Origin of the sequence: Chryseobacterium gregarium DSM 19109, from assembly GCF_000430845.1 — a bacterium.
Classification (GTDB): Bacteria; Bacteroidota; Bacteroidia; order Flavobacteriales; family Weeksellaceae; genus Chryseobacterium; species Chryseobacterium gregarium.
Genome location: NZ_AUMU01000002.1, coordinates 403,116 through 444,683, shown reverse-complemented (window position 1 = coordinate 444,683; position 41,568 = coordinate 403,116). Strand labels below are relative to the sequence as shown.

At 42.6% G+C, this 41,568-nt stretch carries 31 protein-coding genes; 10 read left to right on the top strand and 21 right to left on the bottom strand.

Features of this window, described 5'->3' with window-relative positions; all coding sequences use genetic code 11:
* On the top strand, positions 1–309 hold a 309-nt coding region (locus H561_RS22030; protein ID WP_034761341.1), incomplete at its 5' end, for an integrase core domain-containing protein.
* Between the two features lie 95 nt (positions 310–404).
* On the opposite strand, the gene H561_RS0104950 is transcribed toward H561_RS22030, so the two are convergent.
* The 13 genes from H561_RS0104950 to H561_RS0104855 all read right to left on the bottom strand — a co-directional run bounded on the left by H561_RS0104950 (position 405) and on the right by H561_RS0104855 (position 21,138).
* Entirely contained in the window at positions 405–758 is a 354-nt protein-coding gene (locus H561_RS0104950) for a hypothetical protein (RefSeq protein WP_027386007.1), read from the bottom strand.
* Positions 755–1,759 (bottom strand): RHS repeat-associated core domain-containing protein, encoded by a 1,005-nt coding sequence (locus H561_RS24470; RefSeq protein WP_394330839.1) that lies wholly within the window; start codon positions 1,757–1,759, stop codon positions 755–757. The genes H561_RS0104950 and H561_RS24470 overlap by 4 nt, the downstream gene beginning before the upstream one ends.
* 246 nt (positions 1,760–2,005) lie before the next feature.
* Positions 2,006–2,311, bottom strand: coding sequence for a hypothetical protein (locus H561_RS0104940; protein WP_034761338.1), 306 nt, complete (start codon positions 2,309–2,311; stop codon positions 2,006–2,008).
* Between the two features lie 10 nt (positions 2,312–2,321).
* Positions 2,322–5,864 carry a DUF6443 domain-containing protein gene (locus H561_RS22025; RefSeq protein WP_051349304.1) on the bottom strand — a complete coding sequence of 1,181 codons (3,543 nt, stop codon included), beginning with the start codon at positions 5,862–5,864 and terminating at the stop codon, positions 2,322–2,324.
* A 5-nt stretch (positions 5,865–5,869) separates the two neighbouring features.
* Complete coding sequence (locus H561_RS0104930; RefSeq protein WP_027386004.1) at positions 5,870–9,262, bottom strand: hypothetical protein; 3,393 nt, start codon at positions 9,260–9,262, stop codon at positions 5,870–5,872.
* Positions 9,263–9,268: 6 nt separating this feature from the next.
* Positions 9,269–10,870 (bottom strand): T9SS type A sorting domain-containing protein, encoded by a 1,602-nt coding sequence (locus H561_RS0104925; RefSeq protein ID WP_027386003.1) that lies wholly within the window; start codon positions 10,868–10,870, stop codon positions 9,269–9,271.
* Positions 10,871–11,271: 401 nt separating this feature from the next.
* A complete protein-coding gene (gene pgl / locus H561_RS0104920; protein ID WP_027386002.1) occupies positions 11,272–11,982 on the bottom strand; it encodes a 6-phosphogluconolactonase in 711 nt (236 codons plus the stop codon).
* A gap of 27 nt (positions 11,983–12,009) precedes the next feature.
* The gene (gene zwf / locus H561_RS0104915; RefSeq protein WP_027386001.1) at positions 12,010–13,491 is read right to left on the bottom strand and encodes a glucose-6-phosphate dehydrogenase; all 1,482 of its coding nucleotides are present in this window, start codon (positions 13,489–13,491) and stop codon (positions 12,010–12,012) included.
* Between the two features lie 12 nt (positions 13,492–13,503).
* Positions 13,504–14,922 carry an NADP-dependent phosphogluconate dehydrogenase gene (gene gndA / locus H561_RS0104910; protein ID WP_027386000.1) on the bottom strand — a complete coding sequence of 473 codons (1,419 nt, stop codon included), beginning with the start codon at positions 14,920–14,922 and terminating at the stop codon, positions 13,504–13,506.
* 454 nt (positions 14,923–15,376) lie between these two features.
* Entirely contained in the window at positions 15,377–15,661 is a 285-nt protein-coding gene (locus tag H561_RS0104900; RefSeq protein ID WP_027385998.1) for a hypothetical protein, read from the bottom strand.
* Positions 15,662–16,355: 694 nt separating this feature from the next.
* The gene (locus H561_RS0104885; protein WP_027385996.1) at positions 16,356–16,547 is read right to left on the bottom strand and encodes a cold-shock protein; all 192 of its coding nucleotides are present in this window, start codon (positions 16,545–16,547) and stop codon (positions 16,356–16,358) included.
* A 3,752-nt stretch (positions 16,548–20,299) separates the two neighbouring features.
* On the bottom strand, positions 20,300–20,857 hold the full coding sequence (locus H561_RS22020) for a hypothetical protein (protein WP_051349303.1): 558 nt from the start codon (positions 20,855–20,857) through the stop codon (positions 20,300–20,302).
* A gap of 17 nt (positions 20,858–20,874) precedes the next feature.
* Positions 20,875–21,138 carry a hypothetical protein gene (locus tag H561_RS0104855; protein ID WP_155845740.1) on the bottom strand — a complete coding sequence of 88 codons (264 nt, stop codon included), beginning with the start codon at positions 21,136–21,138 and terminating at the stop codon, positions 20,875–20,877.
* A 378-nt stretch (positions 21,139–21,516) separates the two neighbouring features.
* On the opposite strand from H561_RS0104855, the gene H561_RS0104845 reads away from it, so the two are divergent.
* The 3 genes from H561_RS0104845 to H561_RS0104835 all read left to right on the top strand — a co-directional run bounded on the left by H561_RS0104845 (position 21,517) and on the right by H561_RS0104835 (position 24,031).
* A complete protein-coding gene (locus tag H561_RS0104845; RefSeq protein ID WP_027385992.1) occupies positions 21,517–21,765 on the top strand; it encodes a helix-turn-helix domain-containing protein in 249 nt (82 codons plus the stop codon).
* 326 nt (positions 21,766–22,091) lie between these two features.
* Positions 22,092–22,841 carry a helix-turn-helix domain-containing protein gene (locus tag H561_RS0104840; protein WP_027385991.1) on the top strand — a complete coding sequence of 250 codons (750 nt, stop codon included), beginning with the start codon at positions 22,092–22,094 and terminating at the stop codon, positions 22,839–22,841.
* A 2-nt stretch (positions 22,842–22,843) separates the two neighbouring features.
* Entirely contained in the window at positions 22,844–24,031 is a 1,188-nt protein-coding gene (locus H561_RS0104835) for an FAD-dependent oxidoreductase (protein ID WP_228372219.1), read from the top strand.
* A 106-nt stretch (positions 24,032–24,137) separates the two neighbouring features.
* Here the strand turns inward: H561_RS0104835 and H561_RS0104830 are convergent, their stop codons facing one another.
* Entirely contained in the window at positions 24,138–24,686 is a 549-nt protein-coding gene (locus H561_RS0104830) for a hypothetical protein (protein WP_051349302.1), read from the bottom strand.
* A gap of 1,629 nt (positions 24,687–26,315) precedes the next feature.
* Here H561_RS0104830 and H561_RS0104805 point away from each other — a divergent pair.
* Both H561_RS0104805 and H561_RS0104800 read left to right on the top strand, forming a co-directional pair.
* Complete coding sequence (locus tag H561_RS0104805; protein ID WP_027385986.1) at positions 26,316–27,440, top strand: M12 family metallopeptidase; 1,125 nt, start codon at positions 26,316–26,318, stop codon at positions 27,438–27,440.
* Positions 27,441–27,521: 81 nt separating this feature from the next.
* Positions 27,522–27,878, top strand: coding sequence for a DUF4377 domain-containing protein (locus H561_RS0104800; RefSeq protein WP_027385985.1), 357 nt, complete (start codon positions 27,522–27,524; stop codon positions 27,876–27,878).
* A gap of 320 nt (positions 27,879–28,198) precedes the next feature.
* Here the strand turns inward: H561_RS0104800 and H561_RS23215 are convergent, their stop codons facing one another.
* Positions 28,199–29,026 (bottom strand): tyrosine-protein phosphatase, encoded by an 828-nt coding sequence (locus H561_RS23215; RefSeq protein WP_051349301.1) that lies wholly within the window; start codon positions 29,024–29,026, stop codon positions 28,199–28,201.
* Between the two features lie 21 nt (positions 29,027–29,047).
* Positions 29,048–31,942 carry a TonB-dependent receptor gene (locus H561_RS0104790; protein ID WP_027385984.1) on the bottom strand — a complete coding sequence of 965 codons (2,895 nt, stop codon included), beginning with the start codon at positions 31,940–31,942 and terminating at the stop codon, positions 29,048–29,050.
* 256 nt (positions 31,943–32,198) lie between these two features.
* Between H561_RS0104790 and H561_RS0104785 the strand changes: the two genes are divergently transcribed.
* Entirely contained in the window at positions 32,199–33,338 is a 1,140-nt protein-coding gene (locus H561_RS0104785; protein WP_027385983.1) for a helix-turn-helix domain-containing protein, read from the top strand.
* 206 nt (positions 33,339–33,544) lie between these two features.
* Here the strand turns inward: H561_RS0104785 and H561_RS0104780 are convergent, their stop codons facing one another.
* Positions 33,545–34,111, bottom strand: a complete 567-nt coding sequence (locus H561_RS0104780) for a Crp/Fnr family transcriptional regulator (protein WP_027385982.1) — start codon at positions 34,109–34,111, stop codon at positions 33,545–33,547.
* Between the two features lie 215 nt (positions 34,112–34,326).
* Positions 34,327–37,497, bottom strand: a complete 3,171-nt coding sequence (locus H561_RS0104775) for a bifunctional cytochrome P450/NADPH--P450 reductase (RefSeq protein WP_027385981.1) — start codon at positions 37,495–37,497, stop codon at positions 34,327–34,329.
* A 378-nt stretch (positions 37,498–37,875) separates the two neighbouring features.
* Here H561_RS0104775 and H561_RS0104765 point away from each other — a divergent pair, with 378 nt between their 5' ends.
* Positions 37,876–38,259, top strand: a complete 384-nt coding sequence (locus H561_RS0104765) for a hypothetical protein (RefSeq protein ID WP_155845739.1) — start codon at positions 37,876–37,878, stop codon at positions 38,257–38,259.
* A gap of 176 nt (positions 38,260–38,435) precedes the next feature.
* On the opposite strand, the gene H561_RS0104760 is transcribed toward H561_RS0104765, so the two are convergent.
* Together H561_RS0104760 and H561_RS0104755 are read right to left on the bottom strand one after the other, a co-directional pair.
* A complete protein-coding gene (locus H561_RS0104760) occupies positions 38,436–38,798 on the bottom strand; it encodes a VOC family protein (RefSeq protein ID WP_027385979.1) in 363 nt (120 codons plus the stop codon).
* Between the two features lie 71 nt (positions 38,799–38,869).
* Positions 38,870–39,610: a helix-turn-helix transcriptional regulator gene (locus H561_RS0104755; RefSeq protein WP_081411627.1), complete on the bottom strand. Its 741-nt coding sequence runs from the start codon at positions 39,608–39,610 to the stop codon at positions 38,870–38,872.
* A 313-nt stretch (positions 39,611–39,923) separates the two neighbouring features.
* Between H561_RS0104755 and H561_RS23875 the strand changes: the two genes are divergently transcribed.
* Both H561_RS23875 and H561_RS0104745 read left to right on the top strand, forming a co-directional pair.
* Entirely contained in the window at positions 39,924–40,097 is a 174-nt protein-coding gene (locus H561_RS23875; protein WP_155845738.1) for a hypothetical protein, read from the top strand.
* Between the two features lie 169 nt (positions 40,098–40,266).
* Positions 40,267–40,581, top strand: coding sequence for a LytR/AlgR family response regulator transcription factor (locus H561_RS0104745; protein WP_081411626.1), 315 nt, complete (start codon positions 40,267–40,269; stop codon positions 40,579–40,581).
* 22 nt (positions 40,582–40,603) lie between these two features.
* Here H561_RS0104745 and arr read toward each other — a convergent pair whose 3' ends face one another.
* Positions 40,604–41,044, bottom strand: a complete 441-nt coding sequence (gene arr / locus H561_RS24465) for an NAD(+)--rifampin ADP-ribosyltransferase (protein WP_394330842.1) — start codon at positions 41,042–41,044, stop codon at positions 40,604–40,606.
* Positions 41,045–41,568 lie beyond the last annotated feature (524 nt).

The window sequence follows — 41,568 nt, the reverse complement described above, 5'->3', positions numbered from 1 at the left end:
ATTAAAATTGATAATGGACCTGAGTTTATCAGTAAAGCATTAGACAGATGGGCTTATGAAAAGAAAATAGAACTGGAGTTCTCAAGACCGGGAAAACCTACTGATAATGCATTTATTGAGAGTTTTAACGGATCATTACGCGATGAGTGTCTTAATGTAAATTGGTTTCTCTCCTTAGAAGATGCACAGCAGAAGTTGGATGTCTGGAGAGAAGATTACAACAGCTACAGACCTCATAGTTCGTTAGGAAATTTAACACCAAATGAATTCATCATTAACAGTCAGAAAAATCAAATTTCTCTAATTTAGACTGTTCCATATATCGGGGGGAGGTCAGTAGGATATGATGTAAATCTTAGTCCTTAAATAAAAAAAAGAGAACCAATAATTTGGCTCTCTTTTAATTAAAATTCTCTAAAATTATATTTATATTCTTTTCCGTTTTTCTTTTTTAAAATTAATATTTTTTGAAATGGTTTCTTATATATACTATCACCTGCTTCAGCAATTACTTCAAAAATATTATTGTTATTTAAAGAGCTTGTAAGTGGGTAAAAAACATATTCATCATCTTTGAAAATAATTTTCACTCCTTTGGCATAATAATCTGTAGCTATAAGCTTATCATTTAAATTACTACTATTAAATTTTATAAAATTATCTGTGCCTTTTTTTTGCAAATGATTTCCACTGTAAAAATAAGATACTATAACAATAGTAAAAAAAACGATGAATAAAATATATTTTCTTTTTATCATTTCTTAGCTTTTATTCCAAAATCTTTTATCATGTATGTATTTGAGAATCCAGCTGCTGCATTTACAGGTACTGGTCCAGCTGGCGCACCAACACCGATATTCATTTGACCACTTATTAATTGATTTCCATCACTTAATTTTGTTAGACCAAATGTAACTGCTCCTTTGCCTGCAAAAGCCCCTCCAACAGAAACCCAATCTGTCGGCTCATCTCCTTTAGCGGAATTAGTAACTAACATACTTCGTGTAATGTTTGAAGCATCACCAGTATAATTTACATTACCTATATTAATAGTTGCTCCTGTACTATAACCACCACCAACAGATGGAGTTGTCGTAATAGCAGGCAAAAAACTAGCTTCAGGACCATGAACAACCCAATTCGCCTCCCAACTAGTTCCACCATCTCCACCAGCAATTCCAGAAAATCCACCGCCAACATTTACAAAATCTCCAGTAAACCCTCTTACAAGATCACTATCCCAAGTAATTCCACCAGCATCACCAGAAGCATTTACTATGGCTTCCCAAGGATTTCGGGAAGTTATTGTTCTTCCAAGAGAGGTAGTCGTAGCATAACCATTGGTTATTGTTTCTCCGTTTCTAGTAATACTTCCGTCACTGTTTAAGATATTATTATTGCCACCTTCAACTATGGAAATAGAACCTCCATTTGCCTTTTGAGTAAGATTGGTTTGACCAGCTCTTTCTGCACTACCATCATGCCATGCTATATTACCTGTTTGATCATCTTCGTACCAATCTTCTAATCTCCCATCTGGATCAATAAAACGTAAAGGATTATTATAAGCATAACGATATGGGGACCAGGCTCTATTTACTTCCGCAAGCGGATCTACAACACCCCAACGCCCTATATCTGGCATATAGAATCTCGCACCATAATCATACATGCCGCTTTCCGTTTGCAGTTCCTTTCCGTTGTACTTGTATTGGTAAGATGGGTTTCCTGCCAAAGGATTGTAGCCTTCATGCTTCAATCCGAACGGATAGTAATTATTTTCATCAAGAATTTCTGTGCTGCTGACCGTTATTGAAATAACTTAAGCGTACATTTCTTACTATAACCTAAATTTTATTACAAAGCAAATTGGTCATGTTTTTTTTTCCATGCTTCAATCCATCTTATCTATAAATGCAATCAGTAGTATTGCCTTAATATATTTATCATGTATTGGAATAAGTCTCTGATTTTGTCGAGTATGATAAATCAGTTAAAAATATAATTAATATTCTTTTCGAATATAAACCCAAGAAACTAGATTATCCAACTTATTAATAGGTTCTTTTGTAAATATACATAGCTCTTCCACTTCTTGAAAATCAATATCTGCACATATTTCTGCTGTTACCTCGCTTATATTCTCATAATCTTCTTCATTGGGTTCTCTATCCAGATAATAAATAACTTTAAGTCTTTTTTTTCCTTCATATCCTACTGCAATTGCTCTGATTTCAGGATATATCATACCCCATAAAGCTCTTTGTATGGATATTAACACTTCTCTTCTAAGTTCTATTTCTTTATTCATAATTTAAATTTTAAGGATTTGAAGGCACTATATGCGCTCCTGTTTTAGAATTATGTATAATTCCGTTTGTTGTTGGTACATTAACACCATCCTTTATAACCGTACCAATGTTTTTTCCAAAATCAACCTGTGTTTTAACATTATTAATTACTCTTGAAGATTTAATATTTCCCGAATGGAAAGCATCTAATAATGCTTGTGCATCTTCAACTAAGATACTTCTACCTATTGTATAATTATTATGTCCAACTATATGTTTTCCTTGCTTTCCAAGATTAATTAATTTATTTATTCCAGAAGCATTACCATGACTTGCCTGAATAAGCATTGCCATGAGCTGAATATTCCCAACAGCGTCCTGAGCTTTTTCATCTTGATAACTCATGTAAGTATCAAAGGTAACCCAGCCAGCTGAAGCTACGATATTGCTTCCACCCATTATAAAAGTACCCATTGCAAAAGCAAGGTTTCTTTCAAATTTTTCTGTTGCAAGAGCTGCCTTACTTCCTCTAATACCTGCGGCCAATCTATCTTCAGACGCATGATATGCATCCAGATTGTTAATTCCCATAAAGGAAAGGGAAGTATTTATCGGTTTTAACGGGGCTTGTACAACAACTTCTTCAATTAATTTACCCCCTTTAGGTCCATATATCCTTTTTGGATCAGGATCTTCTCCGATCATTCCTGTAGGATCATTAAATCCAATGGGATTTCCATTTACATATGCATATGGAGTATATTCAAATTGTAATTCACTCAACGGATCCACCACACCCCATCTTCCGATGTCCGGCATATAGAACCTTGCACCGTAATCGTACATTCCGCTTTCCGTTTGGAGTTCCTTGCTGTTGTATTTGTACTGGTACGAAGGGTTTCCTACCAAAGGATTGTAGCCTTCATGCTTTAATCCGAACGGATAGTAATTGTTTTCCTCAAGAACTTCTGTGCTGCTGCCATTTTTGAAATAACTTAAACGTACATTTCCCAGATGGTCAACATAGTTGTAAATATACTTATTTTTCACAAAATCATAATACCCTTCTGCGGTAGCCATAAACTGTAAATCCATAGGTAAGATTCCGTCCGGACTGATCGATAAATTCTGGTCAGTGCTGTATTGGAAACCATCCAGGTAATCCGTATACGTTACTGCTCCTGCAAGGGTATTCCCTATAAAATAATTGTGTATTTTGGAAAGTTTTACCCCATCTGCCCGATAAGTATAATTGGTGTTGACGTAATACATCTTCCCTCTCCGGGAAACATACTTGTTAAATTTCAGATAATCGGGAAGATTTAAAAAGTTGTATTTGATCTGAAGGATCCCCTTATCTTCATGGGAGGTCATGTTCCCGTTATTGTCGTAGGGAATGGCAATGCCGGAGGTGTCGGGATATCCGTCATACACCGTTGAAGCATCGGTAACAGATTTCAGCCTGTTTCCCTGCTGCTCATATACATACGTAAGATTATCGATCAAAAATGCCGGTGCGCCCTGCTGGGATTCCGCCGATCTTTTCAGATGGGAGATATTCCCGTTCAGGTCATAATCCGTTTTCTCGAAATACTCCTTGGCTGAAGGATTGGTATCCTTCTGGTAGAATCCTGCCGATAGCCTGTTGAGCCTGTCGTACACATAACCGTATCTTCTCAGGTGGTCTCCCTGGACGGTATTGGTTCTCCAGTCTACTTCGGCAATATTCCCGTTGTATCTTGGGAGCACTTTTAAGCCGGCATCCAGAGCATCGGGTGTTTCCAGCCCTTCCACCTGGTTGTATTTGATCTCATAGCCGAAGAGCTTCCCGCTCAGGTTCTTCGGGTCATTGATTTTGGTCATCCAGCCCCGGATGTTATACGCATAATCAATGCTCTGAAGCGGATTTGAAGCTACCGTTCCCCCTACTTTCTTATTACTCAGCTGGGAAAGCTCATTGTAGGTGTTTTGCGCTAAGATTTCAGGGGTATTGCTGTCTATCTGATGGGTATGGGTAAGCAGCCTGTTCTGGGAATCATAGGTAAAGTTTTCCGTGATGACTCTGTCCGTATCGGCAGCAAGCCTTTTATGCCGGGTAATGCTCTGCTGGACTGCCCCTGCAAAATCAAGTTTGGATTCTGTCTGGGTACGGCCTCCCAGGTGGTTGATGGAATGGGTGAAAACCACCCTTCCCATCGTGTCGTAATAGGGGTAGTTCTTCGTCCACCTGGTATCCTCGATGTTCCTTACATAGGAAGCCGTGGGAAGGCTGTTGGTCGAGGCATCGTTCTCTGCGCCCGTTGCCTGGCCCAAAGTATATTGTCCCAGGACCGTTGCCGGAATGGCCGGGGCTTCCGACGGGTAAGTGTCATAATAGTTAATCCCAAGCAATACCGTTCCGGTGGAAGGATACGCCAGGTTCCTGTAATATACATTCATGCCACTGATCACTACAGGATTCGGGACACGGTCTTCGTTATTCAGGGTATCGGCAGGCAGGCTGTTTAAATATGCCTGTACCGCCGTGCGCGATTCGGTACTGGGATAGAACCCGGTAAGCACGGTCCGGTTGTAACCGTCGTACTTGGTGAACAGCCAGCCCCTGGTGTTAAAGGTGTTGACAGCGGTTCTTAAGATCCCGTCCTGGCTCAGTACCAGGCGGTCCTGTTTATCATAGACCATCCATTCCCAGTCCTTGCCCGGAAGCTTTTTCTCTACCAGGCGGCTCCTTCCGTCGTAGCGGTACTGGTAACACAGCTCATTGAGAACAACATCCGTTATCGTATTGTTCTGGGCAATCTGCTGCACGGCTTTGGGAGAAAGCACATAGGCCAGCTGGTTGTAGTCGTTGTAGACGTAATAGGTGTCTACATTTTGACCGCCGTCATTCCTTCTGACCAGAAGCGTCTGCCCCTGGCCGCTCTTAAACTCCGTGACCGGGTTCCCATCTTCATCCGTTACGGTATTCTTATACAATGTAGCAGCCGGATAATAGCCGGAATTCTCTGTAGAAACCGACAGTGCGGAAACACCGGTGGACACGTTATTAACGGTACTGGGAGTGGTAACCGCCCTGAACTTCTTTACCTCGTTCCCCAAATTGGCATCATAGGAAAGCTTCTGGGTCTTCCCGGCGCTCATCTTCCAGGGCTCCCCCGGGGCAGCCTGCTGCAGGACCCGGTCCAGGGGTGAGTTCTCCACCTCTTTCTCAGAATAGGCATTGCTTACCCCGTAATAGGTATTGGCACTGCTTTCATTCACGATCCCGGTATGGATCATCGAGTTCTGGGTAGGGGCAGGGACCGGAAGGATATCCTTGACCTTCCTCCCGAACCCGTCATAGGTCACCGGGGTGACCAGGTCTTTCCCGGCAGGGGTGGATTTGACGCTGACAATCTGTTTGGCCCTTCCCAGGCCGTCGAAATAGGTAATGGCTTCAGAGACTTTCGTACAGTCGTCATTAAGGCAGGTTTTCGACTGCACATAGTTCTCCGTATTGGTCTGGGCATAGGACATGGATGCCAGGGCGATGGCCAGCACCGGAAGTGTCTTGGTTAGTATCTCGGTTCTCATGGTTATTATGGCTTATAGTTGTATTTATATTCAGCAGCCTTCTTATCGGTGTAAGCTCCCGCACTGTTTTTGCTTCTCACTCCCGTTTCCTTAAGCCTGTTCGCCGCATCATAGGCAAACACCTGGCGGATCCCGGATGGCGGGGTGATCGAGGTTACCCCGATCAGCGGGTCGTAGGTATACGTGGTTACTTTCATACCCGCCAGCTGGCTGTTTTTCCTGAAGCTGTTCAGGGCATCCAGAAGCAAACCTTCTTTGGCAGGGTCCGCCGCATCATTATCGGAAGCCGTGACAATGGCAGTCGGGGAAACCAGGGAAGTCAGCTGGTCATAGGTGATCCCTTCCACCTTGGCAATCGGTTGGGTCTTGTTGTAGCCCCAGACTATCGTTACCGGAATGCCATCCTTGGTCGTGTACTGAAGAATATTACCTTTTTCGTCGTACTTATCGTAAGAAGCTTCCGTGGACATTACCCCCGTCAGCTGGTCCGATGATTTTACGGATAACGGAAGGAGCAGGCTGCCGGCCTGAGGTGTAGGAACCGAGGCAGGATAAAGGGTTTCGGTTTTCCCTAAGGTTTTGGTCACCCCTTCTTTGGTCTGGGTCGTAGTGGTTTCCAAAGGAATGCCAATCATGTTCCGGTCAATCATCAGTTGGTTGCCTTTCTCGTGGGCGTAGCCGTAGTTGGTTTCGGTTACTGTGCCATCCGGCAGTTCTACCTTTTCTTTCGTCATCTGGTGATGGCTGGGATGCAGGCTTTTATATTCAGTTTTAGTAATAAGTTCTTTTCCGTTCAAATAGTCCTTTGTTTCTTTAGAATAATCGGGATCATCAAAGTTTTTGAATTTATAGTAAAAGAATTCTGCTCCTAAATAGACTTGGTTTGGCCCCGTCATCATATAAGTATAATCTTTAAGTTTGATTACCCTGTCGAAATCCATTCCATACACTAAGTGTAGATTTTTACCTGCAGTCATGACATCTTGATAATCATACAATTCTATCTGTTTATCTGCGTAATTAACAGATCTTGATTTACCATTCATTGGATGCTCATAACAGGGAACTGAAGCAGATTGCAAACCATCACCAATGCCATTATTAAAGAAACAAGAACCTGAAAAGCTTCCCCACATATACCTGTTGTCAAAACCATGTGAAATAGCATTGCGGTCATTGTTAATAGGATTTATTCTGAATTCTTTTGCCTCTGTATAAGAAATTAAAGATCCGTTTCCTGTTTGCATAGGAAACCTGCTTTGCGAAGCCATAAACGTTCTACCTGGTATTGCTTGAAGAAAATCCAGCTCAAATAAAGATAATCCGGTTTCAATACCTTCAGCTTTATAGTCATATTCTTTTATAACTGGATTTAGGGTATTTTCATAATTTTCAATCCTTTTGATCCTTAATCCTCCAAATGGGACTTCGGTACCATATGGGGTAATTTTAGCCAATGTGGTATCGATTACCTTATTTTTAAAGCTGATTGTAGCTTCATGCTGGTTATAATCAAAAACCTGAGTGTAAGGCAGTGCTTTTCCTGAGTATAATTCAACTTTTAATTTCAACCCATTAGTTAATTTATTTTTTGGGATTTCTAATGTTCTTGATACATCATTTCTCAGTAAGGACTTTGGGATAATAATTTCATTATTATTATCGATAACGGAATAATAAATAGAACAGCTATTGCTTAAGGGAAGTGATTCAGCCGGGTAAATACATTGGTTTGTAGTTGTAAATATTTCAACAGGCTGCATTCCTTTAGTTGTTGCTTCATTTGCTGAAATTGTTAGGGGATATTGATATACCTTATTAAGCATCGGCGTAGTATTCTCATTAGTTGAAAAAAGATGATCTTGAACAATAAACGGAATAATATCATGGGTTTTTTGTTGCAGTGAAGTATTGTAATCATGAAAAATACCTCTGTTGCTTTCAAAATGAAATTTGGTTTTTCCTCCGGTAGGATAAATGATCTCTTCTAAAGAACCTGCTTTTGTAAAAGCAGGCTTCACATCTCTGTTATTTTCTTCTGTCATTACCACATCAATACTTGGTGTCAGGCCAGGATTATTGTCCTGTCCGTTATAATATCCCCACCAGTCTCTTGCAAAAGACAAACGGTTGGGTAAAGCCAAGGTATTGTAATTAAATTGATAGGATACCGGCTTTTGAGTTTCAGAATTGAATATGATTTTCTTTAGCATCAATCTTTTAGAAATATCATTATCATTCTCAAATCTGTTGCAGGTATATTTTGGTGAAGATGACATGCTGGTCATGTAATCATAATCAAATGACACCCTGTTTATTAGGCCTGCTTTATTTTTTATTTCAATAGTGTTTAGTTTTTTACCATAAGTAGTGTAATCCAAACGCCCGTCTTTATTAAACAGAACCTCTCCAAAATCTCCCCATATTCTGCTTATATATAAATTTCTACCCTTAATTTTGGAATAATTGGTGTAAACTACATTTCTTCCGTCATCAGGGAAAGCAGTTTCATCAACTGCAACTGTTTTTGTTTGGTTAACGAGGTCGCAATCTTCGTACAAAACAGGATCATATTCGAAATTCAAAGTACGGTTATTGGGACTTATTATTTTTGATAAAGCCCAAGTGCTTCTGTATGTCTGATCTTTTACCGGTGTTTCAGTGCCTATTGAGGTTCCGCCAATCGTATAGGTATGTTGTGAGATTATTGTATTACCCATACTATATATATACTGAAACCCTTGGGGGCTGGTGATTTCCCAATTCCCGGAAGAGGTAACATAGTTAATCTTATAATCGGAGTCGGGAAATTGTACAATATGCCCAATCGGATGCTGTGTATCTCTTTCCTGATTAACCATAAAGGAAATACTTTTCCCGTCAGGAAGTGTTATTCTATAATCATCGGACTCTAAATCCAGTTGTCCCTCTCTGAATCGAGTACCTATAGTACTGCATTGTGGACAAACTGAAGGAATGTCAGTTAGACGAACATTAGGCCCAATGGTACTTTCCAAATTATAAACATTATCAACGGTATATTGAGTTTCATAAAAGAACCCTTGAGGAAGATCATCAGGAACTTGTCTTACATTTCTTACAAGAGTGGGAACGGATAAATTCCATCCCAAACCAACCCATGAAGATCGTTCTCCAACAGTTATACCTGTACCATTGTAAGATAATCGTACATCAAAATTAATATCTCCTTCCTTAATGCTGTAAACAGGAACCGAAATGTCAGGACTTCCGGTATATAGTGATACAGGAGTTTCAAAAGATTTTAAAATAGCATTTATTTCAGGAGGTTGCGGGGTTATATTTTGGATATGATCCATTTTCTGCCCGTAAATATTTAAAAATGCATTTGCGATAAGTACAGTTGTTATCTTTTTCATGTGTGTTTATTTTTTAATCAGTTTCGAGCTCGCGGATTTATTCGTATCGGTTTTTACACTGACCAGATAAGCTCCCTGCACCAATGCCTGGGTATTGATCTTCGTTACTTTGTTCTTAGTCTTCAGGCTCTGCAGCTGCCTTCCGCCCATATCATACAGCGTAATATCCGCTTCTTTAAAGTTAAACCCAATCTCCACATAGGCATAATCACTCACCGGGTTCGGGTAGATCTTAATATCCTGCTTTTCTATTAACTGGTCGATTTGTTTATCGCCAAGTTTTACGATCTTCCAGTTCTCTTTCCCCAGTTCCTCTGCGCTCGTTCCCGCCAGGATGATTGAACCATCTCTGTTGAGTTTAATATCTGACAATCTCTCTTCTCTTTTGCTGGATTCTCCCTTCACATGCTTCCGCCACTGCTCATTCCCGTTCTGGTCAAGGTACAGCATCCAGAACGTCTCATCATTACTCTCTATCCTGCCTTCAGCCTGCGTATACCCGCCTATCAGAATTCCCGTGGTAACATCTTGGCTCTTGGTTCTTGTATCTTGATTCTTATCTCTTGTATCCTGTCTCTTTGCCACCACACTCATCCCCATCAGCACATCCCGGTTCTTAAAGCTGTACGACTTCTGCCAGATCTCTTCGCCTTTTTCATCCAGAGAAATTAACCATAAGTCAGTTCCTTCTTCAATCCCAACCGTTTTATTACCCGACCGTTCCGATCTGGATTCCCCGCCGATCAGATAGCCGGTTGATGTTAAAGCTAAAGTCCGCAGATGGTCATCGCCGCTGCCGCCGAAGTTTTTCTCCCATTCTACCTTGCCGTCTTTACTGAGCTTAATGATCCAGTAATCGCCCTCGCCGTAGTTTTCGGTTTTCTTTGATCCGCCGGCACTGCTTCTTGAATAGATGCCCAGTAAAGCCCCGCCGTCTTGGGTCGGGACCATCTTTTCCACTTCATCGAGGCCTTTTCCGCCTAAGATGAGCTGCGAGATTTCTTTCCCGTTTTTATCCAGCCTTACAATCAAAACATCTTTGGAGCCGTACCCTTTTCCCGTTGCCTGAGCGGAGCCGAAGGCAACATTCCCGGCTACAAAGAACCCGAAATCTGTCGTCTGGATCACGGCTCTTGCCTCTTCATCCGAAGCGCCGCCGATGGTTTTCTGCCATAATTCATCCCCGAACTCATTGATCCGGATCAGCCAGAGGTCCGAGCCGCCTTTGGAATCTTCCTTTTTATCCAGGCCTTTTCCCGAATAGCTGGTACCAACGGCGAGAAACCCGCCCTCCTGGGTATTGACGGTGGCGGATAAGAAATCATGGTTCTTTCCGGAGAAGTATTTTTCCCAGACCTCTTCTCCCTGCGGGTTTAATTTTATCAAATGAAAATCGTAACCATTGTTCTGCTGCCCGTTGCCGGCTGCCGTTTTTTGGACTGACTGAATGGAGCTTCCGGTAATTAAATATTGCTGGTCAATGGTGGTGGTCACCTGCGAAAGGAAGTCCTGGGTAGAGGATTTGAGGTCCTTCTGCCAGACTATATCCTGGGCATACGTCCCCAGGACGGCACACACGGTAAGTGCACTCATGTAGAGTTTTTTCATGCTTGGTATAATTTGAGTAATTGTTGTTATTAATTTTTAAATCGCTGCAAAAGTATTGTTTTTAATTCACTATAAGGAAATGTAAAACGTCAATTTAATGTGAATAATATCAGCTGTAAATTTTACATTATTCTTATTTATTTTTCTGAAGCAAAGGTATATGTGCAATGCGACAGAACTCGTCGTGTTTTAACAAAGATAACATTTCAAAATAAGAAAGCAATTATTTATTGTTTAAAATCGATTAATTATTGTTTTTAAGAAGAAGCTTTTCTTGAAGTTTCCCGAGTCCTTATCATAAAGATGGAAACTTTTTGGGGATTTAAATAAAAAAACAGCACCATTAGAATCCTAATGGTGCTGCCTGTTTTATCTTATTGTTGATTTTAATACATCTGGTTTCAGCTCATTGCCTTTTCATCGGTGAAAAACTCAAACCCTTGTTTTTTACTGATCAGCTGTAACGGATACATTTTGGGTTGGTACTCTCCGTTTAACACTTCATTCAAAGCCTGCTTTTTATTCTCACCGAATGCCACCACCAGGATATTTTCGGCCTTATTGATGATCGGGGCCGTTAAAGTGATCCTGAACATTTCCTGAGGTTTCAGGTAATAGGCATCCACCCATTTTTCAGTTTCATCCAGAATACTTTCACCCGGAAACAGAGAGGCGGTGTGGCCGTCATCGCCCATTCCTAAAAGAATGAAATCGAAGACCCCTTCATCGCCCAGGACATTTCTGATCTCCTGCTCATATTCCTTGGCATACGCTTCCGGCTCAATGTCGTCTTTGTACATCGGGAAAATCTGGTCTTTATTGACCGGAACTTTGTTTAAAAGCGCTTCAAAAGTCATTTTCGCATTGCTTTTTTCATCATTCAGAGGAACCCAACGTTCGTCAACCCAAAAGAAATACACTTTATTCCATTCGATTTGTTCCGCGTATTCCTGAGTGGCCAGTAAATTAAAAATCGCTTTGGGGGACGAGCCTCCGCTGAGTGCCACCGTAAAACGGTGGTGTCTCTCAATCGATTTTTTTGATAATTCAACAAAATGGCCGGCTGCTTTTTTATATAAGGTATCTAAATCGTCAAATACGGTAATATTCATGTTCTTTTTATTTAAATTTAAAACATCTTAAACCCAGCTGTGGCCTTGCCTCTCAACCAGGGCAAAACTTTCTTCAGGGCCCCAGCTTCCCGCTTCATAATCGGGAAATGATGAATCTTTTCTGCCTTCCCAGGTTTCCTGGATGGTTTTCACCACATCCCAGGCTTCCTCTACCTGATCGGAACGCATAAACAGGGTAAGGTCACCCATCAGTGCATCCAGCAACAAGGTTTCGTAAGCTTCAGGGGTATCTTCCTGACAGGCGAAATTATCGAAGATCATCTCCACGGGCTTTAAGACCAGGGAAAGCCCCGGCTGTTTTGCCATAAACTGCAGCCTGATGTCCATCAGAGGCTGGATATTGATAATCAGCCTGTTGGCAGATAACTGCTGTGAGCTCTCGGAGAATGTGGAATGCGGAAGCGGCTTAAACTGGATGGTGATGTAAGAATGCTTTTCTTTCATTTTCTTTCCGGTACGCACGTAGAATGGAACATCCTGCCACCTTTCGTTGTCGAGATAGAATTTTACGGCCACAAAAGTTTCCGTATTTGAGTCCGGAGCGATGCCGTCTTCCTGGCGGTAGCCTTTGGCTTTAACGCCGTTGACGGTCCCTTTTCCGTACTGGCCCCTTACGGCATAATGGTCCACTTTATCGGAAGAAATCCGGCGGATGGATTTCAGGACATCTACCTTACGGTCCCTGATTTCCCCTGATTCTATGGAAGCCGGCGGTTCCATGGCCACCATGCAGAGGATCTGCAGCAGGTGGTTCTGGATCATGTCACGGAGTGCCCCGGTCTGTTCGTAAAAACTTCCCCTCGTTTCCACCCCCACTTCTTCAGCTACCGTAATCTGCACGGATTCGATATGCTTACAGTCCCACAACGGTTCGAAAATTGAATTCCCAAACCTGAATGCCAGTATGTTCTGTACCGTTTCCTTCCCCAGATAATGGTCGATCCGGTAAATCTGCTCTTCTTCAAAAGTCTCGGCCAGCAGGCTGTTGAGCTCTATCGCCGACTGTTTATCGTGCCCGAAAGGTTTTTCGATGATGATCCTGTCCTTTTCGGAATCGGAAGCTAACGAAGTATTTTTGATATGGTTGGATATCGTAGAAACAAAATCGGGACCGATGGATAAGTAAAACAACCGGTTCCCTCTTTTTCCGTAGACCCCGTCAAATTTTTCTAATTTCTGGTATAAGTCCTGATAAGAACTTTCTTCATCCAGCTGATGCCGGAAATAGGTGATATGGGCCTGGAATCCCGCCCAATCTTCCGAACTTACTTTCTTCCTGGAGAACTGTTCGAGGTTTTTCCGGATGTAATTCTTAAAATATTCATCGCTGTTGTCTGCTCTTCCCAAGGCCAGAATATTGAAGCCTTTCGGCATTCTGCCGTCGATGTACAAATTGTAAAACGCCGGAAAAAGTTTTCTTTTGGCCAGATCCCCTGTTGCGCCAAAAATAATGACGGTCGTTGGCTGCAGGACTTTATTTTCACTCATTTTTTGCGGATATTAAATGGTTGCAGTTTGCCAAAGGGTATGGAAAACCCCTTCCCGGTCGGTTCTCTGATAGGTATGGGCTCCGAAATAATCACGCTGGGCCTGTATTAAATTGACCGGCAGGGATTCTGTAGTATAGGTATCAAAATAGCCTAAAGCAGTCTGGATCCCCAAGCTTGAAATTCCGTTTGAAACGGCAAATGCCGCAGTTTTTCTTAAGGAGGAAATTTTATCCTTAACGATTTCGGAAATATCCTGATTGAGTAAAATATTAGATAGATCCGGATTTTCTGAATAGGCGGCATAAAATTTCTTCAATAAGGCAGAACGGATGATACATCCCCCTCTCCATATCTTCACCACATCTTTTAATGGAGTTTCAAAACGGTATTCTTCAGAAGCCTTCACCAGTAAAGCGAGGCCCTGGGCATAGCTGATCAATGTCGCCAGATACAGCGCCTCCCCTACTTCTTTGATGAACAGCTCCGTATTTTCAGGGCTTGCAATTTCGTTTTTGGCGTATAACCGGGAAGCTTGGCTTCTCTCTTCTTTATAAGCGGATAAGATTCTTGAGGTCACCGCCGTATCAATGGTCGGGATCGAAACGCCGATTTCCATGGCCTGCTCGGAAGTCCATTTTCCGGTGCCTTTGGCGCCGGCTTTGTCTAAAATCCGGTCAACAAGATAACCGTCTTCCAGATCATCTTTTTGTCTGAAAATATCCCTGGTGATCTCGATCAGGTAAGAATTCATCTCACCGCTGTTCCATTGCCTGAACACTTCGTATAATTGCTCGTTATTCAGGTTGGCCCCTTTTCGCAGAAGGTCGTACGCTTCACTGATCAGCTGCATAATCGCATATTCAATTCCGTTGTGAACCATCTTCACATAGTTCCCGGCAGCCCCGTTGCCCATATAGGCCGTGCAGGCTTCCCCATTCACTTTTGCAGCAATGGCTTCCAGCATCGGCTGGATTAATTTAAAGGCTTCCAGATCGCCCCCGGGCATAATGCTCGGCCCTCTTCTGGCTCCCTCTGAACCTCCGGAAACCCCGATTCCCATAAAATGGAGATCTTTTTCCTTCAGATCAGCCACCCGCCTCTCGGTATCCTTGAAATAGGAATTCCCTGCATCAATCACGATATCACCGGGACTTAAAAGAGGGGTAAGGCTGTCCAGAACCGCATCCACAGGAACGCCGGCAGGCACCATCAGGATAATTTTCTTGGGGCTTTCCAGTGCAGCTACAAAATCCTGTACCGTCGCCGTACTGATGACTTTCGTTGCAGGGGTCATGCCTTCCTGTAATTCTCTTATTTTTACCGCGTCAAGGTCAAATCCTGCTATTGAAAAGCCGTTATCGGCAATGTTGTAAAGGAGGTTCCGCCCCATAACACCGAGGCCGATCATTCCGAAATTATATCCTTCCATTGTACTGATATTATATGAATTCTGTTATCAGCCCATAAATTTACGGAAATGCCGATGATGAAAAAAATAAAAGAATATAAGAAATCCGGAAATCCTTGTAAACCATTAAAGGGCAACTGAATACAGCCGTTATTTTTTAAGGGGTTTTCTGAAGGGATGTATGATAAGTGACACCGATGGGCTTTAAAAATTCTGATTGCTGCCGCGGAAAACAGAGATGATGATTCTGTGCCGCCTAGAGGTTTTGAGTAAACCCCTCTCTTAAGTAGTGTGCTGAACTCTGTGGCCGGATAATCCTTTGACAAAACAGCCGCAGCCTGAACAGAGTCTGGAAAAAAATCATACCGGGAAGCTGAATACGCCTGCCGTTCCCGATACATTTTTTCTTTTATTTGATTCATAAAAATTCAGGCTGATAAAAATTATATCATTCTGAATTCAGATGATGGCCGGTTCAGAATGATTTTAACTGCTCATCATAATATACAATCGCATCATCAATCACAGAGGTTATTCTCGGGAAATTTTTATACCGTTCCCCGAAAACTTCAAGTCCGGTAAATTCCGTAGAGATATTGCTGGAGAAGGTACTGGTCAGGTTAATCGTTCTCAGCACCTGGCTTACCTGAATCAGGGTGTTGATTTTATTGTCAATGGATAACTGCGGTGTCAGCTGCTTTCTCAGATCCTTGAGTTCATCCAGCTGCTCTTTGGTTACCTTTTTTTTCTTCTTTCCCATGAAGTAAAATTACATGTTTTCAGAGCCGGATTTTTTTATTTAATGTTAACAAATTGTTACGGGAAGGAATAATGGCCAGGTAACCCACCAAACCGTTTTGAAAAAACCGGTGAACGACCCGGATCATTGACCTGAATGGGGTGCAGTGCATTGATGACAGCCGGAAAATAGGTAACCAGCTGACATTCTGTTATTTTTACCATCTTCAGGACACTCATGAATACCCCACTTCCTTTTCATTCCGCACCGTTATCAGTGCAGGCGGGTTTCCGGGCCTGAAGAAAACGGAACGGGTCAGGAATGCTGTTTGGGGAATTGCCACGAAGTTGGTGTTACCGGGTTTGGTCTCCTTAAACATTTTGGGGTGGCCTTGGCTGTTCTGTCCGGGAAGGTTTCCCGGCTTTTCAATGCCGGTGAATAAAGAAAAACATCAACAATATAAAGGAAGGTTACGCCGTTTTGGAATTCGTAATAGTTTTAAGGAATTGATGAATTTATTTCAATCAAAATAAAACGGCATGCACCTAAAACCGGCATCGCCGCCATCATCGGTGAAAAATGGTTTTGGAAAATAATTTTACATAAACTCATGGCCGGGGCTAAGATTCCCTGGAAAAACCAATAAATAAATAAAAAAAAGAGCAGATAAGAAATTATCTGCTCTTGATATAACCTATAGGGTTGTTAACCTCAATTACGCTATTTTAACGTTAACGGCGTTAACCCCTTTGTTTCCATTTTGTAAATCGAATGTTACGACATCGTTTTCACGGATCTCATCCACTAAACCTGAAGAGTGTACGAAAACATCCTGTCCACCTGTTGATGGAGTAATAAAACCAAATCCTTTGGCATCGTTAAAGAATTTTACTGTTCCTTGTTGCATTGTATATGTATTAAAAAATTATTGTATTCTGTTTGTTAAAGGATTCCATATCCCGGTGTCCTGATTCGCATCAAAACGATAATAAATTTTTGAGAGAAAAATATGGATGTTTGGAATTTAAGAGTGAAAATCGAACGTCTTAAAGAAAGTGCATCTAAAAATTAATGACAAAATTGAGCGTCTGTGGGGCAATACATGAAAATGAGCTTCATATTTACCCAGGCAGCAGCCTTATTATTCTACAAATATAAGCATAATAATCGGATGATGCAAATTAATATCTTATTTCATCAAATATATCGAACGGCATCCCATTCATCCACTGCAAAGCTGATTGCTGCCATTCCGTTGAATCCTCCTCATTACGAATGCGAAAGGGCTGAAATCCGGAATCACCCTGCCTTGGGTATTTGACAACCTTTTTAATCTGACCGGCACCCCTTCATCCGGGCCTCTCACAAAAAATCCCCATCCTTCCGGATGGAGATCAGACTACATCAGTAGATAACATGTTACATCGGGGTTAGGGCGCCGGGGTATGCCCTGTGGAAAGCCGGCGCCTGTTAAGCGTTGTTGAAGTACACTCCGAACCGGATTTTCTTGCCGGCATCCTCATCCGGCAGCGTACTGTCCGCCATTAGGCCCGTCCTGCCTGCAAGCGCTTCTGAGATTCCGGACATGGCTGAAACTTTATGGCAACAGGCCGCATGGGTCTGTCTGCTGCCGGGAGGGTCCTGCCACGCCGGATAGATCCCCTTTCCGGGCTGTGGGGCTGCGGCGATGCTCTTCAGCGGCCGGGGAAATCCGGTGCCCCGTCTGGACTTCACCGGCCGGAGCAGCGGGCGGCACCTGGCCTGCTCCGGATGAAGTCCTGTCCAGGCCGTTTGGTGCCCGCTGCCGTTCCTGCTTTTCCTGAAAATCTGCCGGGGTCCTTTTTGTGATTGGTGCCATGGGGTTGCTTTTTTGGGTTAACGGAACAAAGGTATCACCGGTTTTTGAATTGGCCATGGCCTGAACAGGTTTTGGCAGCTTGTGTCCGGTTTTGGCAGGTTTTGGCAGGTTTTGGCAGCCTGTGACCGGTCATATCCGGCATTTCTTCGGGTCCGCTTCGGGTCTTCTTCGGGTCGGCTTCGGAAAACAGGGGTTTTTCCGAAGAACTGTCGAAGAGCACCCGAACAAGTGTCGAAGAACACCCGTAAAACCGGGCCTTTTCGACAATTTATTGATAAATCGTCAGTTTTTTGTGTATTTGTTTGAATATTTCGCAAATGGATGATGTCCTTTTTTTTGGATAAATCGGCAGAAATTTTTACTGCATGAATGTTTGATGTTTATAAAATTTGAAATTGCGGGCCGCTGGTGGTGAGATGTCCATAAAAACGGCACCATTTGCCTCATCTGCGAAAGATTAAAAACTTGTGTTCGCTTACTATGGTTCAATTTTGCTTTTTTTATTCGTTCTTTTGCTTCTGTCCAGTCTAATTTTTTATGAATCAGCGAACCCTTGCGGGTTTGCCTTGATGCAAAAGAACCAAAAAGATCAAGACTTAAAACTTTTACGCTATAAATTGAGCCTGCGCTGGAAAAGTTTAAAATTGACTCCCGTTGGTCGTCTAACCACTCCGTTAGGTTTGCGCGGATTGGATATTGGTTTTTTAATTCAGTATTTCAGCCGCGCTTCGGACAGAAAACTTTTTTTCTGTGGCCTATCCTTTTCAATTTGCTTAACGCTAAAAGTTTTTAGGCCGTTTTTTACTCGCGGTCGGTGTTGTTATTCTGTATGCATCATCATTTTATAAACGCATTTTTCATTGTTTTGCGTTTTCATTAAACTTTCTTTAGACCATGCGCTTTCCCGGGTCGCCAAACTTTTGGGAAAGTTTTTTATTTTTTCTTTTACCTTGATGTAAAAGAACCAAAAGATCAAGACTTAAAACTTTCTTAACGCTACAAATTGAGCCAACGCTGAAAAGTTTAAACTTGCGCGGATTGGCTATTGGGTTTTTTAATTCAATACTCTAGCCGCGCTTCAAACATAAAACTTTTCTTGGTGGCCCCCTACTTTCAATTTGCTTAACGCTAAAAGTTTTTAGGTCGTTTTTTACTCACAGTCGGTGTTGTTATACTATGTTCATTATTGTTTTGGGATTTCATTAAACTTTCTTTAAACCATGCGCTTTCCCTGTGATCGCCAAACTTTTGGTAAAGGGCTTTTTTATTTTTATGTTTATTCGTTCATTTGTCTTGATACAAAACGAACCAAAAAATCAAGACTTAAAACTTTTACGCTACAAATTGAGCCAAGGCTGAAAAGTTTAAACTTGCGTGGATTGGATATTGGTTTTTTAATTCAGTATTGTAGCCGCGCTTCGGACAGGAAACTTTTGGCTCATTATTGCTTATTTTTTATTGGTTTCGCCGAACCATAAATGGTTTCTTGGTTGCCCCCTACTTTCAAATTGCTTAACGCTAAAAGTTTAATAGTCTATTGGAGGCTAAACCATTCAATCGCGTCGATCGATAAACTACAGACGGCAGTTCGAGTAAAAATTATTTGAAAAATAATTTTGTATAGAGAACCGGTGATCGATTACGCTCCAGACTTCTAGGTCATTATTGGCTTGTAGTCGATGCTGTTATGCTGTGTTCATCATTATTTTGGGATTTTCATTAAACTTTCTTTAAACCATGCGCTTTCCCTGTGATCGCCAAACTTTTGGGAAAGTTTTTTATTTGTTCTTTTACCTTGATGCAAAAGAACCAAAAGATCAAGACTTAAAACTTTTACGCTACAAATTGAGCCAACGCTTGAAAAGTTTAAACTTGCGCGGATTGGCTATTGGGTTTTTAATTCAATACTGCAGCCGCGCTTCGGACATAAAACTTTTTTTCTGTGGCCTACCCTTTCAATTTGCTTAACGCTAAAAGTTTTTAGGTCATTTTTTACTCGCAGTCGGTGTTGTTATGCTGTGTTCATCATTATTTTGGGATTTTCATTAAACTTTCTTTAAACCATGCGCTTTCCCGGGTCGCCAAACTTTTGGTAAAGGGCTTTTTTATTTTTATGTTTATTCCTTCATTTTGGATTGATCCAAAACGAACCAGAAGATCAAGACTTAAAACTTTTACGCTACAAATTGAGCCAAGGCTGAAAAGTTTAAAATTGACTCCCGTTGGTCGTCTAACCACTGCGTTAGGTTTGCGCGGATGGAGTATTTGTCTTTCAGTTCAATCTTGTGGCCGCGCTTCGGACAGAAAACTTTTTTTCTGTGGCCTATCCTTTTCAATTTGCTTAACGCTAAAAGTTTAAGGTCGTGGTGTGGTTAACAGTTAGAATGGTCAGTTCCATAAAGAAATACTCTCATATTGTTTATAGGTTTTATTAAACTTTTTTAAACTATGCTCTTCCCGGGTCGCCAAACTTTAGGGACAAGGCTTTTTTTATTTTTATATTTATTGAGTTCTTTTGCCTTGATGCAAAAGAACCAAAAGATCAAGACTTAAAACTTTCTTAACGCTACAAATTGAGCCAACGCTGAAAAGTTTAAAACTTGCGCGGATTGGCTATTGGTTTTTTTAATTCAATACTCTAGCCGCGCTTCAAACATAAAACTTTTCTTGGTGGCCCACTCTTTCAATTTGCTTAACGCTAAAAGTTTAAGGTCATGGGTGTTTTCAGTGACGAAAGTCGTTAACCCAAATGCAGGTTTTTAATTCATTTTTGGCAGTTTTGTTATACTGAATACTATTCTTTAAGATGTGGCGGGTGCGGGGGCCTGAGCATGGTGCTTATGGGTTCTTCTTTCGAGGATGAGCTGGGCGGCATCGAGCATTTTGTTCAGGTGGATGAACGGGGTGACGGTATCGCCTTCGGGGGCATTGCAGAAGGTGCCGAGGGAGAAATACACCGCCTCCGCCAGGAAATGGTCAAAGTCCCTGATGCTGAATCTGCCGAACGCTTTCCGGAACACCAGGAACGGATCCCGGTATTCGTCCTCCGAAAGGGAACCCAGCACCGGAGGCGGCACCGGTGCTGCCGGAGGATGGAGTGCCCATTTCTTTGTTTTGGACTGCAGGCCGTAGCCGGCGCGGACAAACGACCGGAGCGACAGGTAAAAGTGGAAGACCACGGACGGGTTGTCTTTCATCAGGACTTCCCGGTTCCGGGCGTACGCCATCATGTCATAGAGCCTGTTTTTGGCGGCTGCCGGTTCATGGAACTGGAAAAAGGTGTCCATCAGGCTGAGGGCAGAATGTTTCCTGCGGTCTGTCCAGCCTCCGGATTCAAAATCTCTGTTTTTCTTTTTCATAGCAAGATGTTTTTGGGTTAAGGGCCTGCCGGCATTGCGGTTCCGGCCGGGCAGGCTGCAAGCGGGCGGCCGTCTTCAGACGGCTGCGCCTGCAGGGTTTTCATGGTTTGATGATGGTACGGCATGCTCCTCCCCCGCTCTTTCTGCGCAGCGTTGGCTTTTGCAGGAAGGGCTTTAGATTTAGCGGGCCGGTTAATTTCTAACGGCCAAAGTTTGTCGTTTTGATGATTGAGCCTGTTGAAGCCCCGCAATAGGTTGTACACCCTATCGTTCAATGTCATTCTGAATGCAGCGCAGCGAAATACATTACAGGATCTCCGGCGGCATCCATATTTCAAAAAGCAGGCTTAGAAGGGTTGCAGAATACCGGACGGCATGAAAATAAAACGGCATGGATTCTACAATATCTGAATCAGAGGTACTGGTATACCGTGCACACAGATAAGAGAACCCACGCCTAGGTCGTGAGCTTCCGCTTATCTTCTCGTGTGCTAAAAATTACCAGTTTTCTGATACGAGATTCTAAGCAATAGCTTCTATTGTTCGTTGAAGTATCGCAAAATTACTTTAATCAGTAATCTTTTCCAAATATAGATAAAAATCACAATGTAAACCAAATGGATTACAATTATTTTTTCTAAATATTTTAAAATTGCTTCATGAGCAAACTTACCAAATATGATATTGAGCTTAGAAATAAAATAACTCAAAGGTTAATAAATCTTAGAGAATCCACCGGATTAAGCCAAAGTGAGTTTGCTAAACTTCATGATATAGACCGACAACAGGTCAACAGATGGGAAAGTTTTGAAAGTGAGCGTGGTGTTACAATCTATACCATCAATAGGTTTTGTACACTTTTAAAAATTACATTGCAAGAATTTTTTAATGACTCTTTATTTAAATAATACTGACGAGAGTTGGGATTTTCCCTTATTTGATTAGAAAAGAGATAATTTACTTTTAATCATTATAGTTATATAAATACAATATAATATCAGCGATCTCAGCTTTTAAGAATTGCAGTGCCTATTATATATTCATTACAGTCTACGTCAAGTAATTCATCCTAAAAAGTGAAGTCGGAATAAGGACAGTATTAGCAAAAAGAAAATCTTAAAATATAATCTATTAATCCCAGACGTTTCATTTTGAAAGATCATCACCCGAAATATTTAGTTTAGACTGTCATAAATAAACCCTTAATTTTACCCACGCACACACTTTTTCAACCATGGGACACCCTTTAGATTTTAAACTCCTTCAGCCTGATGAATCGATACAGGATTTTGTCTGTTGTTTTTCGTCGCTGCGGAACTTCTCCAACCGGCACCAGGCCGTGGTGGTCCCCAACGGAAGGATTGATCTGATTTTTTCAAAAACCAAAGATAACAGAATACGGGTTGCATTGCTGGGGCTGGAAACCCAGCCTAAATACCCTGACCAGGAAGTCTCGGATTTCTGTTCGGTCAGTTTCAATCCGCTGGCCATCGAATACCTCTTCGGCTTTCCGGTGGCGGATCTCCTTAACAGCGGAAAACTGATGCCGGATGATTTCTGGGGGTTCACAATAGAAGACCTGGATCATTTTGAGGTATTTTGTGAGAAGATGACCGGGAAAATCAGTTCCCTTCTGCCTGAAGAAGTGGATGTGCGTAAACAGAGATTGTTTGAACTGGTTTTTGCTTCGGACGGCGAAATTCCCATTGCCGAGCTCTCCGAAAAGATTTCGTGGAGCCCGCGCCAGGTCAACCGGTATTTTACCCGGCAGTTCGGGCTCCCGCTGAAGGCTTACTGTAAAATCCTCCGCTTCCAGGCTTCGCTGGCCCACATCAAAGACGGCACCCTGTACCCCCAGCTTAATTTTACCGACCAGTCCCACTTCATCAAAGAGGTGAAGCGGCTCTCAGGGGTTTCGCCGAAAGAGCTGCACCAAAATAAGAATGACCGTTTTTTACAATTTTTAGTCTACGGCCCAAAATAACTTTGCCGCCTAAATCTAAAGATATGGGATTACAGAATAAAAAAGTGGCCATCATAGGCGGCGGCCCCGGCGGGCTGACCTTAGCCAGGCTTCTGCAGCTGAAAGGCGTTGACGTGACCGTTTATGAACGGGATGCCGACCGGAGTGCCCGGGTACAGGGAGCGCCGCTCGACCTGCACGAACATTCGGGGCTGGCCGCGATCCGGAAAGCGGGATTGCTGGAGGCGTTTAAAGACCATTATATGCCGGAAGCCGACAAAACAACGATTACCGATGAACAGGGCAACGTGGTCTTCAGCGACCATGACCCTGACGTCGTCAGAGAAGAAGATTTCGGGCACGAATATTTCCGCCCTGAAATAGACCGGGGCGCTTTACGGAAGATTTTACTGGACTCGATACCCCCTGAGAATATCATCTGGGACTGCCACTTCCTGTCCATGGAAAAACAGGGCGGCGGCTGGCTGATGCATTTTAAAAACGGATCGGAAGCGTATGCCGACCTGGTGATCGGGGCCGACGGCGCCAACTCGAAAATCAGGCCCTACATCACCGATATCAATTCGTTTTATTCCGGCATCACGATGCTTGAGGGCAATATTGATAACGCTGAACAGAAGGTTCCTGAAATCGCCGGGCTCCTCCGCGGCGGCAAGGTAATGGCTTTCGGAAATGAAAAGGATATCCTGATGGGACAGAAAGCGGACGGGGTCATCGGGTTCTATGCGAGCTTCAAAACCGAAGAAGGCTGGGTTTCAGAAAGCGGTTTAGACTTTTCCGACCGCTCACAGGTATTGGAATGGTTTAAGAAAGCATACGCGGAATGGAGCGACCTCTGGTACCCGCTGTTTGAAAACACGTCGGTCCCTTTTATCCCAAGGCCGATCCGCTGCATGCCCCTGGACCAGGACTGGGAGACACTCCCGAACGTTACCCTCATCGGTGATGCCGCCCATGTGATGCCGCCGTTTGCAGGGGAAGGCGTCAATATGGCGATGCTCGATGCCCTGGAGCTGAGCGAAAGCCTGACCGGCACCGGTTATGTTTCGGTACACGACGCCCTGGCATCCTATGAAACCGCCATGCGGAAAAGGGCTTCCGTGATCGCCAGTGAATCCCTGGAAAACGGCGAAAGGATGCATGATGCGAATGCGCTGTCGACGATGACGGCATTTTTCGGCGGACGGTAAAAAAGGAAAAGCAGGAAGACCGGTTTGTGCTGCCGGCGATAAAGCATGCGGCGGCAAAGACCGGTATGATCATTGTAATGAAATTTCTAAGTGTAACCCGACCAACCTACTCTACCCACACGGAAAAACGCCCTGTGGTTTTACCGTCTGCCATATTGTTTTTGCCGACCGTCAGCCAGACTTCGCCGGATGCCGGAACCTCATAAGTCATCTCACGCATGAAGGGGCCATCCATTTTCCCGTCCGGCAGCCGGATCTGGTTAAACCTGATGTTAAAATCCTGCTGTCCGGTAATGATCTTCGCCGTTATCCCAGAGGCATTGAAATGGGTGATTTTCAGGATCAGTTTATCCTGTTTTTCTGTAAATTCTTCATCGATGGCAATGGGAAGATGTCTGCCGTCTGCCATCCTTACGATCGTCCGGTCTTTTTCTTTACGCATGTCGTCGGCATGTGTAATGCCCTGCGTGGCCGGAGCCTTGCTGACCAAAGAATCTCGTTTTATTCCATGAACAGAATCAGATACTGGCTGTGCAGCAACTTCCCTGCCCGCTGTGACAGAATCTTTAGGGGAGGTGTCAGAAACCGGAGTCCCTTTTTTGCATGACAGGACCACAAACGGTAATATTAATAAGCCATATATTTTCATAACCATTGTAATTTGATTTTATACCACCGGCTGAATTCAAAGTTTCCAGGGACGGGATGAAATGATCGATCCATACCTCAATGTTAAAAGGTTGATCATGATGAATCTTTTAACATAAAATTGATGATCTAATGGTTTACCTCAATTGTATATTGTATTCCCTTCACCCTTTTCAACAAATATTTTTATTGAAATGAATTGACGTGATGGAATTACATCATAATTGCTGCAAACCTTTTCTTCTCGTGTTTTGAAACATGATGATTCTGCCTGATTGATATAGCGGTAAGCGAAAACCATTCCATAAAACTATAGGTATTCTTATGAATAAGCAGACCTGCTCTTTCTTCACCTGAATTTTAAAACGGGAAGTCCTGCACAAAACAACAGGTTAACGGTTTTCATGGGATGTATTGTTGGGAATTTTATTTTTGAAATAAGAAGAGGGCTTTTCAATACAGTACAGGTACCCTGTTCCGGCAAGGATGCAGGCAGAAAAACAAATAAGGAAGGCGAAGCTGCATGATGTTGAAATGCCAGTATGGGCCAGACACAGCTGGACGAGATGAATTACTCCCTTATGGGAATGGTATACGGAATAGGAAAGCAAGGCAATTTTTGAGGTAAAAAAACTTTTTGTTTTGCTTAAAAAAGATGATGATGAGACCGTTATTTTTTTTGATACATTTTCGATGCTCCTTTTTTAAAGGGGCATTTTTATTTGATTTTGGCACATTGCTGAATTGCATAACAATACCTCTCGGGGCAGTGAGAGGTATTGTAAATTTGAAAACGAAAGTATTTACTTGTGGTGTGGTGTGGTGTGGTGTGTGAAAAAATAATTTCAAAATTTATACCATCAAACCGTTTAAATCACTAAATATTGATTTTTGTGGTATTTTTTCTTGTAAAATTGAAACATCCACAATTAAATCGAATCTTAAAGGTGATTTTGTTTCTTTTCTATCTCAATCTTTCGGAATCTTCCGGCTGTTCAGAAGCCTGGACACGATTACGCTGGCTGTTCCGGGCTCATTGGCCGGCTGATCGCGGGTAACATGATGGTTTTGGACTGAACGAAAGTTCAGATTTTTTATTGAGAATGTTCAGAAATATTTCATCTGTCTTCTTGAAGGCAACGGCATTGATCCTATTCAATAATTCTCCAAAACATTTATGATACCGCCTGGAAATATAATCTATCCAGATGAAATTAAAATTTAATGAGGATTTGTAAAAGATATTATATTTTTTCATATCTTTAAACTACTCAGTGAATTATTAGCACCATCAGAAACTTTCTTAAAATTCTGATCCATCTGAATGTTACGGCGACCTTCGCCGATATTTTATTCCTTATCAGGATGTACTGCCTTAATTGTATTGTACCGTATTGAATTATTTTTATAGTATGACTGTTCTGTTGTATTGATGCAGCCACCATAGGCTGTTGAGACCTCTGCTGACATGTTACTCCCTTCATTTATAAACCGAATAGCAGCTTCCAAATAATGGTTGATAGGGTTCTCAGCACTAAATCAACAGATCATCACATAAAATACTTTATAAAAATGTAATCCAAAAACGCATTATGTCCGGCGTTAAACGGACCCATAACTAATACCTCTATTACACATGTTAAAAAAAAGCTACCGCCTTTTAATGGCAAGTATGGTAATGTTAATGCTTGTTACCGCCTGTAATCAAGACCATATCATTGCCGACCAAAATGATTCCAACCCCGCACGCAGCACTGAAGGCAAAATCGTTACGCTGAAATCAGGAGTTGAAGTTCTTCTGAAGGATGGAAAATATTATCTCTCTGATGATATTCTCCTGTCTGACCAACAACTTAAATCGCTGGATGAGTACGGTGATATAGCACCGCCAAACGCTGCGCCTCCGGGCCCTGAACTTAAAGTACACCCTGTTACCGGAATGCCCTTATCGGGAGATGCCGGAAAAGCAGTAGGGCAATATCCCACTTCATATAATATGTGGGCTATGGTAAGGTACGTATACGGCCCAAGCCTTTCATCAGTCCAGAGAGACATCATGAGACTGGCCATTGAGCATTGGGAAGCCAATTCAAATGTACGGTTCTACAATGCTACCGGAATGCCAACCGTTGATCCTACCTATGGCTTCGCCTATCCTTACATCGAATTTGTAAACGGCAACAATGTAAACAGCTCGCAAATCGGACGGAATGCCAACGGCGGCAGACAGGAACTGAAGATCCAGAGCGCACCATGGGTTTTCCCTGAGGTGGTCGGTGCCGGAATTCATGAGCTGGGACACGCTATCGGTATGGACCATGAGCATAACGCCAATGACAGAGATAATTTTATTAATTTAAACCTCAATAATGTCTTACCTGAAAAACGCTTCAACTTCAACAGACGGACTACGAATTATTATCAGATCGGCGCAGTTGATTTTCAGTCTGTGATGATTTATGATTCCCAGGCTTTCGCCAGCAGCCCTAACCTGATCGTAATGACGAGAAAATCCGACGGCAGTACATTTGCCGGAAATAGCGTAACATCAGGCACAGACAGGCAATGGGTGAATAATCTCTATATCCCCTACATAGCGAGATCTGATGTCTACCGGGAACTGGCAGATATCGTTTATAAACCGGACAATACCGTCATGACTGCGCAGGAAAGGCTTCAGCTCCAGTCCCAGCTCAACAGCGGAAATCCATATCCACCTGCCGGGGGAAGAATCCCTAACGATCACAGCCGATATCAGTAAAGCTTTCTAAAGAAGCAATCAAAAATATCTCAATTTCGTGATAATTTTTAACTTTGCACAGATCAATCAAATAGTATTTTTATGAAAAGTTTTATAACCGGAATCAGTATTTTATTTCTCTCGCTTTTATGGGTGGGATGCAGTAAGGATGACGACTCAAAAAGTGTGAGAGAGGCAGAATTTGATATCTCATCCGCTTATGTGGATTGTAATCTCACGTTTGACCCGAACACTTCTCAGAAATGTCTTACGGTTACAGAATCCGGCCAATCAAGCAGCTATACGATTGGAGATGGCTCTATAACAGGGTTTGATTATGAACCGGGTTATAAATACCGGGTACAATTAAGATTAACCAAACTTGCAAATCCTCCCGCTGACGGAAGTGATACAGAGTATGAACTGATACAGGTTATTTCAAAAGTAAAAGTGGATTAGTCATATTCTGTAAAGGATTATTTGCCCAAAGCCTATAATAAATACATATAGCCTTATCCAGCCATTTATTAGTAATGGCTGGATAGGGCATGTATAGATAGCTAAACACCTCTACTCCATATATCCTTTTGTAACTTTTTTCGGTTTATAGATAAAACAAACCATAGATAGCTTAAAGTGAAAGTTAGGTTCAAATTATTACTCAATCGGATTAAAAAATGATTCCGACTGGTTTTTAAATTCTTACAACAGCATCATTTAAAAAAAAACCACTTCAGGCTGAAGCGGTTTGTTAAAAATATATCTTGAAAAAAGGAATGCTATTGTGTATATTTTTGTTTTAAAAGCATTATTTCTTTTGGCCCTATTCCCATTTCTATCTGGAAAAAGTTTTCGATACTTCCGTATTTTCCGGTGATGGCTGCAAAAAAAGTCCTGATGAGTTCCGGTCTCAGTTCCATTTCGGCCTTAACCTGGTTTTCGCTCAAACCGGCCATCTTTGAAAGCCCGGAATACATCTGCTGCATGGCCGGGTTTTTCGCCAGGTAAAAATTAGAGGCTGTATAATCATTTTCAATGACCTCCTGCGGAACGCCTAATATCTTAAGAAATAAGGCAGAGGCCATTCCCGTCCTGTCCCGTCCGCCTGTACAATGGTACAGCAATGCCTCATCCGGCTTCAGAGTCAGCAGCTGTACAAATAATGCCCTGTACCGGTCCCCGAAATACGGCAGCCCTCCTTCTCCGTACATACCGGTCAGGAAGTTTTTCTCTTTTAGCAGCTTTGCCATATCCTGGACGTTCGGAAGGTTTTCGCTTCCGGCAGGACACAACAGGTAGCCTGTATTTTCAGGAAGCCTGTCCATTGCTTTTCTGGCTTCTTCGGTCCCTCTGAAATCGACCACTGTTTTTATCTTTTTATTTTTGAAAGTGACCAGGTCCTTATCCGATAATTTGTTGATCGCATCGCTTCTGTATACTTTTCCTAAGACGACTTCCTTTCCGTCTGCTGTTTTGTAACCGCCGGCATCCCGGAAATTATATGCGCCATCCATTTTTACAACACGTCGGAGGCTGTCACTGATCTGGGCATTGATTATGGTTGGTCCCAACGCAAACAATGCAACTGCTGATATTACTTTTTTCATCTATAAATAATCAAATTTTAATTAAAATATTTGCCAGCGGACCCCCATCTGCCCCCTGCTTCCGTACCATTCCTGAGACGTGATCCTTTTCTTGTTGTCTCCCATATACTGTCTTAAACTTTCGTTGCTTAAATTATTCAGCTCGATAAATAATTTAACCTTTTTGCTGATGTCATAGCTGGCAGAGAAGTCGATGGTGAAGTTTTTGTCTGACCAGATGTAATAATCCGGACCTAATGCCTGATTAAACGATTCGACGGATTTTCCTCTGAAATTACCCGCCAGACGGACCATCAGTTTGCTATTTTCATAATATAAAATGGCATTGAATAAGTTCTTGGCCTGATTTTGAAGTGATGATTTATCGATAATATCACCAGAAGTTCTCGGGACATCCACCTTGGAATCGATAAAGGTATAATTGAGCTCTACCCCGAAACCGTTACAGAATCCCGGCAAAAAGTCAAAACGCTTGTTGATTCCGGCTTCAAACCCATACAAGTCGGAATCCTGAAGGTTTTTGGACTGGGTGACCATATAATCGGTTCCGCCTACATTGAGCATCGACGTATCAGAAAATACAATGTCCGAAATCTTCTTATAAAACGCGCCTCCGGAAACAATCCCGATGTTGCTGAAGTAATATTCCCCCATCAGATCAAAATTCTGGCTGAACGTGGGTTTTAAATCCGGATTTCCGCGGGTGATCCGGTTCGGGCTGGCCGTGTTGTCGATGCTTGATCCGGGAGAAAGATCCCCGAAATTAGGCCGGATAAATGATTTTGTGTAGGCAAATCTTATGTTAGCCTGCGGCGTGACGTTATACCGCAGATGCAGCATGGGTAAAAATGCATTGTAATGGCTTTCCACGACAGACGGACTCAGAGAAGTGACTGCAGGGGTTCCTGATACGGTAGATTTTGTCCCATTCAGGGTTAATCTCGTCGATTCGTTTCTGAACCCTCCGATAATTTTAAGTTTTTCAGTAGCTTTAATCTCTGCCATTGCATAGGCCGCAAAAACAGATTCCTCTCCGGTATAAACACTGGTGGCATTGGATGCCGCATTAGAGAAATCCCTGAAATTGTTCTGCTGCAAAAATTCCGGCGAAAATAGCTGGAACAGCTGATCTTTTGCAGGGGGATTCATAACGTACGAATTGTAATTACCGTTCAGTCCGCCCAGAAAATCGGTTCCTTTCGGAGGATTTGTTGTGGATAGCTGGGAAAGGCTCAACAAATTAGCCGTGGTCGGGGCGTAAACGGCATTGTACCCATAGGTGCTTTCCCGTTCTTTATTCCGGTATTTGGCTCCGATTTTAAATGAAATATTTGAATTGATGTCATATTTCAAATTGAGTCTTGCAATTCGGTCTCTTTCATTATTGTCCAGTTTTGCAATGACCAGTTGGGAAAGCAACAATTTATCCGGGCTCATTACCTCATTGGGATCTTTTATATCAGAGCCGTAATCTTCGTATTCCCCACCTACTCCGTTCGGCGAGTCAAATCCCCAATACCTTTTGCCGTCACTGGAAAGATTATTGAACCCACCCGATATTTTTTGCCGGAAGGTCGCGATAGGAAGGCCCTTTACACTGTTTGTGGGCGGAGTATCCAGGAAATATTTTGCGGTATAATCGCTGACTGCCCAATCGAGATTGAGCCTGGAAGTAATGCTGTGCTCCCCGCCCAGTTCCATTCCGTATAATTCGGTCTGATAATGGGAATACCTGAAGTTGTACTGGTACCTGCTGTTTGTATAATCTACGTAAGATTCGTAAACAGGCCGTATATCATCAAACTTATTGAACATGCCGCGGAAATAGACTTTATGGTCAGCATTGAATTTATATTCCAAACCGCCGTTTAGGCCAATGGTTCTTCTTGTCCCCATATATCTTTTCATCATCACCGTGTTGATGGATTTTCTCTGGGCTGCATTTACCAGGCCTGTGTTATAGGTGGCATCAAACGAATCTGCGCCCCACTGCCTGTCCCAGATGGCACCCGACAGAAGCACCCCCAGCTTATTTTTGAAAAAACGGTCTCCATATACAATGGAGCCATTATAAGTGGCATTCTGCGAGAACGTATTGTACCCTCCGGCACCGCTTACACTCAGGGTTTTCCTGGCAGGAGCGGTCCTGGTAATAAAATTGATGCTCCCGCCAATGGCATCCGCATCCATATCCGGGGTAATGGCTTTGGCCACCTGCACATACTGAATTAATTCCGAAGGCACTACATCCAATACAAAAGACCTGTTTCCTAAAACATTTGCGCTGGGAAGCCTGTTCCCGTTTAACAAGGCAGAAGTCCAGGCAAAAGGCGTCCCTCTCACGGTTGCCTGATCGGCTTCTCCGTGATATCTTGCTACCGCAACCCCCTGCACTCGCTGGACCGCTTCGGCTGCGTTCCGGTCCGGCAGCTTTCCGATGGCATCAGCGGCAATTACGTCCATAATGGCGTTGTTGTTCTTTTTGATTTCGTAGGCTTTGGCCTGGGTCAAAGCATTTGACCTCTTTATCGTAACTTCCTGAATGTCGTTAACTTTTTCGTTCTTTACCTTAGTCTCCGGCTCAATGGCAATGTACCCAATGTCGTTGGTTCCTTCTTTTATGGTAATGGGGAAAATTTTAGTCTCGTACCCGATGTATTCTACTTTAAGGCGAACTTCTCCAAGTTTTGGGGAAAGTATATTGAAATCTCCGTCTATCGAGGAAGCTGATTTTACATCAGCATCTACAATGGAAATGTTTGCCCCGGGAAGTGAACCGTTTGTTTTCCCGACAACAGTTCCTCTGATAGTCTGGGCCTGGAGGGTTCCTAAAGAAGCCAGAAAGAAAAAAGCGGATATCTGCATGACCTTCTTTTTCTGTTTCGGGCAATGGGTGAAATTTGGACTGTTCATCATGACTTAAATTTATTTCAGGGCAAAAGTGTAAAGATTTCATCTTCTTTTCGTCCCACAGAAAAAACCAGCGGGCCCCGCGTGCCACTCGTTGGAAAAGCACGTTTATACCATTGATTAACAAAACATTACCTCTCTTTAACGGTTTGTTATTTATTCATGAACCCAATATTAATCCGCTATGGAATTTTTAATAAATAGATAATAATTCAAAAGCGATAAAGTGATGTAATTGTCATTGATTTGTACAAAATAAAGGATGCAGTATATTATTATCATAGGAGCATTTCAGGCACTTGTTGCACTTTGGCTTTTGCTGGCCAGGGACAGAAAAACATCCTCCAATTATCTGTTTATTTTCCTGCTTTCTGCCATTGCCGTGCACCTGATCATCAAGTTTATTATTTTCAATTATGTACCTGACCGGAGTATCAGGCAGCAAATGAATACGTTTATCTCCGTGTGTTATGGTCCGATCATCTATTTATACGCATTAGGAAAAACAAAAAAAGGCTTTCCGGTCACAGAAAAATGGTATGTTTTTCTCCCGTTTTTTGTTTTAATGGTTGCCTACTTTACCATTTCCGGTGTCTTTTTGATTCTGAACAGGGTTGATAAAAAATTGTTGGATTTATATAATAATCTTAGCCTGAGCTTAATATTCGTCATTAATCTTTACTATCCTGTAAAGAGCATTTTGATTGCCGGTAAAAACAAAGGGACATTGCTTCATCCTGTTGAGTACGGCATTATTATGAAGATTTCGTGCTGTATTCTTTTTATAGAATCCTTTATTCCCGTTTCCAAAATACTGGAGCTGGGTTTTCCGCAAAATACAGGCATGATCAATATCGTGATCAGGAGCTTCACTTATTTCACCTTACTGGTCATCTGTCTTTTAATCATCAGAAAAAGCTTTAGGGTGCAAAACGGAAATCCTGCAGCCGCTGTTTTACAAAATCAGACCGAAACAGAAATAACGGATTTAAATGAAGAAACACCTGCCCACACCATAGACTATGAATTAAAATTCAGAGAGCTGTGGCAAAAACTGGATGAACCGGTACGGATGCAAAAACTTTTCCGGGATTGCGAACTGACCTTGGATCAACTGGCTCTCAAGACCAGGATCAACAAGTATCAGATCAGTGAAATGCTCAACGGTTATCAAAAGAAATCATTCTACCAATATATCAATGAATACAGAATCGGTTATTTTAAAAGCAGCATTGAGGAAGCGATAGAAAAAAATGAGACGATCAACTTCCTGTCCCTTGCTTACGATGCGGGTTTTAAATCAAAGTCATCTTTTAACCGGTATTTTAAAGAAATTAGCGGAAAGACGCCTTCAGAATATTATAAAAACCTGATTAAAAACCGAAATAGAGAAGTGGCCTGAGATTTGGACCTCCCCTGTCAGTCGGTTTAAAGCGGACTTCCCCTTACCAATCAGCATTTGAAAGCTCTTGAATCTTTTTAATTTTACAGATTCATAACTGATCAACGGCCATACAGAATGTTTACTCCAAGGTATCCTACTGTATCTTCTCCAAAAAAAAGCAAAGCGTCAAAATATAAAAGACGTCATGCCTTCTCAATACTTACCTATTTTCCGCTTTCTGCCCGGATCACGCTCAGGGTCTGCTGGGTAATCCCAAGGTAGGAGGCAATATGGCCCAGGGGGACCCGCAGGAGGATGCCGGGATAGTTTTGAAGCAGAATCTTATACCTTTCCTGCGCCGTTTGAAATTTTATCGAATGAAGCTGGTCTGAAAGCTGCTTGATCGCTGATACGGCCAGGAAACGCGACAAGCGCTGAAGTTTGGGCTCGGTATCCACATATTGTTCGATCAGGGAAAAATCCACCGTCCTGATCACACTGTTTTCGACCAGTACAAGGTTATAAGGATAATACTGGTTCAGAAAAACATTTTCAATAGGGGTATAGATGGAGCACTCCTGAAGAAAATGATGGGTGATATCTTTACCGTCTTTCAGATAATATAACCGGATCAGGCCGCTTTCAAGATAGAAAAACTTCTTTGAGTTGCTTCCTTCCAAAAGCAGTTCATGGCCTTTCGGCAGATCTTCTGTTTCGAAAAGGTGATCGAGCAAGGTGATCAAATCACCCGGGAGCCCAACAGTTTCTTTAAGATAGTCAACCAGTTTCATCTGTTTTTATAATTTTTTATTTAACATTGGAAGGTCCTGATGATTGAAAGACAGGAACTCTGCATGTCTCATACCGTAGGTTCATCTCACCCTTTGCCAGAACAGGGACCTCTTCGCTAAGATAATAATTCTTAATAATTGAAACATCACATTAATTCTGTATAAGGGCAGACAAACAGGCTAAACAAATCAATGTGGGAACCGGGCATTCATGCTTACTCAAAAATATCAGTTACAAAACGGTTGTTTTGTTCAACATGCTCTTCCCAGTGTTTTAATGAAGTTTCAAAATCTGAATCGATGATCTCCTGATAAATTCTGATCAGGGTCTCCCGGACTGCCGGGGCCATGTACCTGCCATCGCCACAGAGATAAACAGTGGCCCCGTTCAGGAATAACCGCTTTACTTCTTCCCTGTGTTTCCAAACCGTGTGCTGTACATAGGTGATACCATCCTGGGGTGCTGCCGAAAAAGCGGGGAAAACCCGGACTGCATTTTCTTTTTCCCAGGTTCGCAGCTGATCTTGATACAGGAAGTCTGTATTTTCTGCACGGCATCCGAAAAAGAGCATCATTTCCCCGGCCGGCTGCCCGTTTGCTTTCTGGATGGCACGCTCCTGGATAAAACCTCTGAAAGGAGCGATCCCGCTGCCTGCGGCAATCATCATAACAGGACGGGAAATATCCTCAGGAAGATGAAAGGCTTCAGGCGACGGTTTTACCTGTACGGTAATTCCCGACCCGGCAGGCAGGTCGGCCAGATAACCGGATGCCGTCCCTTTAAACCTTCCTAAACCGGAAAAAGCCGGTGCGTCTGTTACTGCTACCGTTAAAGTGCAGTGCTTTCCGTTCCATAAAGGAGATGAAGAAATAGAATACCGGCGGGCTTTCATGGCGGGCAGCATTTCTAAAAACGTTTCAAACGGAAGTTCACAGGCGGGATTCAGCTGCAATAGGTCTGTAAGGCTCAGCCTTTTGTTTAAAACCTCACTGCGATACGACTCATCACCGGCATATCGGGCCAATCTTATTCTCTCCGGCGGGCACAGGGTATATTCAGTCAGCTTATCAATCTGTTTTTGGGTAGCTACCTGATTTAACTCAACGTACTGACTGATCAGGTCACCTGCTTTAACGGGATAGCCTTTAGGGAGTGGTGTATTTGCATTATCCGTATTGACAATAACCTGGCTATCAAAATCCAAATGGAACCTTTTTAATAAGGCAGCCACCTTATCGGGTGGATTTAACGGCAATACAGACAGGTAATCACCGGCAGTATAAGTCATGCCGTCCGGTAATGCTATTTCCAAATGCCTTTTTGAAGGGGTATCCGGCCCGGACCTTTCAACCAGTTCTTCATTAACAACCACAGTGCCGCGTTTCATGTCCGGTTCATTTAAAATGCTTGCCCTTAGATCATTTACTACCGCTACCGAGTAGCTGCCCGCCTCTTTTATTGTATTCACCTGTAAAGAAAAACGGATGGCAAGATCCCGCCAAAGCGAGTCATACCATCTTTCAAAGTCCCCAAACAGATCATGCTTTGCATCCGCTTCGCCACGGGGCCTTAGCCGCTTCGCCCCCAATTCATCTAATCGATGGTCTATATAGGCAGGCACTGCCTGATACGTCCTGTTCCAATCGGTATTCCCGCACCCGAATACAGCATACTGAACGCCCTGTAAACTGTCATCCTGTGCAGATTTCAGCCAACTGACAAATTTTCCGGCATTATCCGGAGGCAGCCCTTCATAAGATGCGGTTATCATAACCACTGCTCCGGCGGCCGGCAGGTTTCCTGCGAAGCTGTCCAAAGCGGCCATTTTCGTGTCATATCCCTGTGCGGTCCCGTCTTTTGTGATCCGGTAGGCAAAATCCTGGCACGTTCCGCTGTTGGACCCGAATAAAACCAGTAATGGAGTATGATGTGGCTGCGGGTTTACTATGGCTTCAGGTTCTGCGGCCGTTTGCCCGGAATCAGCACGAACGGCATCCGGGCTGACCGCTTTGACCCTACGTTTCACCGCCTTAACAAAGAAGCCATCCGGTTTAAGGGTGAGGGACTCTTTTATTTTTAACTGGTAGCCGGGATCGGTTTCATGTAAGTCAAAACGCTGAAGGATCATTGCCAGTACAAGGGTAGCCTCCTGCATTGCAAACGGACGGCCGATACAGGCACGCTGGCCGTTCCCAAACGGTTTATAACTTCCGGGCAGCATCTTATTGGTTTTTTCAGCATCAAACCTTTCAGGCTCAAAGGCTTCTACATTGCCATCCCAAGATTTGCTGCTCCGATGCAGAGAAGGCAAAAGGACCAGAACCGCTTCGTCCTTTTTAATCCCGTACTTGCCTCCGATCACGGTGTCTTCGTAAGGATAAAGGCCAAACAGAGGAGCGGTCGGCCACAGGCGAAGACTCTCCTTAAGTACCTGATCCACATAGGCCAGCTGGCTTAGATGCTCAAAACGGGGCGTATCATTTCCCAGGACCTCATCTACCTCTGCCTGCGCCTTTTTCAGCTTTTCCGGATTTTTCAACAACAAATAAACCGCAAATGATAACATGCCGCTGGTGGTTTCATGCCCTGCAATAAGGAAGGTCAGCATCTGGTAGACAATGTTCCGGTCATCAAGGCCTTCTCCCGATAAAGGGTCTTTGCCCCGCAGCATCAAAGACAGAAGGTCGTCAGGCCATTGCTCAGGAGGCAATTTCCTCCGGTTGGCGATAATATCGGCTGCCACGGTATTCATCAGGCTGATTTCCTGTTCATAATTTCTCTTCGTAATAAGCATCAGCCTGTTTATGATGGGCAGGCGCCTGATGTAATGGCTGGCTTCCTGCAATGCATGTATCATAGCGCCTACAAAAGGATGCATCTCTTCGTTGTAGAAACTGTTGAAACGGAAATCGAATGCGCAGAGTGCTATGGTATCAAGTGTAAGCCTGGTCATATTATCGGGTATATCCAATGATGCTTCCGGTCCTAACCTTTCCCATTTAAGCAGCAGTTGTTCCGCAATATCCAGCATTTGAGGGAACATGGTTTTAATCGCGCCCGGCCCGAATGCCGGAACAAGAATCCGGTGCGCTTTTCCCCAGTTGCTTTCTCCGGTATAAGCGGTGAACAGTCCATCGCCTCCCAGGTCTCTTATTTTCTCAAGGGGTTTATGCACTTTCTTGTCAAACCGTGATTCGTCGCAGACTTCGGCTACCAGGTCCTGATCCGAGATTACGACTGCCGTCTGGTCTCCAACCTGGAATTTAAAAATGCTGCCATAGGTATCAGCCAGCCGCATTAAGCTTTGTACAGGTGCATCCGCATCTAAAGCCAGAACATTCTTTATAATAGGGTATACTTTGGGTTGAGGTATCTGCTCCATCATTGTTTCCTTTTTTTCTTATATAAAGATCAGGACATAAAAGAAATTATTTTTTAAGATATCTTAAAAAATGATTCTGTTTCATTAATTTAGTCAGATCTGAAAATGGGAATCGGCGGATATTGTAATCTTCCTTTAAAAACCGGAGCATTTAAAAATATAGTTTTTAAATTTGGGCAGATGATGAAAACAGTACATTTTCAGAAGTTCAGATTATGATGCCATAATAAGCTCACCGGGTATACAGAACAAGCTGAGGGTTTAAAGAGCATAATGGCTGCAGGATAACAGCAATATCATGAAGAAAGTTTTAAAAAGACGATGATCAGCTTTATTTTGGAAGGCTTTTCGCTGATCTTAATTTATATACATGATAAACCCATGAAGAAAACCGTATTATCTTTATTTTTATTCATTGCCGGTATTTCGTGCTGTGCACAGACCTATCAGCCGGTTACCAGCAAAGACAAAACCTACCTGGCAACGGTCAAGGGACTCAGTTATACGTATAAAAACGGAGTGGTTACCTTAAAAAATAACGGCAGGTATAACCTGGGGACCGTCAGCATTATTGCGCATTCCAAAGTCGACCGTAACCTGTTCGGCATTGCTTTATTTGAAGATGGGCTGGAAAAAGGCTCAACCCATAAGGCATCTGTTTATTTTACCGGCGGCCTCGGAAAGGATGCTCCTGAGATTCCACTGAAAGAGATTGATCAGAACAAGCTGGTTTTCTCATTTGATACCGCGACAAGGGCAAAATAACCATCTTATAAAAAGACCGGTTTAGGAACAGGAATTTAAATCACCCTAGGACCATCGTAAATGAAAGGCAATATTCTCGACTAAAAATTTTAGGGTCCCCAATTTGCGATTATATCGAATACCACTGCTTGATAAACTGGCAGTAATTTAACGATATAGGCTTCGTTATGTTGTATCTATTCTGACCAAACAGCAAGTTCGTAGCCGTCAGGATCCGTAAAATGAAAACGCCTGCCTCCGGGAAAGGTAAAAATATCTTTCACGATATTCCCTCCCGAGCTGATCACTTTATTTTTCGTGGTTTCGATTGCATCCGAATACAGAATGGCCAAAACGGTTCCGTTAACGGGCTCTCCATGAGCAAAGCCGCCATCAACATAATCGCCTTCAAATGCAGTATAATCCGGACCGTAATCCGTAAAATTCCAGCCGAAACATTCTTTGTAGAATTTTTTTGCCGCCTGCAGGTCTCCCGAGAGAAATTCAATATACTGGATCTGGTTATTTTTCAGTTTAGCAGAAATAGGTGTCTGAGCCATGATGTTTTTATATTTTGTTATGCAAATCTAAGAAACAATACAGCTCCGTACTTTGGAAAAATGCGACATGATTAAAGCTGGGTAGGTGTTGATCCTGTATAACTCTTTATAGAATTAGCCAGATGCGCATGGTCGTAATATCCGTATTCAAAGGCTACCTCAAGCATACTTTTATGGGATGGTTTCTGTTCAATAGCCGCTTTTACGAACTGAAACCGGGTTAAATTAATGAACTCTTTCGGACTGATCCCAATATGCTGTCTGAAATGTCTTTCTAACTGCCTGGCCGTACAGTAATGCCGGCCGGCCAGTTCAGTTACACTGATGATGCCTTTATATCTTTTAATATCTTCTATGATCGGTGTCAGGATACTGACCGGACGGGTAGAAAGTTTTTCAATAAAAAACTGATTGAGATATTCATGGCCATCGGCTATAATCCGGTCATGAACAGGCGAAAGCTTTTTCTCAAACGGAACGGTCATATCAGTAACCTCATACAGAGATGCAAATCTGTAAAATGATGGAAAGGCAGATGGCTTAAAGCGTATTCCCAGGAGGCATGTTTCAGGATGCAATTCAGTGGTCTTGAAATGCCTCATCGTGCCAACCAGGCAAGCCTCCCCATGTTGCAGAGGTAAACGGCTGTTGTCCATTTTGCAATCCTTTCCCAGGTTTAAGATCATATCGACGCAGCCGTCAGGCAGTATTTTGCCAGATACCGGTGCTGCTGAATTATTAGTTACTGTCCAGAAAGCATCAATATAGTCTATCAGACCGGGATGTGGTTTTATCTCTTTATAGCCCATCATGCGAAATTAATCTATTTCTATGGTTTTCACGGGTAGGTCCTGATCACTTTTAAACTGTATTAATAACCCGATCCCACGAAGGATGTAAGTAAGCCCCTACTTTCTTTATGCTTCATGCATCAAGCATAAAGGTGCGAACATCTCTATTCTTGTCAATTATTTTCGAAGGAATATCCAAATAAGTATTTTATTTAATAGTTATCCTGCTAAGTTTCCTGACTTTTTGATGCAGGTGTTAATCATTGCTTATTTTTTTGTAAATTTCATCATCCGGTTTTCATAGATAATTCCGACCAACCTATAATTAATAGCCATGAAAGATAAAACTAAAAGCACAGTTCCAAAGGTTCCGAATACAGCCGAGCTGCAGGAACAATTGAAAGATTTGCAAAACGGCGTTTCTGAAGAATTGTCAAAATTAAACGGTGATGATCGCCCTGGAAAAGTAAGTAAAATAGTACAGGGCAGTGGCCGTAAAGGAGGTTAATGCATATCGGGAGCCTCGCAACGGTACTTTGAAAGACAATAGGTCTTTCTGTGACGGCCCGAGTTTTTGAATCTAAATGTATTTCCTCCCCGTCTCATATCAAAGATAAAACAACATGTAACGTCTTTCGTCCTACAAAGCACGGCAGCAGACGAAAAAAAATAATTCTTTGACCCTCTATCTATTTATCAAAGGAAATGGTGGGCTTGAGAAAATAATTTTTGATGAAATATTGTTTATCGAAGGAGTAGAAAATTATGTATCCATTGATCCCGAGAACAAAAAACTTATCATTCATGCAACCATTAAAGGTCTTCTTGAAAAACTACCTGACGTGGAATTCATTCAGATTCATAAATCATACATTGTTGTCAAAAATAAGGTCGATAGCATTGAGGGCCCTACCCTATATAGCAAAAAACATCAGTTGCCGGTGAGCAGGTATCAGCGCAAAGAAGTTCCGGCTAAAATTATCAAAGGATGAATCCCTTTTCAGCCTTAATCCATTAATTGATAATGTCTCCTTTATTATTCGCCAGCTTCTCCCGCCATTGCTGTATTTGTTCAGGAGTTTGTCTTAGCCATTCTGTTACTTCACCAGTAATCTTCAACGGCTCCCGGGTGCGGTAAGAACGCGTCGGGTTGCCCGGGAACTTTTTATTGGTCACATTGGGATCATCTTCAAAACTTCCGGTGGGTTCAACAAGATAAACCCGTTCCGCACCCGCTCCACCGGCCAGCGCAGCAGCGAGCCCTGCCCCGTCAACCAGCGCTGTAAAGTAAATGTGGTTCATGACGAGTTCCGACTTATAGTTGGAAGTACGGCCTGCAGTCAGAAGATCACCCACTTTCAGATCTGCTCTTGTTCCGTGATAAAAGGGACCTTTATCGCTGAGCCGGTTTATCGAAGCTAAAGCTAAGTCGTGATGCCTTTTTGCATTATCCATGTCGCCAAGGTATTCGTAATAATTAGCGATGCTCGAATATAAAACAGTCAGAAAAGACCCTTTGACCGTTTCATTATCAGTCTTCAAAGCATGTTCCAATGCGGTTTCATACCAATGTATTTTCTCATGAACATCTTTCTGCAGCCGGGCAATGTACCAGGCAGAAATGAACTTTTCAAAATCGTCAGATGCTTCATTCCATGCCTGGAGAAATACCTGAGCAGCTTCTTCAGGACTGCCTGTTTCCTTCAGGTGCATGCCTTTCATACAGAGTTTGATGACCGGATTGTTGGGGTTGAATTCCATATTTAGAATATTTATTCACAAAAATAACGGAAAAAAACGCCTTTTGTATATAGGGAAGCTCATGCGCATACGTCTATAAATGATTTGGCGTAAGATTATTTTAGTGTAAAATGACACAGTAAATACCAATAAAGCATATTATGCTATTACTTTGGTAGTAAGCATTGGCACTATATCAATTTGATGAAAAATGGTCTTAACCAATTACCTATGGACAG

Coding starts and splice junctions, on each gene's coding strand:
- H561_RS23215 (WP_051349301.1), bottom strand. CDS start 29,026: ATGAAAAAAGTAATATCAGCAGTTGCATTGTTTGCGTTGGGACCAACC.
- H561_RS0104900 (WP_027385998.1), bottom strand. CDS start 15,661: ATGGGAAAGAAGAAAAAAAAGGTAACCAAAGAGCAGCTGGATGAACTC.
- H561_RS0104785 (WP_027385983.1), top strand. CDS start 32,199: ATGCAGTATATTATTATCATAGGAGCATTTCAGGCACTTGTTGCACTT.
- H561_RS0104755 (WP_081411627.1), bottom strand. CDS start 39,610: ATGATGGGCTATAAAGAGATAAAACCACATCCCGGTCTGATAGACTAT.
- H561_RS23875 (WP_155845738.1), top strand. CDS start 39,924: ATGAAAGATAAAACTAAAAGCACAGTTCCAAAGGTTCCGAATACAGCC.
- H561_RS0104760 (WP_027385979.1), bottom strand. CDS start 38,798: ATGGCTCAGACACCTATTTCTGCTAAACTGAAAAATAACCAGATCCAG.
- H561_RS0104780 (WP_027385982.1), bottom strand. CDS start 34,111: ATGAAACTGGTTGACTATCTTAAAGAAACTGTTGGGCTCCCGGGTGAT.
- zwf (WP_027386001.1), bottom strand. CDS start 13,491: ATGAGTGAAAATAAAGTCCTGCAGCCAACGACCGTCATTATTTTTGGC.
- H561_RS22020 (WP_051349303.1), bottom strand. CDS start 20,857: ATGAAAAAGAAAAACAGAGATTTTGAATCCGGAGGCTGGACAGACCGC.
- H561_RS0104790 (WP_027385984.1), bottom strand. CDS start 31,942: ATGATGAACAGTCCAAATTTCACCCATTGCCCGAAACAGAAAAAGAAG.
- H561_RS0104830 (WP_051349302.1), bottom strand. CDS start 24,686: ATGGTTATGAAAATATATGGCTTATTAATATTACCGTTTGTGGTCCTG.
- H561_RS0104805 (WP_027385986.1), top strand. CDS start 26,316: ATGTTAAAAAAAAGCTACCGCCTTTTAATGGCAAGTATGGTAATGTTA.
- H561_RS0104765 (WP_155845739.1), top strand. CDS start 37,876: ATGAAGAAAACCGTATTATCTTTATTTTTATTCATTGCCGGTATTTCG.
- H561_RS0104840 (WP_027385991.1), top strand. CDS start 22,092: ATGGGACACCCTTTAGATTTTAAACTCCTTCAGCCTGATGAATCGATA.
- gndA (WP_027386000.1), bottom strand. CDS start 14,922: ATGGAAGGATATAATTTCGGAATGATCGGCCTCGGTGTTATGGGGCGG.
- H561_RS0104775 (WP_027385981.1), bottom strand. CDS start 37,497: ATGATGGAGCAGATACCTCAACCCAAAGTATACCCTATTATAAAGAAT.
- H561_RS0104950 (WP_027386007.1), bottom strand. CDS start 758: ATGATAAAAAGAAAATATATTTTATTCATCGTTTTTTTTACTATTGTT.
- arr (WP_394330842.1), bottom strand. CDS start 41,044: ATGGATAATGCAAAAAGGCATCACGACTTAGCTTTAGCTTCGATAAAC.
- H561_RS0104845 (WP_027385992.1), top strand. CDS start 21,517: ATGAGCAAACTTACCAAATATGATATTGAGCTTAGAAATAAAATAACT.
- H561_RS0104940 (WP_034761338.1), bottom strand. CDS start 2,311: ATGAATAAAGAAATAGAACTTAGAAGAGAAGTGTTAATATCCATACAA.
- H561_RS0104800 (WP_027385985.1), top strand. CDS start 27,522: ATGAAAAGTTTTATAACCGGAATCAGTATTTTATTTCTCTCGCTTTTA.
- H561_RS0104885 (WP_027385996.1), bottom strand. CDS start 16,547: ATGCAACAAGGAACAGTAAAATTCTTTAACGATGCCAAAGGATTTGGT.
- H561_RS0104855 (WP_155845740.1), bottom strand. CDS start 21,138: ATGACATTGAACGATAGGGTGTACAACCTATTGCGGGGCTTCAACAGG.
- pgl (WP_027386002.1), bottom strand. CDS start 11,982: ATGAATATTACCGTATTTGACGATTTAGATACCTTATATAAAAAAGCA.
- H561_RS22025 (WP_051349304.1), bottom strand. CDS start 5,864: ATGAGAACCGAGATACTAACCAAGACACTTCCGGTGCTGGCCATCGCC.
- H561_RS0104925 (WP_027386003.1), bottom strand. CDS start 10,870: ATGAAAAAACTCTACATGAGTGCACTTACCGTGTGTGCCGTCCTGGGG.
- H561_RS0104930 (WP_027386004.1), bottom strand. CDS start 9,262: ATGAAAAAGATAACAACTGTACTTATCGCAAATGCATTTTTAAATATT.